A 57671-nucleotide genomic window follows, 5' to 3' on the forward strand; every position below is an offset into this window, starting at 1 on the left:
GTCTGAATCCGAAGCAGCATCTGAATCAGAAGAACAATCTGAATCAGAAGACAATTCCGAATCAGAAGATAATTCCGATTCAGACAGTGGAAGTGAAGGCTCAGATGGTTCTGACTCCGACAGTGAATCTGAATCGGGCAGTGAATCAGAGTCCAACAGTAACAATACAGGTGGCTCTGGCAGCAACTCTGGTTCTGACGCTAACTCAGGATCAGAAGGTGCAACCGACTCTGAATCTGATGGTTCCGAAGAAAATTCGGAATCTGACGGCGGAAATAACGCTAATTCATCTGATTCTTCTTCAACTTCAACCGGTGACAAGGGCAAGGGCTCCGGGAACTCGTCCTCAACGGGTACCGGTTCCTCGTCAGCGTCCGGCAGCAATGGCACTGGTAGCGTAACGGCAACGAACCTGTCATACGGTGGTAGCAATGCAACGCCAACTTCAGCATCGACAGTTGACCTTACAGCTGATAACAACGATGCTGCAGTAGTGGATGATACTGGCAACGATTCATCTGACGACAAAGACAAGTCAGATGATAAGTCCAGCGATTCAAGCAAGAGTTCTCTTGCAAAGGGTGGCGATGGTGACCAAATTGTTGGCGATAAGAACAGTGAAGATACTAGTTCTCCAACAATCTTGAGCTCTATTGCAGCAGCAATTGCCGCCGTTACTGGTGGGTCATGGCTCTTCCTCTTTGGTAAGCGTCGTAAGAAAGACGCGGACCAAGAGACAGACGATGACAATCGTCGCAAATAGCATCAAATTGAAATACAAGTAGGTATGAAATAACGCCTAGCGGACCATCACAAGTAAGATTGTGGTGGTTCTTACATAACTTAATTAAAGTTATGACTCAGATTGAGAAGGTTTCTCAAAAAATACTGCTGCTGATTATCAAATTTTAGGTAGTGATAAGCTGTCTTGATTGATAATGAGCGGTACAATATCAAATGAAAGGGTGGTTTTGTGGTCATTCTGACGTCAATATTTGCCTATCACAATGTTCAGTTGTTTCTCCGATTAATGATTTATTTCTTAATGTGGTCGTTGGTTTTGGTGTTCAGGTTTTTACACCGTAAGAAGACACGAAAACGAATGGATGAACGGACTAAATATATGATGAAACATACTGAAAAAGACAAGGATGGAAAGTACCCTTGGGAAATAAAAGATAATGATTAAGTCTAGTTGTTAGATGGGAGTGTCCTGATGTACTATTTCGTGAATGAATATATCTTGCAGAAAAACTCAAGCGTTGAACACACAGCGATGAACCGTGTACGCCTCTTCAACCATTTCCAGCGACCGGCTAAGATTGTGACAAAGATCTATGATCGCTTGCTTCATCAAACGTTGACCAATTTTGGGTTAAAAGATGATGATGTGGTTAACATGTTTGATTTCTTCCAAGGAACGACCAAAATGGCGGAGACCAAGGTCATGCACACTGATGACTTGCGATTACCAGTTGAGTCAGAAGTGAGTGTTGGCGCCAACTTTAGCGGAGTCTCCGTGGGTGATATTCCAACTGGAAATGTTGGTTTTATCCCCGGGACCATTGGTCGGGTCTTCTATCAGGAGTTCGTGGATAGTCAGGGCAATGCCATTGAGACCGACCTGTGGGATTGGCGTGGATTTAAGTCAGCAACGCAGTATTTTGGTCAAGATGGTAAACTAATTATGCAACGGTATTACCAGCCTGATGGTCAGATCGTTCTTGAGGAGTACTTTGCACCAGACACCAATGGTAATCCGTTGGCTTCCAGAATGATCTTGAAGGATTATCAGGGGAAGGGTGATTTGTTTTTCCAAAATCCAGACGGCTTGTTTGAGTTCTTTTTAGCCGAATTAAGTAAACAAGATCCTGAGACCACCACATTTATCAGCGATCGACCAGGTACAGGTGTTCGGCCGTTGTTGGCTTTGAATGATTCGTCACGTAAGTATGTGTATGTTCCGATTAATCATGTGGTCAAACAGGATGACCCGATTTATGGCCAGCTCGATGGCTTCTTGCAACCCGCATTCGACCACTTCAATTCGTTTGATGGATTCATTACAGCCACACCTCAACAGGCAGCCGATTTGAAGCAACGCTTTCCTAAGGCTAATGTAACGTCGATTTCAGTGGTTTCTACGACACCGTTAGTGAAAGGTGAAACGAGTTTGAAACCAATGGCACAACGGTTGGCAGGTAGCTTACTCTATGTGGGGCGGATCTCTGCTGACAAGCAGATTGAACAGTTGATTCGAATGTTTGCCATTATTAAGCAACGGGTTCCGCATGCAATATTTGATCTTTATGGTTATGGGGAGCCAGCATTCATGAAACAAATGACTGACTTGGTGAATGAGTTGCAGCTACAATCGAGTGTGACCCTTAAGGACTACTATCCTGATATTGATGGTCAATATGACAACTATCAGGCATTAGTTAACTTGTCCTTTGTTGATGGCGGACCAATGGGTATGCAGGAAGCTATGACTCATGGCATTCCTGCCATCAGTACGCCGTTTAACTATGGGCCACAGGATTATATTCAAGATGGCGTTAACGGGTATCTCTGCAAACCAGGAGATACGCTGGCGATGGCTGATAGGATTGTTGATTTATTCACGGATTCTAAGAAGTTGGCGAAGCTCAGTGAAGGGGCTTATACGACGGCTCACAAGAATTGGACGCGTCAAAAAGTTTGGAATCGTTGGCAGAAGTTTCTGAAAGATTAGGGGGGTCGATTAGTAAATGTACTACTTCTTGAACGATAATATGCAGTTTTCCAAGTCCGGGATTGAACATGCGGAGATTAAACGGCTCCACTTATTCCAGAAGAATCACGTTCCAGCAAAGATTGTGACACGAATGTTTACGATGGATTTGACAGAAGTCCTCGAACAGGCTGGCATCAATCGAACAAATTTTGTTAATTTATTTGAATATTTTTGTGGCTCTACGGGTGGTGATCGGCATTCGTTTAGTATGAATGATATTTCGCTGCCTGCGAACACGACGCAAACTCGTAAGGATAATCAGGTTCAGGTCTTTGCTCAAGGTAAGATGCTAATGATTATCTATCTTCGCGAGAATAGTAATGAAATTCACAATATTCAGTACTTTGATGTCAATGGTCGGACCTTGAAAATGTCCTGGTGGGATATTCGGGGCTTCAAATGTCTTGAACAACTCTTCGACTGGGGTGGCAAGATTGTGGCTGAACAATACTTTGGTCCGGACGGTCAGGTTCATGTCGAGAAATGCCACTTGTTGAATCGGGCAGGTAAGGAACATCTGACGTGGCGAGTGCTTAACTATCGTGGTCAAAATTGGGTGTTTAATGGAATGAATGCGCTGACACGATTCTTTTACGATGAATTGAACGATACCGGCGAGAAGAATGTTTATATTTGTGACCGGACGGTGGAATGTGATTGGGCGTTGTTTAACATGAAGACGCCAGCCTTTAAGGTTTTGCATCTCCATAACGACCACGTTGCTGATCCAAGTGACATGATTCACTCGCCCTTGAATAATAATTATCAAAATGCGTTAATGAATTGGGATCAATGGGATGCCGTGATTTCGGCGACGCCCGAGCAAAGTCAAGATGTGGAGGACCGGTTTGGCACGGCCATCCCAGCCTTTACTATTCCGGTTGGCTATGTGACCGATGAAGAGTTAGCAATGACCCAGCAGCCGTTTGACCGGCGGGAAGTCGGGCGAGTTGTTCATGTTGCTCGACTGGCACCAGAAAAGCAACAGGATCACTCGATTAAAGCCTTTGCCAAGGTTCATGAGGCTTTCCCAGCCGCACGATTGGAACTATGGGGTTACGCTAATGGGGACATTGATAAGTCGTTGCACCAGCTGGTTTCCACACTTCACTTAGAGGATGTCGTGCAGTTTAAGGGGTACACACATGACATCAACGCGGTCTATGAGGGTGCTCAAATTGGATTATTGCCTAGTCGGGCTGAAGGTTTTTCACTCATGCTGTTGGAAGCACAGTCACATGGTTTGCCAATGATTGCTAACGACGTCAAGTATGGTCCTAGTGATATCATCCAGGATGGCGTTAGTGGGGTGCTGACTACCAATGGTAATGTCGATGAATTGGCGGCGGCGATCATTGATTTATTGGGTCATCAAGAAAAACTGGCTGAATTTAGCGAGGCCGCTTACCGGAACGTTCATCGCTACTCAGAAGAAGCGGTTTTTGAAAAATGGCAAACACTGTTGACCTACTTTGATGAACTATCTAGCCGAAAGGAAGTTGCCCTGTGAATTACTTTATCGATGAAAACCTTGGAAGTAAATTAACCGGGATCGAAAAGGCTCAGATCAACCGGCTCCACCTTTTTGAAAAAGGGGGGCTTCCCGCTCGAGGGGTCATCATGCATTACAACACGCAGTTGCACCTTTACGCGGATTCATTCGGCGTGCACGGCCGTTACTTCTCTATGTATGATTTCTTCCAGGGCACCAAGGATGATGAAGCGGTGGTCAACCGTGGCTGGATTGATTACTGGGAGAATAAGTGTCATTTCCGAGTGCAATACTTACCCAAGACCACCGATGTTCGGATTCACGATGGGGAAACATTCCGGATGTATGCCCACTTTATGGATAAGGACTATCAAATCTTAGATTACATTAATTACTTTGATAAGCGACATGTGAAGACAATGCGGGAGATCTATGATACACGTGGCTTTTGCAGTCAGATCGTCTATCTGACGGAGAAGCAAAAGGTTGCCTCGAAGGTTTATCTGAATCGTCAAGGTGAACGGGTCATGGAAGACCTCTACGATTCCTCCCCAGATCTGGAATCTAAATGGACTCAGACGATCGTCAGAAATTTTCGCGGTCGGGATTACATTTTCGATTCGCAGATGGAACTGCGAACATTCTTCTTCAATCAACTGTATGAAGACGGTGACCTATATATTAGTGATCGCAATCTGAAGTTGGCTGAACCATTGGACAAGACGGATGACCGGGTCAAGATTTGTGGTGTGATTCACAGTACGCATGCACAGAAGCAATCGGACGTGATGAATTCACCAATCAAGACGCATTATCGGTTCATGATTGAGCATCCGGACCATTTTTCGAAGATTATTTGTTCTACCGATTACCAGCGACGAGATCTGGTGAACCGTTTTCCAGATTTGAAGGACAAGTTTGTGGCAATCCCAGTGGGGTTCACAACGCCGGTTAAGATTGACCCGAGCAAGCGGTTGACGAACCGAGTGATGTGTGTCGCTCGATTCTCGCCCGAAAAGCAAATTATGCAGCAAGCAGAGGTTATTAAGCGCTTGGTACCAGAGTTTCCTGATGTTGAATTACATTTGTTTGGCTATGGAAAAGGCGAGAAGGCCCTTCGTGATTTTGTCAAAGAAAACCATTTAGAAAAAAATATCATTTTCCGTGGTTTCTTGACAGATCTTAGTGAAGAATATCAAAAGGGGACGGTTTCCTTGCTAACCAGTATTGAAGAGGGCTTCTCTTTAGCGACACTGGAAGCAGAAAACTATGGTGTGCCAGTCATTAGTTATGACATTCGCTATGGGCCTCGTGAAATTATTGACGATAACGTTAATGGCTTCTTGATCAAGCCGAATGATCAGGACGCGTTATACGAGCGATTACGTCGAGTCTTACGTTCGCCAAAGTTACAACAAACTTTGAGTGCTGAGAGTATTAAATTAGCCAAGCGGTTCTCAGAAGAGGCCATCTTGCAACGATGGGAAAATGTTGTGAACGATGTATTAGCAAATTAATCGGATCGAAAAAAGCCTCGACAATTTTGTCGAGGCTTTTGCTGGCTTAAGCTTGAGGATGGAACACCAGGTTGAGTCCTAGCTTGGTGGCCACCGTCTTCGTTTCCGCAACGGTTAAGTTGGCTGGAATCAAAGTTAAGCCGACTTTTTGCGCGAGTTGATGAGTTGTCAATAGGTGGTTCGCCTCATTGTCGCTACTCAAGAGGTAATCGAAGCCTTGGTCGGCCAACCAGTTGAGGGCTTGCTCGCGGTGCTCAAGGGGGATAGCGTCGTAAGCCGTGCTGAAGGTTAAGGTCATTCCACCCGCGGCGGCAATGATCAGCTGGAGCCCTTCCACGTCAAGAGTATGGTTGGCCGTCAAGGCGCCCAGAATCACGCCATCAACCCCCAATTGTTGAGCCTCGAGCAGATCGGCTTCCATGATCTTGAGCTCGACGTCGTTGTAGATGGCTTGGCCACCACGAGGAGCAATAACTAGGTCGAGGCTAACTTGGTGTTCGTGAGCGTAACGGACGGCCTCAGCCATGACCCCCTTGCTGACGGTGGTACCACCCGCGGCGAGGTTATCAGCTAAAGCGATTCGTTTGTGACCGGCCTGGATGTTAGCAGCCAAGTCCGTGTAATTTTCAATTAAGGGTTCTGTTAAGAGCAAAGTGGTCATCCTTTCTATTGCCGACGTCCGTAATGGGCGACGGTATGTTACAATATACGCATTATTTATCTAGGAGTGAAGCATTTGAAACCAGAAACTAAGCAGCACCGTTCGTGGTTTTGGAACTGGGTGGTTAACAATCGTTTAGTTTCAATTTTAACCATCACCTTACTTATTCTACTCATCTTACTAGTGCTAAGTAAAGTTCAATGGTTGGCCGCGCCATTTATTCTCGTCTGGCAGATTCTGGGTATGCCCATATTGTTGGCGGGTGTGGGTTATTATCTTTTGAATCCGGTGGTTGATTGGCTCGAGCGCCACAATATTCGACGAACGTGGTCCATCATTGGCCTGTTCATCATTGTAGCCCTCCTGATTGCCTGGGGAATCATTCGGTTGATCCCAATGGTTCAGCACCAGACAACCATGTTGATTGCTGAATGGCCACATTACTGGCATCAGGGCTCGGACCAGCTGAATCACTGGCTTAGTGATGACCGCTTAAATGGGATTCGTGATCAGTTGAATCAGTTTAACCAGAAGCTTAGTAAAGGGTCTTCGAGTGCGTTTTCGAATCTGGCTAAAAACACTTGGTCGTCGGTGGGTGGAATTGTCAGTCGGATTACGGCGATTGTCGTCGCTTTCGTTACGGCGCCATTTATCTTATTTTACTTGTTACGTGATGGCCAGCACCTGCCAGCGTATCTGTCGCGAATCTTGCCGCTTAACAAGCGGAAATCTATGATGAAATTATTAGTGGAGATGAATCGACAGGTTAGTAATTACGTTCGTGGACAGTTGGTGGTTGCGTTCATCGTTGCAATTCTATTCTATATTGGGTTCTTGATCGTTGGTCTACGATTTGCCCTACTATTAGGGATCGTCGCTGGGGTGCTCAATCTGATTCCATATCTCGGGTCGTTCCTAGCAATGGTTCCGGCGGTTGTCGTTGCGGTATTTGTTTCACCGTGGATGTTGGTGAAGGTTTTAATCGTCTTTATCATCGAACAGACGTTAGAAGGTCGGGTCATTTCGCCACTGGTCTTGGGTAGCTCACTCAAGATTCACCCACTGACTATTATTTTTATATTGCTGATTGCCGGTAAGGCCTTCGGGGTACTTGGGGTAGTATTAGGGATTCCTGGTTACGCCGTCCTGCGGGTAATTGTTACAGAAATTTTTCACTGGTACCAGAACTTTGTCGGCGGCTATGAGCAACCGACCACGTTAGATGGGGGAACACATGAAAAAAATTGATCAAGCACGTCAGTTCCTGCAGACCCGGCCACATCTTTTCCGTTGCCCGGTTTGTCAAGAACCCTATGAACAGGTCGTTGACCGGAGCCTTGTTTGTCCTAATGGACATAGCGTCGATGTCTCTAAGAAGGGCACCTTGTATTTCATGCAGCGAGCGGTGGCCAGTGAGTACGATGATGCCATGTTGGCTGCTCGCCGGCGGATGTTGCAGGCGGGACTCTTTGCGGGCATCACGGATGCCTTTGTTGCTAAGATGCCGGCGACCGCCCAAACAATTCTAGATGTTGGCTGTGGGGAAGGGACTCCCTTAAACGATGTGCTGACCAAGCGGAAAAATCAGGAGGATGTCGCGGTGGGCTTTGACTTATCCAAGCCCGGGATTAATCTGGCGACACAGTTGGAGAATTCAGCCTTCTTTTGTGTGGCTGATTTGGCCCAAATGCCGTTCGCAGATGGCCAATTCACGACGATCCTGGATTTATTTTCGCCGTCTGCTTACCAAGAATTTAATCGGGTGCTGGCGCCGGATGGGCAATTACTGAAGGTTATTCCTAACAGTGACTATCTAATTGAGTTGCGTCAGGCGATTTTTCCTGCCGATAGTGCCCATGCTACCTATGATAATGGGAAGGTGCTGGGCCTATTCCAAGAACATTATCCTAATGCCACGGCGGAACGCATTCGTTACCAGGTCCCGGTCTCAGCAGAACGATTCGCGGATTTGATGCTGATGACGCCCATGCACTGGGGTGCTACCCCCGAACGATTGGCCGAGGTTAAGGCCCATCCATTTACCGAAATTACGGTTGATGTGACTCTGCTGACGGCACAAGGACATTAAGTAAAACGTTTAAGAATCTTATGAAAAAGGCTTGATCGGCTGACAGGGCAGTGTTATATTGACCAATGAGAAATCGTTTGGCGGTCGACATCAGCTAGTAACTGTTAGCGGCTGACAAGTAGCACTTCACTAGAGTAGTTCCTCGCCGTGCCCACACCGAGGAGCTGCTTTTTTTGTGTCGTCCAAGCCACCGTCTGAACTTGTCAAAGGCCCGGCGGAACGGCTATAATGAGTGAACAGAACGGCAACTTGCCGAACGGAACGGAGAGACTAATAGATGACGAATCATATTGCTTTATTTGAACCCTTATTTCCTGCTAATACGGGAAACATTGCCCGGACTTGTGCCGGTACAGACACCATTTTGGATCTCATCAAGCCTTTAGGGTTTTCAGTCGATGATGCCCACCTCAAACGGGCCGGATTGGATTATTGGGACAAGGTGGATGTTCGCTATCACGAAAATCTACCAGCTTTCCTGGAAACTGTCACGGATCCCAAGCAACTTTACTTAGTCTCCAAGTTTGCGGAACGGGATTACACGGAGCCTGATTATCAAGTTAATGATAACGATCATTTCTTCTTGTTTGGTAAGGAAACCACGGGATTACCAGAACCCTTCATGCGGGCGCACATGGAACAGTGTATTCGAATTCCACAAGATGACAGCCACATCCGGGCACTTAACTTATCCAATAGCGCTGCAATCGTGATTTACGAGGTCTTGCGGCAACAATCATTCTTGAATTTGGAACGGATTCACCGTTACCCACACGACAAATTAAAATAGGCTAACGAAAGGGGGAGCAGTCGGTGGCAACAAAACAAAAAACAACCCGACGGCGTCCAGCACGGCGTAGAACACCTGCCAGGAAATCACCCCGTCGGAAACCGCCATTTCCATACACTAGTAATATTTTAGGCTTGATCCTGGTGGCCTTAGCGGGTCTAGGAGCATTTAATCTTGGATTCATTGGGACATTATGTGCCAACTTGGTTCGCTTGGTAGTGGGGGATACTTATGAGTTTGGCTTGATTCTGATCGGCGCTCTGGGTGTCGCGCTGACATTTACTGGAACTTGGCCCCACTTGAAACGTCACTACCTTGTCGGCAGCACGCTAATCTACGGTGGTTGGCTCTTGTGGGTGACGGCCACTCATTTTATTCAGGTGGACCAACATCGGCAATTCATTGCCACCATTTGGCATAATAGTTTAGCGGATCTCTTTACAGGCGGCTTGAATGCGCAATTAGGTGGTGGGCTGGTAGGGGCTTTGGAACTGAGCATTGTCGCTTGGCTCATTGCTCTGATCGGTGCCCAGATTGCAGCATGGCTGGTCATATTAGTGGGAATCATCGTGTTCTTTCAGATCCCCTTTGCCAGGATTGAACAGGCCTTGCAGGTGACTTGGCAGGGCCTCACCAAGGGGATGCAAGCTAGCGGTTCGGTGATTAAGCGTGGAAGCGAGCTCGCCAAAGAAAAACACGCCGCACGTCAACAGGAGGCGTCGTCCGCACCGATCAAACCGATTGCGGCCTCAGCAGCACCGGTTTCGGCGGCGACAAGTCAGCCACAGCCGGCCAGTGCCGCAACCGAAGAGCCCAGCTACCATATTACGGTCGCGGCTAACGAAGTACCGAAGCCCCGATCGGCTTCAGCACCTGGACCAGAGTCGGCTAGTGAGGCAAAGGAGACTGACTTGTTGGCCAATAGCACGCCAGTGGACCCCAATTATAAGTTGCCCACGGCAGACCTATTGAAACAAGTTCCACCGACGGATCAGACGGCCGAAGTCAATGCGATTGATGCCAACACTAAGATCCTGAAGCAGACGTTGGATAGTTTTGGTGTGGATGCTGAGGTTAAGAACGTTAGCCTAGGACCCTCCGTCACCGAATATGAGCTACATCCCGCAATCGGCGTCAAGGTTTCACGAATCGTTAATCTTGCCGATGATTTGGCTTTGGCATTGGCCGCCAAGGGTATTCGGATCCAGGCGCCAATTCCCGGAAAATCATTAATTGGGATTGAAGTCCCTAACAAGAAGGTTTCGACAGTTGCATTTCGAGATGTCATTGAGGCTCAGCCAGTTCATCCGGATCGGCCACTTGAGGTACCGCTTGGTCGCAATGTCACGGGACAGGTTGTCAGCATGGACCTGACGAAGATGCCGCATTTGCTGATTGCCGGTGCCACGGGTAGCGGGAAGTCGGTAGCCATCAATGATATTATCACCAGTATCTTGATGAACGCCCGTCCCGACCAAGTAAAGTTGATGCTAATCGATCCTAAAAAAGTTGAACTGAGTGTGTACAACGGCATTCCACATCTATTGACGCCAGTGGTTTCCGAACCTAAAAAGGCGGCTCGGGCTTTGCAAAAGGTGGTTGCTGAAATGGAGCGGCGTTACGAGTTATTCTCTCAACTCGGTCAACGAAAAATTTCTGGGTATAATGCTATGGTCCAAAAAGCCAATCAAGCCGATAATCAGGCGCGGCCAACCCTGCCATATATTATCGTGGTTGTCGATGAATTGGCTGACTTGATGATGACGGTCTCCAATGAAGTTGAAGATGCCATTATCCGCTTAGCTCAGATGGGCCGAGCAGCCGGGGTGCATATGATTCTGGCTACTCAACGGCCATCGGTAGACGTCATTACCGGGCTGATTAAGGCTAACGTACCTTCTCGAATTGCTTTTGCGGTTTCCAGTGGGATTGATTCCCGGACCATTCTCGATACGAATGGGGCGGAAAAACTGTTAGGCCGTGGAGATATGCTATACCAACCCGTCGATGCTAATTCCCCGGTGCGGGTCCAAGGGGCCTTTATACCGGACGAGGATGTTAGCAATGTGGTGGACTTCATCAAGGCAGAGCAAGCGGCCGATTACGATGAAGATATGATGGTGAGTGATGAGGAAGTTCAGCAAGAAGCGGCAGGGGACAGTGATGATGAGCTGTTCGATGACGCGTTAAACTTTGTGGTTGACCAACAGAAGGCTAGCACCTCGCTCTTACAGCGGCGATTCCGGATTGGATATAACCGGGCCGCCCGGATTATGGATGATTTGGAGCAGCGAGGCTATATTGGCCCGCAAGAGGGCAGTAAGCCACGTCAAGTTTATAAGCAGCCCACCAGTGAGCCAATTGATGACCAGGGTAGTCATCAATCCGAGTAGACTGTAGATTGAAGGCAAAAAGAAAACTCCCACAGCGCTGAAAGCGCGTGGGAGTTTTTTTAGTCTATTGAATGAAGGCTGTGATTGCACCGAACACCAGTGAACCGATCGTTGCAATGATCATGACCCATACAAAAACGTTGGTGATTTTTTGAAAAGTTGATTTTTTCTTTTTTGCCATGCGGGATTAGCCACCTCTTCGCTTCCAAATTATACTCAATTAGTTTACCGTGGCCTTGGGATAATTGCAACCGCGGAGCGTAACTTGTCAATAAGCTGTCATAAAAGGCAATTGCAACTCGGTCAAGAAATCTTTATAATTAAACGGATATGAAAGAGGAGGGGCAACACAAATGAACTTCTGGACATCTCCTGGGGGACAATTGGCTATTTTGGCGATTGGCTGGGTGATTATTCGGCTCGTCAAGCAAGTTTTAAGGCGGCATTGGCCACATAACTTACTAACCTGGGATCTGATGACCCCACTATTAATCATCTGTTCGGTCATCCTAATTGGGGATGGTGCGGGTAGAATCCTCCCTTGGTTAATGATGGGGTGGATGATTATTGGGGTAATTGTTACCCTGGTACAAGCCATTCATAACCATGAATTGTTGTATAGCACCTTCATTCGCACCTTCTGGCGCCTGACCGACTTATACTGGACGGTGGGTTTCGTCGGTTGCTTGATCGTCTCAATTAGCTGAATGCTTATGCATAATTATAAACATATTTGATTATAGACTCAGTTTTTTATCTGCTTAAAAAGGGCGGTCAGCCACGGTGAACACTTGTTCGCCGTGGCTTTTTTGCGTCCAGTGGGGAAATTTATAAAAATTCGGAAACAATGTGGTAGAAGGTGGGGGGATGTGGTAAACTTGAAAATAGTTACAAATAGGGGGTAATGGCTATGTTTATGGGCGAGTTTGAGCATTCAATTGACACCAAAGGCCGGCTCATTATCCCCGCCAAATTCCGTGATCAACTGGGAGATCAGTTTGTGGTTACTCGGGGAATGGATGGTTGCCTCTTTGGCTATCCGATGACCGAGTGGTCGGCGTTGCAAGATAAATTGAAAGCCTTGCCAGTCAACCGAAAAGATGCCCGGGCGTTTGTCCGGTTCTTCTATTCAGCCGCTACGGAGTGTGAACTCGATAAGCAGGGGCGAATTAATCTGCCCAAGTCATTACGCGATCATGCGGCGTTAAGTAAACAATGTGTGATTGTCGGCGTGGCAAACCGCTTTGAAATTTGGAGTAGCGAGCGGTGGCAAGACTTTTCGACCACTGCTGAAGAAGATTTTGATGACATTGCTGAAAACTTGATTGATTTCGGCATGTAATTTGGGAAGGGAGAGTGTCTATGGAAGACTTTCATCATGTTACGGTCCTGCTAAAAGAAGCCGTTGCCGGTTTAGCCATCAAGCCAACGGGAATCTATGTTGACTGCACTCTCGGTGGCGGTGGTCATAGTCAGCGAATTTTGGAACAACTGACAACGGGTCACCTGTACGCCTTTGACCAGGACCAAACAGCCATTACCTATAACGAAGAACATTTGAAACCATACTTAGATGCCGGGCAGCTCACGTTTATCAAGGCGAACTTCCGCGATATTCAAGCTGAATTAGCCCAACGTGGGGTCGACCAGGTAGACGGCGTGCTCTACGACCTGGGAGTCTCTTCACCGCAATTTGATGAGGCCAATCGGGGATTCAGTTATCAGCACGACGCTCCACTGGATATGCGGATGGATCAAGACCAAAAATTGACTGCGTGGATTGTGGTTAATGAATGGGAATTTAACGATCTAATGCGAATATTCCGGCGCTACGGTGAGGAAAAGTTTGCCAAGCCAATTGCCAGAGCAATCGAACGGCATCGGGCCACAGCGCCCATCGATACGACCGGCCAGCTGGTGGAGATCATCAAAGAAGGCATCCCAGCTGCCGCTAGACGGCATGGAGGCCATCCCGCTAAGAAGGTCTTCCAAGCCATCCGGATTGCCGTTAACGATGAACTAGGAGCCTTAGAAGACTCCCTAGAACAAGCCATCGACCTGATTGGGTTGAACGGCCGAGTCAGTGTCATTACCTTCCAGTCGCTTGAAGACCGGCTGGTCAAAACCATGTTCCGTGAACATTCATCCTTACCGGAATTGCCCCATGGGATCCCGGTAATCCCTGATGATTTGCAGCCAGATTATCAGTTAGTCAATCGTAAACCGATCTTGCCCTCTGAGGCGGAATTAGCGGTCAATCATCGGGCACACAGTGCTAAGTTGAGAATTTTAGAAAAAATTAAGTAGTCAAACCAACCACTAAAAATCGACATAGGAAGATGATCATTTATGGCGCAAAATAGTTTAGCTGAAGCTGTTCCACTTATCCAGGAACCCGTTCGCCGCCCAAAGGTCCAGCCACAACCTACTCCACAACAACAACCGCAGCAGAGCCCTCGGAAACGTTGGCTGCCGGTATCCAAGTTTGAGAAGTGTTTGATGACAGTCTGTGGCCTTATTCTTGCTGTCCTCATGGTTAGTGTCGTCTCCGCCAAGATCGCGATGAGTAACGCCCAGCACGAATTGCAAAGCGTGAATAATCAGGTCACTACATATACGAATCGTAATACCAATACGCAACAAGAGATCAACGAGTTGCAGAGTCGGACACGACTTGATAAAATTGCCAAGAAACAAGGTTTAACCTTGGAGAATGCCAGAATAAGGAATGTTAACAAATAATGAATGATTCCCAAAAACAACCAACATCGAATAAAAACCCTCGCAGAAACCGGAAGCATGTCGGCCAGTTTCTGTTTTTCCTTTTCCTCGGCGTTTTTATCCTGATTGTTGGTCGTTTTTCGTATATATCCATTGGCAAGAAGGTTCAAAATGTCAATCTGAGTGCGGCTGCTCAGCAATTGTATACCGCTAATGAGACCTTGAAGGCTAAACGGGGAACGATTTACGACGCTAATGGCCAGGCCATTGCCGAAGATACCAGTGTCTACTCGGTCTACGTGGTATTAGACAAGCGGCAGGTTGGGTTAAAGGGGCAGAAGCTGTATGCCACGAACAAGGAAAAGATTGCGACCGTTTTGTCTAAGCATTTGCCAATTAGTCGCAAGAAGGTTTTGGCAACGCTGAATCCGTCCTCGGGACAGCCGTTTCAGGTTGAATTTGGGACAGCTGGTCAAAATATTTCGTTAACCACTAAGGAAAAAATTCAAGCAGAACATCTCAATGGGGTCAACTTTGTCCAGCAGGAGGCACGCCTCTATCCTAACGGAACGTTTGCTTCTCATTTGGTTGGTTTAGCCCAAGCCCAGACAAGTAAGGATGGGCAAACCACTTTGAAAGGGTCGATGGGAATTGAGCAGGCCTTTAATCAACAATTGACGGGCACCAATGGGTCACAAAAGATCAAAAAGGATATGTACGGTTATCAGCTGCCTGGAACCAAGCAGAAGGTCAAAAAGGCTAAAAACGGGGATAACGTTTACACAACTCTCGATACACGACTCCAAACGCTCTTAGAAACCGAAATGAGCAGTGTTCAGAGTCAGGTTAAGGCCAACTCAATGAATGCCGTCCTGATGAATGCCAAGACGGGAGCCATTTTGGCTGCCACGCAGCGACCAACGTTTAACGCAACGACCAAGGCAGGGTTGAGCCAGGTTTGGCGAAATACCTTAGTCCAGGACGCCTACGAACCAGGGTCGACGATGAAGATCTTTACGTTGGCTTCCTCGATCAACAGTGGTCATTACAATGGGAATGCCACGTACCAATCTGGGAAGTACACCATCGGTAACCAGACGGTACCGGACTGGAATACCTCAGGATGGGGGACCATTACCTATAACAAAGGGTTTGCGGTCTCTAGTAACGTTGCGATGGCCCACTTGGAACAACAAATGGGGGCTAAGACTTGGAAGAAATACATCAAGAAATTCCATTTCTTGCAGAGCACCAATTCCGGCTTGCCTGGTGAACTGCCGGGGAGCATTGCCTTTAAGCGGCCGATTGAACAGGCCGATACCTCATTTGGCCAAGGGATTCAGGTCACGGTCTTCCAGATGCTCCAAGGCTTAACGGCGGTCAGCAATGATGGGAAGATGATGAAGCCTTACGTCATCAGTAAGGTGACTGATCCCAACACCAATAAGACGGTACGCAAGTACTCACCCAAGGTGGTTGGCAATCCCATCTCTAGTCAGACTGCCCAAGAAGTTCGCAAACACATGGAGGACGTCGTCTACAAGAGCTACGGAATAGGTAGTGACTACAAGATGAGTGGTCAAAAAGTGGCCGTCAAGACCGGTACCGCTCAGGTTAGTAATGGGAGTGGTTATCTGTCCGGCGATGATAATTATCTCTATTCAGTTGCCGCGATGGTGCCAGCCAGCAATCCGAAATACGTGATGTATATCACGATGAAACAGCCTCATTTAGGAAGTAAGACCGCATCCCAATTACTGGCGTCGATCATGAAGCCAGTTATGGCGCGTGCTTTACAGGAAGAAACGGAAAAGAAAACAACGTCCACGACTAAGATGCCTAATGTGCAAGGGAAGACCATCAACGCGGCAACTTCAAGTTTGACAAAGGCGGGCGCAACGGTCACCACGTTAGGTTCTGGTTCAAAGGTGATTAAACAATCGGTCACGACCGGAACGGGGCTCTACCACGATCAACGAATCTTCTTACTAACGGGCGGCAAGGTCACTCTACCAAGTTTGACCGGCTGGTCGAAGGGCGATGTGGTAAAATTAGCACAGTTAGAAGATTTGAAGTTAACCGTCAGTGGAGATGGTTACGTCACCAAGCAAAGCTTGAAGGCGGGATCAACCCTGACCAGTGGGTCGACACTTGCGGTCACCTTGAAACAAAATAAATGAGAATGAGGATTGACTAGAAAATGATGAATGTGATTTTGCCCCTACTGGGTGGTTTTATAATAACGGTGGCATTTATGCCCGCACTAATCCGGTACTTCCGGGCCCGTCATGAGGGACAAATGATTCGAGAGGAAGGCCCCACTTGGCACGAGAAGAAGTCCGGAACCCCAACGATGGGAGGCCTGCTCTTCATCATTGCGATTGTCATCATGACGCTGATAACCAGCTGGAGCGTTTCACCCCATCACATATTGTCCACAACTTGGATTTTATTATTTATCCTGGTTTTGTATGGCGGTTTGGGTGCCTGGGACGACAGCATCAAGCTGTTCCACCGACAAAACGAAGGTCTCAAGGCTTGGCAAAAGCTCTTGGGCCAGATTGTCGGGGCACTGATTCTATTTTGGGTCTACACTCATGAACACTTACCAATGGCTTTGCACATTCCAGGCATGGGTGATTGGACAATGAGTGGTTGGTACGCCATCTTTGTTGTTATTTGGCTCGTTGGGTTCTCGAATGCCGTCAATTTATCTGACGGATTAGATGGACTCGTTAGTGGTTTGGCAAGCATTGCATTTGCGGCGTATGGCATTGTTGCTTGGCACCAAATGCAAATGAACATTGCACTATTTTGTTTTGCCGTAGTTGGCAGTCTGCTTGGGTTCTTAATCTTTAACCATAAACCAGCGAAAATCTTCATGGGCGACACCGGGTCGTTAGCATTAGGTGGTGCCTTGGCGGCGGTAGCGATTCTGTTGCATCATGAATTATCGTTGCTGTGGATTGGTTTAGTCTTTGTGATTGAGACGGCGAGCGTTATGTTGCAGGTAGCCTCATTCAAGTTAACTGGAAAGCGAATCTTTCTAATGAGCCCGATTCATCACCACTTTGAAATGCTCGGGTGGAGCGAATGGAAGATTGACTTCACCTTCTGGACAATTGGGTTGATTACCGCGTTAAGCGGTGTCTGGGTCATCTTAGCAAGATAATCGTCAACTGATGGGCCGACTTGCCTATTAGGTGGAGTGGGTCCTTTTTTAATCATTACAAACTTTCAGAATGGAGTGAACGTTATGAAGCAAGTGACAACGTATACTGGGAAAAAGGTACTTGTTTTAGGGCTAGCCATGAGTGGTGCCAGTGCTGCAAAATTGTTAATGCGTTTAGGTGCTGATGTGACCGTTAGTGATTTGAAGCCACTAGCAGAGAATCCAGAGGCTCAAGCGTTACAAGCCGCGGGGTGTAAGGTGATTACGGGTGAACAAACGCCCGATCAATTGAGCGCTGGCTTTGACCTGATGGTTAAAAACCCTGGGATTTCCTATGACGTTCCTATCGTTAAGCGTGCTTTGGAACTGAAACTTCCGATTGTTGGCGAAATGGAATTAGCCAGCGAGATTGCCGAGGCCGAACTAGTTGCGGTCACTGGGAGTAACGGGAAGACCACGACGACCACCATGATTCAAAAGATGTTGGATCACGATCGGCAAGCAGGTAAAGCCGTTTACGCCGGAAACATTGGTGTACCGGCCTCGAAGGTCGCTCAAGAGGTTTCGGCTGATGATACTTTGGTCTTGGAAATTTCTAGTTTCATGTTGACCGAAACTACGGCTTTTCACCCCCATATTGCGGTCTTAACCAACATTTTCTCCAACCATTTGGATTATCACAAGACACGGGCGAACTATGTGGCTGCTAAGATGAAGATTACAGCTAATCAGACGGCTGACGACTATTTCGTGGTTAACTTTGATAATCCCGAATGGCGTGAACTCAGTCAAAAGTCGGCGGCTCAAGTCGTCCCATTTTCACGAGAGAACAACTCCCAAGAAGGGTCGTACGAGGCCGACGGGACGCTCTACTTCCGCGGTGAGGCTATCATGCCTGCCAGCGAAGTTAAGGTCCCTGGTGACCACAATATCGAAAATGCGCTGGCGGCGATTGCAGTCGCCAAGCTTGAAGGCGTCAGCAACGCAGCCATTGTTGGCGTGTTGCGGAGCTTTGGCGGTGTTCGGCACCGGACCCAATACGTGCTGGAGGCCGAGGGGCGTCAATACTACAATGACTCTAAGGCCACGGACATGGAAGCCACTGAGATGGCACTGAAGGGCTTTAAGGCCCCTGTCGTTCTCTTGGCAGGTGGTTTGGACCGAGGGTACACCTTTGAAAAGATGATTCCAGCCTTCAAGGCGCACGTCAAGGCCATCATTCTCTTCGGGGAAACGGCCAAGTTATTGGAAGACACGGCCAAGGAAGCGGGTATCAAGACCATTAAAATGTCAGAAAATGTTGAAACGGCCGTGCCACTGGCTTATGAATTGAGTGATCCAGGCGACATTATTTTGCTTTCACCGGCGAACGCTAGTTGGGACCAATATCCTAGCTTCGAAGTTCGTGGCGACCGCTTTATTAAAGCCGTCGAAAAATTAACAGGTAAACAGGAGGAAGCATAATATGCGATTAATGGTTTCGGGCGGTGGAACCGGGGGGCATATCTATCCGGCCCTGGCGCTAATAAAAGCTTTAAAGAAACGGGATCCGCAGGCCGAAGTCATGTACGTCGGTTCCGAACGGGGCCTCGAGAGTTCAATTGTGCCGGCCAAGGGAATCCCCTTCCAAAGCACACGGATTCAAGGCTTTAAACGGTCCTTGTCTTTAGAAAATTTCAAAACGGTCTGGCTCTTCTTAAAGAGTGTTCACGCCGCAAAAAAAATGATTCGTGATTTCAAACCAGATGTGGTCATTGGTACTGGCGGTTACGTTTCTGGCGCCGTGGTTTATGCGGCAGCCAAATTACACGTTCCCACGATGATTCACGAACAAAACAGTGTGGTTGGGATTACCAATCGCTTCTTGAGTCGTTACGTCGATCGGATTGCCTATGTCTTTGACGCGGCACTCGATCAACTTCCAGCCAACAAAATGGTGAAGACCGGGAATCCTCGTGCTCAAGAGGCCGCCGAGGTCGTTAGCCATTTCAGTTGGTCCGAGTATCATTTGAAGGACGACGTGCCGACGTTGCTCATCTTTGGTGGTTCTCAAGGAGCCCTTAAGATTAATGCAGCGACGGTTGCTGCCATTCCCTCGTTCAATCAGCGTGATTATCAAGTGGTTTTTGTCACCGGACAGAAGCGCTACGATGGGGTCATGGATCAGTTGAAGACTGTTAAGGTGGCCGATAACGTCGTGGTCAAGCCCTACATTGCGAACATGCCCGAGGTGTTGCCAAAGGTGGCTGCGATTGTTGGCCGGGCCGGAGCTACGAGCTTAGCGGAGATTACGGCGGATGGTTTGCCATCCATCCTGATTCCGAGTCCCTATGTCACGGCCGATCATCAGACCAAGAACGCCCAGTCGTTAGCTACTGTTGGCGCTGCTGAAATTATTACAGAGGCCGACCTGTCCGCGGACACACTGTTGGCCAAGGCTGATCAGCTCATGACCGATGATGCCTTGCGTCAGGACATGGCAGCTGCCTCTAAGCGCCTGGGTGTCCCGGATGCTGCCAATCGCGTCTTAGACGTGGTTCTGTCACTTAAGCGTGGCTAGCGCTAATCAAAACGGCGGGAGGTATGCCACGTGAAGTTTCGGTTAAATCGTCATGATACTAAGCAGCAAAAATCGTTGACGCCTTGGGAAGAATATCAGGAGCAGCAGGCGGAAAAAAAGCGCCAGAAACAGACGCCAAACTGGGTTCATCGAGCCAAACGAATTGGTGATAAGTTGCCACGGTTAAAGCACCAGCGAAACTTAAAGCTGTACCGCCGCTTGGCATTGCTCCTGGGTATTTTCACGGTGGTCATCTTAGCGATGGTTTACCTGGTGTCCCCGCTGAGTCATTTTCAGAAGATTACCGTGCAAGGCACCGAGACGCTGTCTGCCAAACAAGTGCAGCAGGCAGCAGGAGTCCAACCTGGTGATTCAATTTTCAGTGTCACCAGTAAGGAAAGTAAGGTGGCCCAACGAGCCGTGAAACATAATTCACGGATTAAGCGGGCGCGCGTTATATTTGCTAGGCCGAATCATCTCACCATTCGTGTGGTGGAATATGAAACGGCTGGCTATGTGATGCGGGATAATCGGTATGATGAGGTCTTAGAAAACGGGATTATTAGTCATCAATCAGTGTCCCAGCCTAAGAGTGGGACACCGGTATATGGCAATTTCAAGAGCTCAAAAAGTTTACACAAGATGATCTTGCAGTACGCCAAGCTGGATACGGATATTAAACGGAGTATTAGTGAGATTCAGGCGTCACCAACAAAGTCCAATCCCAACCGCCTGCATTTGTTCATGAATGATGGTAATGAAGTTTACGCAACCATTACTAACTTTTCGACTAAGATGGCTTATTACCCAGGCATTGCGGCCAAAATGAAACAGAAGGGTGTTGTCAATTTGGAAGTGGGAGCTTACTCCTATCCTTTCAAGAAATAAATCATTTTGATTGCAGTGGGGAAAAAGCGTCAATTAGGCTTTTTCAAGTCCTAGTAAATGTGGTAAACTGAAAAATAATTAGGAGAAAAAGCGAATTCATGCAGTGTTGATAGATAGATTAACTTAGGAGGTTCCTTTTTCTATGGATAATTCAGGGATGTACGTAGGTCTCGATATAGGAACCACCTCAATAAAAGTCATTGTTGCTGAGAATGTTAAAGGGCAAATGAACGTTATTGGTGTGGGTAACGAACGCTCAAGTGGTGTCAATCGCGGTGTTATCGTGGATATTGACAAGGCCGCTGAAGCCATTCAGCGGGCCGTTCGTCAGGCCGAAGAAAAGGCTAGTATCGAGATTCATGATGTGATTGTGGGAATTCCCGCAAATATGTTAAAAATTGAGCCTTGTAGCGGCATGATTGCTATCGATGACCAGTCTCGTGAAATTACGGGACGGGATGTTCGAAGCGTCGCAACCGCAGCGTTGATTCAAAACTTGTCGCCAGAGCGGGAAGTTGTGGATATCCTAGCCGACGAGTTTGTTGTCGACGGTTTCGATGGGATTAAAGACCCGCGGGGCATGGTTGGTGTCCGCCTCGAGTTGCATGGGACGCTATTCACGGGTCCTAAGACTATCATGCACAATACCCGTAAGGCCGTCGAACAGGCGGGCTTGCACCTGCGGGGAACGGTCATCAATCCGATGGCGCAAGGCATGATGGTCATGAACGATGGTGAGCAAGATTTCGGCACGGTATTGATCGATCTCGGGGGAGGTCAATCAACGGCAGCCGTTATTCACGATCACCAGCTGAAGTACATCGATGTTGACCAAGAAGGGGGCCAATTCATCACGAAGGATATCTCTGTCGTGTTGAATACGTCTTTGGATAGTGCAGAAAAGCTCAAGCGCGACTACGGTTATGCGGACTCAACGCAAGCTAGCGAAGAGGACGAATTCCCAGTCGATGTGGTGGGGCAAAGCCAGCCAACACCGATTTCAGAAAAATACTTAGCAGAAATAATTGAAGCACGGCTGAATCAAGTCTTCGAACGTCTACGGACGAACTTAGATGAGGTCCAAGCCTTAGAATTGCCTGGGGGTATTGTGTTGACCGGTGGGGTTTCGGCTTTACCAGGCATCACGGAACTAGCAACTGAGGAATTTGGCACCCACGTTCGGGTCTACGTCCCGGATCAGATGGGCCTACGTCACCCGTCATTCACTTTGGCGCTGGCGTTTGTTAAATACTTTGGGGGGCTGAGTGAGATCGATCTGCTCATCAAGAGTGCGTTGACCGGCTCCACCCAATTAGCCGACGAAACCGATGAGCTTCGTCAGCGTGAACAAGCCAGTGAGGCTGCGACGACAACGTCCGAACAACCTCGTCAGGCTAAAGCAAAGGCAAGCAAACCCAAGAAGAATCGGTCCGAAGGGTTCAAGAAGTTCTTCAGTGACTTCTTCGACTAACGCGAGATGGAGGAATAAGACAAATGGAATATTCACTAGATTCTGCACAGAATAATGGCGCAGTCATCAAGGTGATTGGTGTCGGTGGCGGTGGCAACAACGCCGTTAACCGGATGATTGCTGAAGATGTTAAGGGTGTCGAATTTATCGTGGCTAACACGGATGTTCAAGCTCTGGAAGCCTCAAAGGCTGAAACCAAGATCCAACTCGGGCCGAAACTGACCAAGGGTCTCGGCGCAGGGGCCAACCCAGAAGTGGGGGCGAAGGCCGCTGAAGAAAGCGAAGAAGCCATCACGGAGGCCCTCGAAGGTGCCGATATGGTCTTCGTGACTGCCGGCATGGGCGGTGGTACCGGTAACGGGGCTGCCCCTATCGTGGCTAAAATCGCCAAGGAGAGCGGTGCACTGACGGTTGGGGTTGTTACCCGGCCATTCAGTTTTGAAGGCCCACGGCGCGGTCGTTTCGCCGCTGAGGGCGTTGCGGCAATGAAGGAGAACGTGGACACGTTAATCGTCATTGCTAACAACCGCTTACTTGAAATTGTCGACAAAAAGACACCAATGATGGAAGCCTTCCAAGAAGCCGACAACGTCTTACGGCAAGGGGTCCAGGGGATCTCTGATCTGATTACGAGCCCCGGCTACGTTAACTTGGACTTTGCCGACGTCAAGACGGTCATGAAGGACCAAGGTTCTGCTTTAATGGGAATTGGCTCTGCTAACGGTGAAAACCGGACCGAGGATGCCACCAAGAAGGCCATTTCTTCACCATTGTTGGAGGTTTCCATCGACGGTGCCGAACAGGTCCTCTTGAACATTACAGGTGGGCCAGACCTGTCCTTGTTTGAAGCTCAAGCTGCTTCACAAATTGTTTCCGATGCTGCTACCAGTGACGTTAACATCATCTTCGGGACGTCCATTGACGAAGACCTGGGTGATGAGGTTCGGGTCACAGTTATTGCGACTGGAATCGATAAGAAGAAGGAAGAACGCGAAGCTGCCCAACATAGTCGGGTTGCCCGGCGTGAAGGTCAGCAACGGGTTACATCTGACGATGACCAAGCCGCTGGCAATGGTCAGAGCCAAGATAAAGACCCATTTGGCAACTGGGATATCCGCGAACCAGCGCACCGTCCAGAGCCTAAGAAGAGTTCTGACAGTGATGAATTTGCCGGCGTTGATAAGCCAGATTTTAATATTTTTAACCCAAGTTCTAACGATACGAGTGCCGCAGATGATCAAAAGAGTGAGGATACCCCACCATTCTTCAAGCGGCGTCGTAAGTAACAATTTGCTTGAATGCGTATTGAGAGGAGTGGCTAACGATGGCGGAGAAGTTTAGTCTAAGCAAGTTTTTTGGAATGAACGATGATTATGACGAAGACTACCAGGACGATCCTGTTCCAGTAGCGAAGCCAGCACCGGCAGCTCCTAGTCGACCAGTTGATAGTCGGAAGGTGGTTGCGATGCATTCAGCCAAGCCAAACACGAGTCACATTGCAATTTGTGAACCACGAATCTACTCGGATGCCAAGTCCATTGCCAAGCAAATCACGGCAGGGGATGCGGTGATCGTGAACTTCGCGCGGGTTGATGAGACCCAGGCCCAACGAATCGTGGATTTTTTAAACGGTACGGCCTATGCCGTGGGTGGCGAAATCCAGCGTATTGGAGAACAAATCTTTCTTTGTGCGCCGCATAACTTTGAGGTTAGTGGCGACGTTGCGGCTAACCTAGGCACTCAGTTCAAGCAATAAAGGAGCGACGTTGTGGTACAAATTGTAACTTTAATCTTTCAAGCACTGATCTGGTTGGTGAGTGCCTACACGGTTCTTATCGTGATTTGGGCCTTGCTCAGTTGGTTACCGGGAGGTTATCAGTCTAAGTTTGGTCAAATTGTCGGGCGGCTCGTCTTGCCGTTCCTACGATACTTTGATTTCATTTCGGTTGGTCCCATTGGTCTTGGGCCGATCGCGGCCATCATTGTGTTGTCGATCGTTCAGAATGGTTTAAGGTACTTGGCACTAATCGTTTTAACACACATGCGATAGCCGTGAGGGAGGTGGCTTGATTGGATGAGAATATTACACAGCATTTTCGGCCAGACGAAGGCCCATTCATTGATGCTGTCGGTGGGTGGATTCAGCAGGTTCAAGACGAATATCGCCCCGTTCTTACCCACTTCTTGAATCCTCGCCAGGTCTATATTGCAACCACGTTGGCTCATCGAGCCGACTTACATATTCGTTTTGATGGTGGGCATACTGGTGCCGAGATGCAGCGTGGGTTGTTTTACCCGGATTATTATGAGCCAGAGGCGGCCGACTTTGAACTGGCGGCCTTAAAGGTTGATTATCCCCTTAAGTTTGCACGACTACATCACAGTCAGGTCTTAGGGACCTTATTGGGTGCTGGTATTGAACGCGAAGTTCTAGGCGATATATTAACCGATGGTGAAGGGTGGCAAGTGATTACTGAACAATCCATGGCGGATTATCTCGTGAGTCAGGTTGACCGGATCGGGAAGGTTAAGTCCCGGTTGAAACCGATGGACTTGGCGGATCTAGTGGTGCCCATGAATGAGTGGGAGAGCGAGAGTGCCACCTTAACGTCACTGCGGTTAGACAATATTGTTGGAACCGGGTTTCATTTGTCCCGACACCGTTCCAAGGAATTAATTGAGGCGGGCCGAGTACGAATCAACTGGGCCGAGACTCAGAAACCGGATTACGATCTTGATGTGGCGGACATTGTTTCCGTCCGTGGCTTTGGTCGAATTCGATTGAATGAAGTCGCAGGTAAAACCAAAAAAGATAAGATTCGGGTCACCTTAGCGGTGCTGAAGAAATAGATGCGGAGGGAACAGTGTTATGGTATTAAGTCCATTAGATATTCATAATAAAGAATTTGGAACCAAGATGCGGGGTTACAATGTTGATGAGGTCAATGATTTTTTGGATCAAGTCATCAAGGACTACCAAATCACGTTAAACAACAATAAGGATTTGGAAGAACAGCTCGATGCTGCCAATGAAAAGTTGAAGTACTTTAACGACCTGAAGGACTCCCTGAACCAATCAATCTTGGTTGCTCAAGAAGCTGCCGATAAGGTTAAGGCTAATTCCCAAAAGGAATCCGAAATCATCATTCGTGAAGCCCAAAAGCAAAGTTCCGACATCGTTTCTGAAGCTACCAATAAAGGCAACCAAATTATGGCTGAAGCTTCCAAGCGAGCTAAGAAGTTAGCGGTTGAAACCGATGATTTGAAGAAGAGTACCCGGGTCTTCCGGCAACGATTGCAGGTTATGCTCGAAAGCCAGTTGGAAGTGGTTAAGTCCAATGATTGGGACAGCTTGTTAAAGGAAGGGTCCATGTCCAGCTACGAAGAAATCAAGAAGGTCGTTGGTGACCGGCTTGACAACGCGGTAGCCCAAGGCGTAGACTCAAATTCAGCGACAGCTGATGACCAACCAGTTGCAGAAGCGCCGGTCACTGATGCCGCCGATGACAGTGGGGAAACCGTCGTTATCTTCCCAGATAACGACGATCCACATTTTGACCACAATAACGATAAATAAAGCGAGAGAAACGCACCCTTAAGAAGCCGGGCCCAGCGAGTCAGCGACAGTGTAAGGCTGACACCGTAACTTCTTGATCGGGTATCATTCTCATAGGTTGATGACTGAAGTGAGTAAGTCATCACGGCTCCGCCCCGTTACGGCGTCCGAGGGAAGGTGTCGCGACACCTTCTGAATTTGGGTGGTACCACGAATGACTTCGTCCCTGCTGGGGCGGAGTCTTTTTGTTTGTGGTTCGCGTGGTTACGTGAATTAAGGCGTAAATGGCGTTCACTTAGTGTGGACCAGTAAGTAGTTTTAGAAGAGGCTGGTTGACCGGTGAGCTGAGGTTAATGGCAACCTGAGCTCACCGGTTCACCAACCGATAAATAATCAAGGAGGACAAACAGTATGCGAGTAAAGGACACATTGAACTTGGGCAAAACTAAATTCAAAATGCGCGGTAACTTGCCGGTTAAAGAAGTTGAACGGCAAAGTCTGTGGGCCGAAAATAAGCTTTATGAAGCCCGGCAAAAGTTAAATGAAGGGAAGCCAACCTTCATTTTGCATGATGGCCCTCCTTACGCCAATGGACCAATTCACATGGGCCATGCGTTGAACAAAATTTCTAAGGACATCATCGTTCGTTACAAGTCGATGAGTGGCTACCGGGCACCCTATGTTCCCGGCTGGGATACTCATGGTTTACCGATTGAACAACAATTGACTAAGGCCGGGTACGACCGGAAGAAGATGTCCACGGCGGACTTCCGTGACCTTTGTCGCGAATACGCTTTGAAGCAGGTTGATTTACAACGCGAAGGGTTCAAACGGTTAGGAGTTTCCGCCGAATGGGATAACCCATACTTAACGTTAAAGCCTGAGTTCGAAGCGGCCGAAGTTCGAGTCTTTGGAGAATTTGCCAAGCGTGGCCTGATCTACAAGGGCAAGAAGCCGGTTTACTGGTCATGGTCATCTGAATCCGCTATGGCGGAAGCCGAGGTCGAATACCATGATGTGACGTCACCATCCGCCTTCTTTGGTGAAAAGGTGGTCGATGGTAAGGGCGTCCTGGACGACGATACTTACATGGTTGTTTGGACAACCACACCTTGGACGATTCCTGCATCAGAGGGGATCACGATCGACGCTGGGATTGAATACGCCGTTGTTCAGCCAGCCGGCGAGGATCGCAAGTTCCTTTTGGCTAAGGACTTAGTTGATGAAAATGCCGAACGGTTTGGTTGGGAAGACGTTAAGGTTTTGAAGACGGTCATGGGCCAGGAGATGGAAAACATTACCGCCCAGCACCCGTTCATCGCTGATCGCAAGTTAGTGGTGATGCTTGGCGACTTCGTGACAACTGAATCTGGGACTGGTTTGGTTCATACTGCTCCAGGACTTGGTGAGGATGACTTTAATGTTGGTGCGCAATACCATCTACCAGTCATCGTGCCAGTTAATGACCAAGGATACATGACCGCAGAGGCTGGTCCCGACTTTGATGGTGTCTTCTATGAAGATGCTAACCAAATTGCCTTGGACAAGCTAAAGGATGCGAATGTCCTACTGAAGTACATGCCTTATGAACATAGCTATCCATTTGATTGGCGGACCAAAAAGCCCGTGATCTTCCGGGCTACACCACAATGGTTTGCCTCAGTTGATAAGATGCGGGATGAGATCTTGGATGCCTTGCAAGACGTTAAGTTCCAACCAGATTGGGGCAAGCGTCGCTTGGAAAACATGATCAAGGACCGTGGCGACTGGGTTATCTCCCGTCAACGGGTCTGGGGTGTGCCATTGCCAATCTTCTATGGTGAAGATGGTGAAGCAATTATCACGCCGGAAACGGTTGACCACGTGGCTGACTTGTTTGGCCAATACGGGTCTAACATTTGGTTTAAGCGCGAGGCTAAGGATCTCTTACCAGCAGGCTTTACCAGTGAGCATTCACCCCACGGTGAATTCACCAAGGAAACTGATATCATGGATGTTTGGTTCGATTCCGGTTCCTCACACCAAGGGGTCTTGGCGGAACGGGATTACCTCGACTTTCCTGCTGACCTATATCTGGAAGGGTCTGACCAATATCGTGGCTGGTTCAACTCTAGCTTAATTACGAGTGTTGCCGCTACTGGTAAGGCACCATACAAGCAAATTGTGTCTCAAGGGTTCACCTTGGACAAGGACGGTCACAAGATGTCCAAGTCACTTGGCAATACGATTGCCCCTTCAGAAATCATCGACAAGATGGGTGCTGACATTGTCCGTCTCTGGGTGGCCTCAGTGGATTCATCGGCTGACATCCGGGTCTCAACGGAAGCCTTTGTCAAGATTTCCGACAGCTACAAGAAACTACGGAACACGATGCGGTACCTGTTGGCAAACACCAGCGACTTCGATCCTGAAAAGGATGCCGTCGACTTTGATCAGTTAACGACGGTTGACCGCCACATGCTGTATCAACTTAACGAATTTACCAAGAGTGTCAAGGCGCATTACGAAAACTATGACTTCTTGAATATCTACAAAGAACTCATCAACTTCGTGGTGACGGACCTGTCCGCATTCTACTTGGACTTTGCCAAGGATGTTTTGTACATCGAGGCTGAAAACAGTCCAGCTCGTCGTTCGATGCAAACGGTGTTCTACCAAATTGCCGTATCGTTGACGAAGCTCATCACGCCAATCTTGCCACATACGGCGGAAGAAATTTGGGGCTTCTTGAAAGAACCAGAAGACTTCGTTCAATTGGCAGAGATGCCGGTTGTCCTCGACATGAACGACAGTGTGGAAGTTGAAGATACCGAGCACAAATCTGCTTGGGACCACTTCATGACTTTACGGAGCCATGTCTTGAAGGCGTTGGAAGAAGCCCGAGATGCTAAGCTGATCGGGAAGGCTGCCGAAGCCCACCTGGACTTGTATCTGGATGCCGACACCAAGGGCCTGCTGAATACCTTGAACGTCGATGTGCAACAGATCTTATTGGTTTCCGGTTTGGACGTGGCTGACCTAGATGCTGCTCCGGCCGATGCTTTAAGCTTTGACCACCTAGCCGTTAAGGTTACACCGGCGACCGGCGAGGTCTGTGAACGTTGTCGTTTGACGAAGGAAGACGTGGGTAGCGATACTGATTACCCTCACTTCTGTGCCCGTTGTGCCGCTATTGTTCGGGAAAACTATCCTGAAACGGCGACCGAAGGCTTTGAGGAAAAATAATGAATTGACTCACAATAGTGAGTGGGCGGTTGGGACCTGGTCCTGACCGCTTTTTTGCTGGTTATGAGATTGAGCTGGTTGTGAAGACCATCGTTTGCGGTCGACCAATCAAGCGAGTATAATTTGTGCTATGTATGGGAGGGAATACCATGTTAACCGGTAAAGTAAAAAGTTATAACGAACAACGGGGGTTTGGCTTCATTACTACTCCTGAAGATGGCGACATCTTTGTCTATTACACTGGCATCGTCGGTGAAGGCGAAGGGTTCCGTAAATTAGAGGCTGGTCAAACGGTTCAGTTCGTGATTGTCGAAGGCAAGCGTGGCCCCCAAGCGGCAAAGGTAACCCCAGTGGTTACCGGGTCGACCGAGGAGGTTTAACATGGACTTAGAAGAACACGTTGAATCAACCGAGGTCCTTTATGACGGCGTGATTGTGAAGTTAGAACGCCAACAAGTGCGGCTGCCAAATGGTGACCAGGCCGCCAGAGAAATCGTTCGTCATTCAGGTGCCGTGGGTGTCTTGGCACTGACGGACGACAATAAAATGATTTTGGAACGACAATGGCGGGCACCAATCGCGGCCGCAACCTTGGAGATCCCGGCAGGAAAGCTAGACAGCCGAGATGCCGATGATGTGGAACACGCCGTGATTCGTGAATTGAACGAAGAGATTCGTTACCAACCCGGCCAATTAAAACGAATTACTGGATTTTATTCTAGCGTCGGTTTTTCCGATGAATACATGACGCTTTTTTTGGCAACGGACTTAACGCCCGTTACCACGAAATTGCCACGGGACCAAGGAGAAAATCTAGAGTTGTTAACCGTCACCAAGGATCAAGCACAAGCAATGATTGCGAGTGGTGAGATTAACGATGCCAAGACAATTACAGCCATCTATTACTGGCTATTACAGAAGTAGGTGAGCGCGATGTATTCAGATGATGAACACGACAATGACCGGCCAAAGACCCGAGCCGACTATCGACGTGAGCAGGAGCAAGCGGAGAAGGACTTTCAGGAACGGGACCGCAAACGGGTTCAGGTTGAAAGAGAGTATGCGCGGACCCACGGTGGTTCGTTGCCGGCTGATGACTCAGGCGACAGCGAACAACGGGTAAAACCGGTTGATGATAGGCAACAACGCTTGGGCCGACGGCTGAACTGGGCCATTTTTTGGCTGGTGTTATTAATTATTGTGGTCTACTTAATTTTGTTTTTTGTGGACTAAGAGGAGTGGAAATTTAGCATGACATTTGGCATTATTTGCGCTATGGAAGAAGAAATCAAGGAACTTCGTGAAGCCCTTGATGGCGCGAAAACAACAGATATTCACGGAATTATTTTTTACTCTGGCACGATCAAGGGCCAACAGGTGGTCATGGTTCGTTCCGGAATTGGTAAAGTCGAGGCGGGCTTAACGACCGCTTTATTAATTACCCAATTCAACGTTGATCTAGTTATCAATTCGGGGTCGGCCGGTGCCTTGGCTGGTGGCCTCAAGATCGGGGACATCGTGGTTTCTACGGAGACGGCCTATCATGATGCCGATGCCCGGGCCTTTGGCTACGAGTATGGTCAATTACCCCAACAACCCGCTCGCTTTGCGGCTTCCGAAAAGTGGGGCAAGGCGATTGTGGCAGCGGCTGGGGAAACGGGTCTGACGACCAAGTTAGGCTTGATTGTTTCCGGTGACCAATTCCTTAACGGCCCAACCGCAGCTAAGACGATTCTTGAATACTTCCCAGATGCCTTATCTGGTGAAATGGAAGGGGCCGCTGTCGGTCAAGTGGCCCATCAATTTGACATTCCTTACGTCGTTGTTCGAGCCATGTCTGACAATGCCGATAATAACTCTGGCGTTGATTTTGATGACTTTATTATTGATGCGGGCCACCGTTCCGCACAGATGTTACTGGCGCTGCTAGCCGATCAGAACTAGCAGACTCATTCAGGAGGTTTTAAAGGTGCAAGAGGTTCATGTAGATAACAATCAGACTGCCCAGGAGATCTACCTGGACAATGCTGCCACGACGCCCATGGCGCCTGAGGTGTTGGCCGAAATGACGGATAAGTTGGCCAACGTCTATGGCAACGCGTCAACGCTTTATGGATTAGGTCGTCAGGCCCACACGCTCATGGAAAATAGTCGTCAGGTTATCGCCGACAGTATTCATGCCGACAGTGATGAAGAGATTATTTTCACGAGTGGTGGGAGTGAAAGTGATAACACGGCCATTACTCAAACGGCGCACACCCGTCAGGCGTTGGGCAAACATATTATTACCACGGCCATCGAACATGAGGCCGTGTTACGACCGTTACACGCCTTAGAAAAAGAGGGCTTCCGGGTAACCTATCTACCGGTCGACGAGCATGGTCGGATTAGCCTGGAAGATTTCAAGGCGGCACTCGATGACGAGACGATCTTAGTGACCATCATGATGGGGAACAACGAGGTTGGGAGCCGGATGCCGATTCATGAAATCGGTGAGATCTTAAAGGACCATCAGGCTTGGTTCCATACGGATGCGGTTCAGGCTTATGGTTCCTTAGACATTGATGTTGACCGCGATCATATCGATATGTTGTCCACGTCGGCCCACAAGATTAATGGGCCTAAGATGATTGGGTTCCTTTACAAGCGTGAAGGGGTTAACTTTCCCAGCTTGATCAAAGGGGGCGACCAAGAAGAGAAACGACGGGCCGGAACTGAAAACGTGCCAGCGATCGCGGCCTTTGCGACCGCCGCTAAGCTCTTGACGCCCGAAGCTAAGGCTGAGAAGCGCGAACGGTTCCATGGCTTCAAAGACCAGGTGGTTCAGGACCTACGCGATAAAGGCGTGGACTTTGAAATTAATGGTTCTCTCGAAGGTGAGAACCTCGAGCACGTCCTGAACCTGTGGATCAAAGGTATTTCAACCTATGTTATGCAGACCAACCTGGATTTGGCAGGCATCGCGGTTTCCGGTGGGTCGGCCTGTACCGCCGGTTCGATCGAACCGTCACACGTCTTGACCGCCATGTTTGGGGCTGACAGTCCGCGGATTGCCGAGTCAATTCGGTTGTCCTTTGGTCGGCAGACGACGAGTGCTGAAATCACCGCATTTGTCGACAACGTGGCCGCAATTGTGGCCAGACTTTCTCACAGCGAGGTGAAGTAAAATGTTATTTGGTAAAACCATGAAAATTGATGGTGACACGGATACTTATGAACTCCATCCCAACATTAAATCCTATGCCTTGAAGGATGTCGGGTTTCAAATTTCAAATGCCGGCAACTATGTGTTGGAACGTTCTGTGGACCCAACGTCTCCTTATAATAAGAATCAGATGTTGCGAGTGACAGTTGCCAAGGATCTGAGTGGATTCAAGATGGCCACGACGAATGCTTCCGGTAACAGCCGCGTCAACATCTTCAAGGGCACACATGCTGAGGGTAATGTGGAACAATATCATTTTATCCTGCAGAACTTAATTGACCGCGAGATTCTACAAATCAAAGCTTAATTGATTAAGTCTGGGATTAACTCCTGGGCTTTTTATTTACCATTGGGGAGGGAACACCAGGCTTGCAAAACACCGTTATTATGGGTAAACTTAACCATACTGGATTTATGCGACCTTCAAATCGTAGATTCTCCAGAATCTGATAGAAATGATGGTGATACCATGCAGGACAACAGTAAGATTCGAGTTGTCGTTGGTATGAGTGGTGGTGTCGATTCCTCCGTCGTGGCCTTGCGTTTAAAGCAACAGGGTTATGACGTGGTCGGTGTCTTCATGAAGAACTGGGACGATACAGACGAGAATGGTGTCTGTACCGCTACCGAGGACTACAAGGATGTTGCGAAAGTTGCAGCGAAGATTGGTATTCCTTATTACTCAGTCAACTTCGAAAAGGAATACTGGGACCGGGTGTTTACTTACTTCTTGGATGAATACAAGAAGGGACGGACGCCGAACCCCGACGTTATTTGCAATAAGGAAATTAAGTTCAAGGCCTTCCTCGATTACGCGATCGAATTGGGCGCTGACTACATTGCAACCGGTCACTATGCACAACTGACCCGCGATGAAGATGGTCATGCTCACTTGATGCGGGCTGTTGACCAGAATAAGGACCAAACCTACTTCTTGAGTCAATTATCGACGGCGCAACTAGACCGAGTTATGTTCCCAATTGGGGACTTGGTTAAGCCACAAGTTCGGGAAATTGCCAAGAAGGCCGGTTTGGCCACCGCTGAAAAGAAGGATTCCATGGGGATCTGCTTCATCGGTGAAAAGGGCCACTTCAAGGACTTCTTGAATCACTACTTACCTGCAAAGGCCGGTAAGATGATGACCGTTGATGGCGAGGTGAAGGGCCAACATGCTGGGCTGATGTATTACACCATCGGCCAACGGAAGGGCTTGGGCATCGGTGGCGATGGGATCGACAATGAACCTTGGTTTGTTATCGGTAAGGACTTAGAGAAGAACGTGCTCTATGTCGGCAAGGGCTACCATAACCCACACCTGTACGCGACCCACCTGTCTGCATCGGACATTCATTGGGTGAACACGATCGATCGTGGTTCCGATTTCCATTGCACGGCGAAGTTCCGTTATCGTCAAAAGGATACCGGCGTGACCGTCCACTTGAGTGACGATGGTCAACAAGTGACGGTGGAATTCGACGATCCAGCTCGTGCTATTACTCCAGGCCAAGCCGTGGTCTTCTACAGTGGTGACGAGTGCCTTGGGAGTGCCATTATCGATGCGGCTTACAACCAGGAACGTGAATTACAATTAATTTAAATTAAACGAGTCTGGTAACGACGATTGTCGCTGCCGGGCTTTTTTTGACCGAGAATTCTTTGAAATCCCGGCCAAAACTGGCATAATAGACTGTATGTATGACGCAGAAAGGACGCTGTTTTGAATTGAAATTATACTTTGTGCGTCACGGTAAGACGCAGTGGAATCTAGAGGGGCGTTTCCAGGGAGCCGGTGGTGATTCACCACTGTTGGCCGAGAGCTATCAGCAGATGAGCCAAGTGGGTCAGTTTCTGAAGCCAATCACGTTTCGTCACGTTTACGCTAGCCCCATTAAGCGAGCGCGGGTGACGGCCGAACACATCTTAGCAGAACTGGATCAAGCCATTCCATTAACCCTGATGAGCCGGCTCGAAGAATTTCATCTGGGTAAGCTAGAGGGCATGCGCTTCGTTGACGTGCAAGCCCAGTTTCCCCAAGAGTTGGATGGCTTCCGGAATCATCCGGACCAATACCGCACTGATCGAATTGGTGGTGAAACCTTTAGCGAGGTGATTGCCCGCATGACGCCCGGGATCGAAGCCATTGTGGCCGCAAATCCTGGCGACGATGACAACGTTCTGGTGGTGAGTCATGGTGCTGCGCTAAATGCCGAAGTGAATGCGTTACTCGCAACGCCATTAGCAGCGTTACGTCACCGGGGTGGGCTACGCAATACGAGTGTGACGATCTTAGAGACGGCACCTGGTCAGCCTTATCGGTTGATCGATTGGAATGATACCAGCTTTCTCACGGAGACGGCTGACCCTACGGACACAATATAGGAGATTTTATGACAGAGAAGAAGCAATCTGGCCGCGAACAAGATAAAAAACGGTCCGAACAAATGGTTCATGAATTGGTACAGAAGATTACCTTAGAGCCTGGGAACAGTGAGGCCTATTATGAATTGGCCACGGTGCTGGTTGACCTGAACTCCTATGCGCAGGCAGAGGAGCTGTTGATGAAGGCGCTTGGGCTGTTTCAAGCTCAACCTAAGGTCGTTGAACGGTTGCATTATGGGTTGGGAAACGTCTACTATGCCGCTCAAGACTATGGTAAGGCAATCGCCGAGTTTGACCAGTTGAATCAGGATTTGAAGGCCGCTGGTTACTTGATGGTGGCGCAGAGCTACATGGGTAGCGGCGATCACAAGCGGGCGTTGGCCTTCGCCTTAACGGCGCTTGCCAATCAACCGCAAGATCCGGCCACGCTCCAAGTCGTGGCTAGCAACTTATTAGCCGTGGGCAATATGGCACAGGCAGCGACCTATTATGACCAATTATTACAGTTGCAACCGGGTAACGGGGCAGCCAATTTTGATCGGGGACTGGTCGCCATGGTTCAGGGCGAAGAATATGGTCAATACTTTAAGTTGGCGAAGCACCAGGATCCAAATTATTTTGAAAAGGGGCAGAAGCGTCTCGCAGATATTGAAAAATTTGTGCAGACCCAACGACACCCAGGGAAGAAATAGGAGGAACAGTTCATGGCAACCGAATCACTCGATTTATTTGCAGGCGACCAGGACCACCAAGCTGATTACGTGGTGGGTTCCGTTAGTGCGGTCTTCTTTGCTAGTAATGATAGTTTTTATAAAGTGATGTTAGTCAAGGTTGCCGAGACTAGTCTAGATTGGCACGAGGATGAAATCGTGGTTACCGGGAACTTTGCGGACATCAAGGATGATGTGCAGTATCGCTTCACGGGTAAGCGCGTTGAACATCCTAAGTATGGCGTGCAATTTCAGGCGGACAATTATCAAAATGAAACGCCAACGTCTAAGGAGGGGCTGGTTGCTTACCTCAGCGGGGATGATTTCCCGGGACTTGGAAAAAAGACCGCCACTAAGATCGTGACCGCCTTGGGGACCGAAGCCATTGACAAAATTTTGGCCGATAGTGCGGTCCTCGCCCCCTTACATTTATCGAGTAAGCTGTCGACCATGTTGGTCGGTCAGTTGCAAATCAATAATGGGATGGAACAAATCATCATTGGATTGAATGGTTATGGTTTTGGGAGTAGCTTAGCCGCGGAAATTTACGCGCGTTATGAAGAAAAAACCTTAGATGTCATTCATGAGAATCCTTACCAGTTGGCGGAAGACATTCGTGGGGTGAGCTTCAAGCGAGCTGATCAGATTGCCACGCAGTTGGGGTATGCGGCGGACCGACCGGAACGGCTCCAGGCGGGGCTGCTGCAGACGCTGAATGACTTATCTGCGGCCAATGGCGACACCTATACCACGGCTAAGCCATTGTTGGGGCAAACTTTGGCGTTATTGGAAAATTCCCGTAATGTCGCCCTTGATCCCCAAAAACTGGCGGATCAGCTGCTGACCTTAGCAAAACAACAAAAGGTGGTTGGGGATGACCAGCGGATTTACCTGAAGGGACTTTATGATGCTGAATGGCAGGTTGCTGAACACTTGCAACGGCTCTTGAAAGCTCCGGACGAGTCGCTGAGTTTCTCCGATGAATCTTTAACTAAACATTTACGCGTGGTAGAAAAACAGCTAGAAATCGATTATGATGATTCGCAAATGGCGGCGTTGAAGGCGGCCATTCAGGCCAGGGTGATGCTATTAACCGGGGGTCCTGGGACCGGGAAAACCACGATTATTCGGGGCTTGGTTAATTTGTATGCTCGGGTGCATGACGTCTCCTTGGATATCAACTCTTATAAAGACCAACCGTTCCCCATTTTATTGGCAGCGCCAACGGGACGAGCGGCTAAACGGATGAGTGAAACCACCAATCTGCCAGCCAGCACCATTCATCGTCTATTGGGGTTAACCGGTCGGGAGACTGATCTCGATGCCGCCGCGACCAACGACTTAGAGGGGGGCTTGCTGATTGTCGATGAGGTTTCCATGGTCGACGTTTATCTAATGAAAACCCTGTTGCGAGCCGTGCCAGTAGGGATGCAAGTTATTTTAGTGGGGGATAAGGACCAATTGCCATCGGTAGGCCCTGGCCAGGTCTTTCATGACCTGTTGGCCAGTGACAAGTTACCGAAAATCCAATTGGAAACCATCTATCGTCAGGGCGATGGGTCATCGATTATTCCTTTGGCCCATGCCATCAAGGGCGGAACGTTGCCGATGGATTTCACCAAGAATCAGCCCGACCGGTCGTTCTTCGCCTGTCATGCCGGGCAGGTGGCAACGGTGATCCAACAAGTGGTTCAGAAGGCTCATGCGAAGGGGTTCTCTGCCAGTGATATTCAGGTGTTGGCCCCAATGTATCGCGGGGTGGCTGGGATTGACCACTTGAATGAGATACTGCAGGAAATCCTGAATCCTTATGAGAATGAGCGGCAGAAACAAGTGGAGTTTCGTCATCAGAAATTCCGTATCGGTGATAAGGTCCTGCATTTGGTCAACAGCCCGGAAAACAATGTGTTTAACGGCGATATCGGGGTCATCACCGGGATTGACCTGGCTAGCGATCAGCATAATGAGGTCAAGACCGATCAGCTCACCATTGCCTTCGAGCAAACGGAGGTCACATATGCTCGTCAAGACTGGATTCGGTTGACTTTGGCCTACTGCATGTCGATCCACAAGTCGCAAGGTTCAGAATTTAAATTAGTCATTCTGCCAATGGTAAGCCAATTTCAGCGCATGCTCCAACGCAACCTGTTATACACGGCGGTGACGCGGGCAGCCGATATGTTAATTCTAGTCGGGGAACCCCAAGCCTTTGAAACGTGCGTGACTAATCTATCCGTCAATCGACGGACGACGTTGACGGCCCGGATTCAGAAGGTGCTGGCACCCGATAAACCAGTCTCACCGAAACCTGTAGCAGAGAAGGAGGCTTCGACGAGTGTCGGTAAAGCAGCGTCAAAATTAGTGGATTCAGCAGCGCCAGTTGCGGAATCGGTGCCTAATGAGACACCGGACTATCGGCTGACGACCGACCTCGTTTTGGCGGGGACGATTGACCCGATGATTGGGATGCAAGGAGTGACACCGCAACAATTTAGTCATTCGTCCTAATTTGGCCGCATGAGCGTTGCGTTTCCGGTCAAAGATTGCGATAATAAAGACAGAAAAATATTAACGATTGTGGATAGTCCACTGGGAGGCTGTTATGGAAAACGTCGAAGCTGGCAATATGAAAGTTTTTGCTCTGAATTCTAATCGACCATTGGCAGAGAAAATTGCTAAGGCTGCTGGGGTTGAATTGGGTAAAGCGACGATTAATCACTTTAGCGACGGTGAGATTCAAATTAGTATTGATGAAAGTATTCGGGGTGATGAACTCTTCTTGATTCAATCAGTCTCGGATCCGGTTAACACCAATTTGATGGAGTTATTAATTATGGTGGATGCCGCCCGCCGTGCGAGTGCGGCCAAGATTAACGTGGTCATTCCTTACTATGGGTATTCCCGGGCCGATCGTAAAGCCCGAGCACGTGAGCCCATCACGGCTAAACTCATTGCTTCGTTGATGCAAATGGATGGGGTTGATCGGGTTATTGCGCTTGATCTGCATGCCGCACAGCTACAGGGATTCTTTGATATTCCTGTGGACCATTTACAGAGTGATCAGCTCTTGATTAGCTACTTTGAAAAGAACCCTGATTTAGCGAATGAAGACATTGTCGTGGTGGCGCCAGACCATGCGGGTGTCAGTCGGGCACGGCGGTTGGCCGAATTGTTGCGGGCACCGATTGCCATCGTGGATAATCGGAGCGATACCGAAAATGCCGCTCAGCCTGAAGCAGTCATTGGGGATGTTCGCGGGAAGCATGCCATTCTAGTGGATGACATTATTGATACCGCCATTCGGATTACCGTGTCGGCTGAAGCCTTGAAGAACGCGGGAGCCGCCGACGTTTATGCCTGCGCGACACATGCCGTTCTTTCGGGTGATGCCACGCAGCGGATTAATGATTCCGTCTTGAAGCGCGTGGTCATTACGGACTCCATTCAGTTGCCTGAAGATAAGCGATCCGACAAGTTCGTGATTGAATCGGTGGGTGAACTCTTTGGCAATGCCATCGACCTAATCTATCATGATCAACCGGTTGATAAGCTGTTTGGCCGAGCACCACATCGTCAAGGACAATAAGATATCTGAGAGCCGACCTGAAAGGGCCGGCTCTTTTTGTTTCGATCGGCAAGCTGACTAATCATTTCACCGGTGATTTTCTTGAAAATAAAAACCGACCGGCTAATCTTTCTGAAATTTAGTCGCGAAAATACCAAATGTTGCTGTCGGTTAAGAAAACCCGATTGAAATTATTCATGAAAGATGGTATACCTAGAGTAGACCCAATGAAAGCGAATACATATAATGCATGAAATGGAAGTTGGAGGCCGACATTATGCAATTTGAAGACTTACTAACAGAGCAGCGTAATCACCGATCAATGCACATTGACCGTGAATCCACGCTGGAAATGGTTGCGACCATTAATCGTGAGGACCACCGGGTTGCCCGGGCGGTTCAGAAACAATTACCACAGATTGCGGCGGCTATCGATGCCGCGTTCCCGTTATTTGATGAAGGGGGCCGGCTGATTTATGTTGGGGCCGGGACCTCTGGTCGGTTGGGGGTCATTGATGCGACCGAACTTCAGCCAACCTATGGCTTAACCGCGGACCAAACCTTTGGCCTGATCGCGGGTGGGCAGTCTGCTCTGACCGAGACGGTCCAGTCGGCAGAAGATTCTGTTGAGCTTGCCCATGAGGACATGGCGGCGGTTCACCTGACCGATAAGGATGTTGTGATCGCGAGTGCGGCTTCCGGACAAACGCCGTATACTCTGGCCGCACTTCGGTTCGCGCAAGACGAGGGGGCAATCGGGGTTGGATTCTCTTGCATTGAGGGGAGTCCGTTGGCCGAACTAGCCGATTATCCAATCACGCCGGTTGTGGGACCCGAAATCATTACCGGAGCAACGCTATTGAAGGCGGGGACCGCTGAAAAGATGGTCCTGAACATGTTGTCGACGGGGATTATGATCAAGTCTGGGAAGGTTTACCAGAATCTGATGATTAACGTTGTTCCGACCAACGGGAAGACGTTTGAACGGGCGAAAAAGATTATTGCCGAGGCAACTCAGACCTCGACCTTGGCAGCCGAACGGGCACTGGACCGAGCAGGGAATAATGTGCCCCTGGCCATTGTACTGATTGAGACGAAAGGTACCATTGCGGAGGCTAAGGAACTCTTAGCCGCAACTAATGGCCACGTTTCCCAGGCCGTGAAGCTGAGTGACTCACGGCATTAGCTAGCGGATAACTTGACTGGTCCACACCAATTTCTTATACTTACCTGTAGGCATAAGAGAAAGGGATGTGGCGTCATGTATCTTGCAAATGAACATCGATATGACAAAATGCCGGTACGGCGGGCGGGTAACACCGGCTTCCAGTTACCGGCTATTTCTTTTGGAATGTGGCATAGTTTTGGGGAACAGGCGAACTATGCGGATGCGCGGGACGTCATTTTATCAGCATTTGATGCGGGAATCTTTAGTTTTGATTTAGCTGCTAATTACGGTCCCGGATCCTACGCGGCTGAAAGCTTGTTTGGACAAGTCTTTGCCCGGGAGTTGAAGCCTTACCGTGATGAGCTGGTGATTAGTAGCAAGGCCGGGTATCACATGTGGCCAGGACCATACGGCCAAATGAGTTCGCGGAAAACACTGATGGCTTCTTTGGACCGGTCTTTGCAAGCCATGGGACTGGACTACGTAGATATCTTCTACAGTCACCGGTTTGATCCGGACACGAATCCAGAAGAAACTGCAGTGGCTTTAAATGACTTGGTTCGGCAAGGAAAGACCTTGTACGTCGGGATTTCTAACTATACGGCGGAACAATCCTTGGCCATGATCAAGATCTTTAAGGAGCTTCATACACCGTTTGTCGTGGATCAGGTCTCTTATAACCTGTTGAATCAATCAGCGGCTGCCGATGGGCTATTCGACCGATTACGAGAGAATAACGCTGGCGTAGTGGCTTATGGTCCGTTGGCGGAAGGGTTATTGACCGACAAGTATTTGGATGGTATTCCAGCGGATGTCGATATTCACTGGTCTAACCAGTCCCTACTTGACGGTCAAGATGGCCGCCAACGTATGGTTACCAAGCTACGAGCCTTGAATGAGGTTGCTAAGAGTCGAGGCCAGAAGCTGGCCGACATGGCCTTGGCTTGGTTGTTGCACGATCCCGTGGTCACGAGTGTGATTACCGGGGCCTCTCGTCCGGAACACCTCAAGGAAAATATTCAGGCTGTTCAACAACTGGCATTTGACGATGAACAATTAGCTAAAATTCAACAAATTTTGCAGGCCTAAGCCGGCTCAAGACTCGCCACAACTGTGAAGTTGAGGCGAGCCTTTTTATTTTGTCGGAAATGCGGGTTGCAAATCTCTGTGATGGGGTATAATAGTGAATAGGAATAAATGACTGTGGAGGGTGCTATGACACGCAAAGTAACGATTCGAGATCTCGCTGAGGCGGCAGGCGTTTCGGTGACGACAGTTTCACAGATCTTAAATGGTAAGGGTGAACGCTTCAGCCTAGATACCAGACGGCGGGTTCATCAGTTGCAAGAAGAGATGGGCTACGTGCCAGACTTTAATGCGCGAAACCTTATTATGAAATCAGCACAAACTATTGGGGTTCTCGTTCCCAACTTGGGGAATCCCTTCTTTAGTATGTTTATCCGCGGGGTGCAAGAGACCAGTCGGCAGCGTCACTTTATTCCGTTGATCTTTGGCGCGAACCATGACGAAGAGCTTGAGGGCTACTATCTACAGGAGCTGATCAAGCGGGCCGTCGATGGGCTAATCATCGCCAGTGCTTCGATCACGGGGGAAGCCATCGATAATATTTTGAAGAAGAATGGGATTCCCTACCTCCTAATCGACCAAAACGGTGGGCCTAGCCTGGACCGGATTCACGTGGATGATGAGCAGGGGGGACAGCTCGCAGCGAACCACCTGCTGTATCTTGGGCACCGTCAGCTAGCCGTGGTTATGCCGGACAAGCCGACGCAAAACTTGGTGATTCGTCTGAACGGATTCAAGGAAAGACTGGCCGAGGCCGGGATTACCTTGCCCGATGAAGCGATCATTCATTCACCCATGACTAAGCTGGGGGGGTATCAGGCAACCGATGCCGTCTTGAATCAGCACCCAACGGCGGTCTTTGCCATTAATGATGAAACCGCGTTGGGACTGATTCGTGGTCTTCACGAAAAGGGGTTGAACGTGCCGGCTGATATTTCGGTTTTGGGATATGATGATATTGATTTGGACGAGTATGTTGTGCCTAAGCTGAGTAGTATTCATCAACCGATGGTGACCATGGGACAACAGGCAACGGAAATGTTGATCAATCGGATTCAGGATCAGCACCAGGCGGCACAGAGCCTGGCATTGCCGGTAACGCTCCGGCAACGTGAGAGTACCAGTCCCATTAAAAAAGTTTAGTAGGGACTTGTAAGCCTTTTCGAAAAATGATACGCTAGAGCAATGAAAAACGATTGCCACGGCGTGTCAATATATGGTAAAACGTTTTACGAGATAAAAAACCGGTTAAGGAGTGAAGGTTAATCATGTCAAACAAAGTAACGGTGCTGGGTAGTTTAAACGTGGACACAACATTACGTGTGGCGCGGATGCCACAACCTGGTGAAACGTTGTCAACTGAAAATAAAACCAGTGCTGCAGGGGGTAAAGGGGCGAACCAAGCCGTTGCCGCTGCCCGTGCGGGTGCCGACACCAGTTTCATTGGTAAGGTTGGGAATGATGATGCCGGCCGCTTCATGGTCGAATCGTTAAATAATGACCATATCGATACCAGTGCCATCATTACTGACCCCGTTGTTGGGACTGGATCAGCCTTCATTCTCTTGGATGAAGCCGGCCAGAACAGTATCTTAGTCTATGGGGGATCCAATCAACAGTTATCAGCCGATGAAGTCATTGCCCGTGAGGACGAGATTGCCAAGGCAGATATCCTGATTGCCCAGTTTGAAACGCCACAAGCAGCTACGTTGGCGGCCTTTACGGTTGCTAAGCAGCATAACGTGATCACGATTTTGAATCCAGCGCCAGCTGCTGAAATGGATCCGGCTATCTTGAAGGTCACGGATTTAGTGGTGCCTAATGAAACCGAAAGTGCCGAGTTGACGGGGATTGAAGTGACTGACGAAGCCTCAATGGATGCTAACGCTAAAAAGTTCAAGGAACTTGGCGTTAAGAACCTGATTATCACGGTTGGAAGTAAGGGAGCGTACTACGCTACCGAAAACCAATCTGGCTTTGTGCCAGCCTTTAAGGTTAAGGCGGTGGATACCACGGCTGCCGGGGACACCTTCATTGGTGCGCTTAGCTCACAGTTGAAGGACGACTTCAGTAACATCGTGGAAGCGTTGACCTTTGCGCAACGGGCAAGTTCTTTGACCGTTCAAGGGCTGGGTGCGATGCCTTCGATTCCAACCTTTGATCAAATCAAGGCGGCTAGCGAGAAGTAACTTTCAGAAAACTTCTTCAAAAAGCAATCTTTTCGAATTTTTTTCGGAAAAGATTGCTTTTTTTGTGTCCATTTTGACAACCGGTTGCAATCTAATGAAATCGGTCTGTTACTGGTATGGGAACTCTTCTAACAAACAATTGCCGTCGTTAAAGCGATTCTTTAAGGGGTTGCAAAAAATAATTACAATTGGTATAGTTAGAAAAGTCGATGAGCGATGTCGATTATACCGGTAAATTAGACACAAATAAACCATCAACCATAAACGGTGGCCGACAAAGGTCTGGCCAAAATAAGTGAGGTTAATTGAGATGTTGAATGAAGAAGTAGTACGTGATCAAACGAGTTTCGATGCAGTAGATACCAAGGCGGTTAATGCGGTGCGGATGTTAAGCATGGACATGATTTCGCGGGCCAAATCGGGCCATCCTGGATTACCTTTAGGAGCTTCACCAATGGCTTACGTGTTATTCTCTCGGCATCTGCGGGTTGACCCATCTTTCCCCCAATGGTTTAACCGTGACCGCTTTGTCTTATCGGCTGGCCATGGGTCTTCAATGCTATACAGCTTGCTGAATCTTAGTGGGTTTGCTGTGAGCCGTGACGATCTGATGAATTTTCGTCAGTTAGGTAGCAAGACCCCTGGACATCCAGAGTACGGGGTGACGCCAGGCGTTGATGCAACGACTGGTCCGCTGGGCCAAGGTGTTGGGATGGCCGTTGGGATGGCAATGGCAGAAATGCATTTGGCCGCCCAATATAATCGTCCTAACTTCAACGTGGTTGACCATTACACCTATGCGATTTGTGGTGACGGGGACCTCATGGAAGGGGTTGCCGCAGAATCGGCGAGTTTAGCTGGTCAATTGAAACTCAATAAATTAATCGTACTTTATGATTCAAACGATGTTTCATTAGACGGTCCGTTAACAAATGCTTGTCATGATGATGTGGCCAAGCGGTTCGAAAGCTATGGCTGGAATTATTTACGGGTCGCCGATGGTAATGATTTAAGTGCAATTGATGACGCCATCTGTGCTGCTAAGGATAACCAAAATGGCCCTACCTTAATTGAAGTGAAGACGGTCATTGGTGCTGGTAGTCCGAATGCCGGGACGAACAAGGTCCACGGGGCCCCATTGAATGAAGCAGATTTAGCGGCAACCCGAGAATACTATGATTGGGACAACGATCCGTTCACGGTTCCAGAAGAGGTTACCGATCGTTTCATGAACACGATTAAGGCCCGTGGTTGGGCTGGTCATCAAGAATGGTCTAACTTAATTGCTCACTACTCCAATGAGGAACCAGAATTATCTGCTCAGTTTGCTCAAGGGATTAGTCAAACCTTACCAGCCAGTTTGGATGCTGATCTACCAACTTACTACAAGAAGGATGCCCTGGCTTCTCGAGCCAGTGGTCATGAAATTTTACAACGGATGAGCGAAGACTGCCCGAACTTGTGGGGCGGGTCAGCCGATCTATTTAGTTCCAACAAGACAGCCATTGCCGATGATGACCGGTTCAGTGCCGATAACCCAACGGGTCGTAATCTTTGGTTTGGTGTTCGTGAATTTGCTGAAGCGGCGGCCATGAACGGGATCGCTTTACATGGTGGGACCCGGGTCTATGGCTCAACGTTCTTCGTCTTCTCTGACTACATGAAGCCAGCCATTAGATTAGCTGCGCTGCAACAATTGCCGGTCATCTACGTCTTCACCCATGACTCCTTAGCTGTCGGAGAAGATGGCCCAACTCATGAACCCGTGGAACAAATGGCGGCGTTACGGGCTATCCCAGGGTTGACCGTTTATCGTCCAGCCGATGGGAATGAAACGGCAGCAGTTTGGCAAGAGGCCCTACAAGCAACCGATCACCCAACCGCCATCGTTCTGACACGTCAGGGCCTGCCAACGTTACCCAAACCAGCAGCCCAAGTGCACACCGGGGTTCATCGTGGAGGTTACGTCGTTGCGGATGCTCAGGATGAAGCAGAAGGTATTCTGATGGCCTCGGGTTCTGAGGTTCAACTGGCATTGGATGCTCAAGCACGACTGCTCGAATTAGGCCATGACGTTCGCGTTGTTTCGGTGCCAAGCTTCGAAAAGTTTAATGCCCAATCGGCCGAATACCGCGACACGGTCTTACCAACCAAGTTACGGCGACGGGTAGCCATTGAAATGGCGAGCGGTCTTGGCTGGTGCCAATACGTGGGTCTTGATGGTGCGATGATTACTCAAGAACAATTTGGTGCTAGTGGCAATGGTGGGAAGGTCGTTGCCATGGCTGGATTTACCCCAGAAAATGTTGTCCAATCCTACCTTCAATTAAAATAATGATGAACGAAACAGGGGTTGGGGCCAGCGGGCCCGAATCCCTATTTTTCTTTTCAAAATGGCAAACTTGCCTCAGAATCTAGTAAGTTTGTTCATTTATTGGTATATTGAAGGTAAACGTAAATTGGAGGCGGTTTTAGTGGATATTCGGCGAGTTAAGGTAGCAACAGCTCTAGTTTGGGCCCAACCGAAGACGGTAACTAAGAATGACCAAACCTATCTCAAGACCGGCGACTTGGATCAATGGTTAGTGGATCTGAGCGCCGCGGATCGAGGCCGGCTGGCCGATGAGGACCTAGTGGTCACAGAGGCGTTGTTTAACGACCAAGTCGTCCTTGATCGCATAGAAGGGCAATGGGCCCACGTGTTCGTTCGGCGGCAGGCTAACCGTATGGAACGCCGCGGCTATCCCGGGTGGTTACCACTTAGTCAATTAACGGCAACCGATGAGGAATTGGACTACCCGACAACAACCGTGCGATTAGTCCAGGTTTCAACGCCATTGTTGGACCAGGACCGACAGCCTGTGATGAATTTACCTTTGGGATCCTTACTGACAACCACTGGCCAAACGCCAGAATGGTTACAGGTGGTCACACCCTTGGGTAAGGGGTGGGTCACAGCCTCTGCGGCTAAGTTAAACGCGACTGGGGCGGACCGTGGGGACCTCTTGTTAACGATCGGTGAGAAGTTTATCGATACCCCTTATCTTTGGGGCGGGATCACCCCACAAGGGTTCGACTGTTCCGGGCTAGCCTATGCCTTACATCGTGCGGTTGGCGTGTGGATTCCACGGGATGCACAGGACCAATACGCGAATGGCTACCCAGTTGCGCCTGAGCAATTGTCAGCGGGAGATCTGGTCTTCTTTGCCAAAAAGCATGGCACGGGCACAGTCCATCACGTTGGCATGTACGCGGGTGATGGGCAAATGTTGCACGCCCCTAAACCGGGCGAGAACGTCCAATTAACGCCAATGGCCACGCCAAAGTACGCGGCCGAATACGTTGGTGCGCGACGGTTCTGGTAACCCAATAATTGAAGAATTCTCTAAGGTCGCCGATGGATTGCAGTGGTCGGACCCGGAGATGCTATACTCATTGTGGGGGAAAGAACTAGTGTGAAAGAAGAGGAAAATTCATGAAAATTAAACAGATTGTCTTAGGTCTCGCGGCAGCAATGATGGTTGTCGGTGTAGGGAGTACGCTCACACGGGCTGCTGCTGATACTAACGATGCGACCAATAGTGGTGCAACGACTGATAGTGGTTCTACTTCAGGCGAGAGCACGGTACAGACGAAGGCCTTATCCAAGGCCTATGTTGTTTACGGCGCGGGCTTAGCCAGTGAAGATAAAGACAAAGTCGCCTCAGCACTGGGTGTTAAGTCCAACTACACGACCCTAACGGCCACTGGTAGTGACTACGCCAAATATCTGAATTCAGCGGGGACCTCCGATGCTAGCATGATTAGTTCAGTGGCGTTGGCACCAGCAGATCCTGGTACCGGAGTTAAGGTTAACATCGCCAATTACGATGGCAATAATAATATTACGGAAGTGACCTCCCAACAATATGCGATGGTTGCCACCATGGCTGGTGTTAAGGATGTTATTATTACGGTAACGGCCGACAAGTCCGTTTCCGGGGAATCGGCACTGACCGGGGTTTATAAGGCGCTGGCCACGGATGGTTTAACGCTAAATTCCGACAACACGCAGGCTGCCAATAGTGTCCTGGACGCGACGCAACCCGCTATCGATGCCAACAATACCGATAAGAAGTATCCCGGGAAATTGATGTCTGCCGTTGGGTCCGTTTCCTCCGACCTAGCCAAGCAACGTCAGAATGGGGATGACCTGGCTACCAAGGCCGATATCGAGGCGATGCTGCAAAAGGCTTTGGCTAAGCAAGGTATCGACGGTAAGACCAATTCCACGCAGATTACCAATATTGCGGTTGCCTTGAGTAAGGTGCAACAGGCCCCTGTATCGACCTCGAAGACCTACATTAGTAATGTGACAAATGTTGCCAATAACTTAGCTAACAGTGTCGGGAACAAGATGGCAGGGCTGAAAGACTTTGCCAACAGTGCCGATGCCAAACAAGCCGAGAACTTTATCGTTCGAATCTGGGACAGCATTGTGAGCTTCTTCCAAGGTCTATTTAACGGTACGAACTAGTTAAGACAATGAAATAACAAAGGTAGGCCGAAAAGGCCTACTTTTTTTGTGATCTTTTTTAAATTTCACAAGCTTGCCGATAAATTAGTCAGTTGTAGGATACAGAAAGCGAACTCAATAATCACTTGTAAGATACATATATCAGTCAAATCAACGTTTTAAAAATATAGCGGTATCACACAATTCTTGTGAAATGGATAGAGGCAGAACAAATGTTTCTAAAACTAAAAGTCCCTTAATCACAGTGATGGCGGGGACTTTCGGTAAGGGCTTTCATTTTGTCACCGAACCGGCAGAACAAATGTTCAGAGCCTGAAATCCGTTAATAATTACTTAATATTTCACAAGGAACTGGGAAAACGTGTGGTAGTATTAATTTGTAATTCGTATTTACTATAAACCAACGGAGCGATGGCTGGTGGCCATCAATGTTTCCGAACGTTTTAGCTAAAAAATTTCTGTCATAAAAGGACGTGTTGGTGAAGATGAGTAAAGCACAACGAACAACCAAAGCAGTCGTTGGCGTCGTCGGTGCCATTGGAGCTTTTGCTGCCGGGGCAACAATTACGGCAAACGCTGATAGTATCCAAGTCAAACAAGGCGACACAGTTTGGGACCTTTCACAAAAATTAGGGGTTTCCGTTCAGGATTTAGAACAACAGAATTCAATTGATGCCAAGACCGACCTGATCTTTGTTGGTCAAAAGCTACAGGTTAAGTCGTCAAAAGCTACACAGAGTTACACCGTTAAGTCTGGTGACACACTCTGGGACCTGGCGCAAACTTATCATTTAACGGTTGCACAACTACAAAAGGCTAACGACTTAAGCGGGGATATGCTGAGTGTTGGCCAAAAGCTGACGATTCCACAAGCTGGATCAATAGCAGCCAAAAAGACCACGACGACAAGTTCATCGACCGCGACGACTAGTGCCAACAACCAGACGACCAACAAGGCCAATGCGGTCCAAGCACAAATTGTTGCTGCTCAACAAGCCGCTGCTAGCAAGCAAAAGGCTAATCAAACCAAGGCTTCTTCGAGCACCACAACTAGCAGTAGCAGTCAATCCAGCGCTGCTAGTTCAAGTAGCTCGGTTGCTGGCACGCAGAACCATCAGAATGCTAACGTGACGAGTTCACGGGCCGCATTGACTCGTTCGTCGACATCATCTGCTGCTAGCTCAGCACCAGCAAGTTCGGCACCAGCTACCGTCGCGCCTACCAGTTCGGCATCCGTTAATTCGGCGCCAGCAAATTCGACGACCAGTTCAAGTACCGTAAGTCGTTCAACCTCAACTTCGTCGACGTCATCCGCGACGACGAAAACAACGAGAGCAGCGGCCACGCCGGCCACATCTTCGGCGGCAACTTCGACTAGTACGAGCCAATCCGCAACGCCAAAGACCGGGACTCAAAACGCGACGGCCACGACCAATAGCAGTGCTCGTCAATCAACCACACCGGCTGTTAAACCAGCCCGTAAGGTTGCTAAGACGGCGTCCACGGCCAATGTCACCACTAACTCAACTTCGACTAGCAAGGCTAGCACGAGTGGTTTAACCAGTGGATCCGTGACAAGCTTAGCGTTGAAGTTAGCTTCGGCTAAGATTCCATACGTTTGGGGCGGTTCCTCGCTCAGTGGGATGGACTGTTCCGGGTTGGTTGCATATGTTTACCAACACGCCAATGGGGTTAGCCTGCCACATAGTACCGTTGCACAAGAAGCTCGTGTAACCACGCATTCTGTCGGTTCAGCTAAGCCAGGGGATATTCTCTTCTGGGGAAGTAAAGGATCAAGTTACCACGATGCGATCTACTTAGGTAATAATCAGTATGTTGCTGCACCAGCACCTGGCCAAAATGTCAGCGTCGCTTCAATTAGCAAGTACTTTATGCCGTCATTTGCCGGAACACTTAAGTAGGGGAATGAGTCAGCTACCAAATGTTTTGGTGGGCCATAATTGAATGAAATTAAAGGCCAGCAGCCACTTTTTAGCGGTGCTGGCTTTTTTGTGATTTCATCGAGTTAATCGCGCCCTAAACCATTAAAGCAATATTAGAAATTCACAATATTTTGAAATGGAAGCGTTTTAATTAAAACTGGCTATTGAAAATTTCTAGACGGGGTGATAACGTAGTCTCATTAGTTGCGGTTGCCTTAAGAAGCTTAAATTTGAGCAAAGTAGAGCTGATTCGAGTCGCGCTGGTAAAACGTCTTAGCCGACTCGAAAACCGCAGCATAATAGCCAAAGGAGTTGTTAATGTTGAGTAATCGAACTGAGATTTTAGAAGAATACCGTCAAGCCAATGCACAACTTGCTACCCTGAAACAGGAAGAATCTGCGAACGTCCAGTCAAGTTCTGCTACGGTCACGATTGAGCCCCGTTTCGGCAATGAAATGAACGCTTTGTCCAGTAAGTGCGCTCAGCTGGACATGATTCTTGAAGCGATGGAAGCTTCGGAAGATTAAGCTAAATAAACCTAAAAAATAAGGCCTTACCACAATCGTGGTAAGGCCTTTTAACTTATAACGATTTAAATGGTGACGTCGAACCAAAAGGGATAACTCGTGAGACCCGTATAAACGTCGAAGAAGCGGCCGCCCATCTCTTCACCGTCTAACTGACCATACTCGATGGCAGGAACCGTTAGATGGAGTTTCTGGGCCTGATAATAGTGGACAGACTTCGAGGAAAGGTGCTTCTTGAAAACGAGTCGCATGGCCAACCATAAGAGTTTGAAGAAGTTTGGTTTCTCAATCACGATCAGGTGGAGTTGGTGGTCCTTTAAGCTGGCCTCCGGGGCGATGCCAACACCGCCACCGAAATAGGGGTGATTGGTGGTGGTTACCAGAAAGGCGTTGGGGTAAATATCCCGCTGGTTTCCGACGTGGACGGTCAGGGTGAACCCGCTTTGGTTATAGTAGACACTCAGTGCGGAGGCTAAGTACGAAAGGGAACCCAAATGGTGCTGGTTTAGCCAGACCTTGGAACGGGACTGGTTGGCTTGGGCGATGATCGCCGCATCGAAGCCAATGCCGAGATTATTCGTGAACAGGCCCCGTTCCTTTTTTATGGTCTCGTTATAGGTGCCGACATCATAGTTAGTGGCATGGGTACACTGCAGAATCTGGTCTAGGGCTTTTTCCCAATTAAGGGAGAGGCCGGCCCCCCGCGCAAAGTCATTACCAGAGCCAATTGGTAAGTAAGTTACGGGGATTGGATATTCACGATGCTGACTGGTAAGCCCGTTGATAACTTCATGAAGCGTCCCGTCGCCGCCTAGGGCCAGTGCAACCCAATCTTGGTGTGGCTTGTCAGGGATTCGCTTGGCGAATTGCTCACTGAGGAGGATGGCATGTTGGGCGTACTCCGAAACGACGACCTCATACTGAATCTGGGCCGCCACGAGTCGTTGCCGGATCTGTGGCCATAGCGTTCCCGCATGGCCACTCCCAGCGTGTTTATTTAGGATGATATAGAACCGGACACTCAACAGACTGCACCTCACAAAATTTAATCCTTTTTATTATAATCGAAATCGTTCAGCGTGCCTAGTAATTCCGTGAGAACTTAGGATTGTCATAAGAAAAGGGACGTGCGTAATCGCACATCCCTAATGAGCTTATAACTTACTTGGTCATGATAAACATTGGTAGAATCATTGGGTGACGCTCAGTCTTCTCGAATAAGAAGTTTTGCAGGTCATCGATGACGGCATTACGAATCGAGGCTTCGGTGGCCTTGGGATTACGCATTGCCCGGCGAATGGTCTGGAAGACCCGCCGCCGTCCTTCGTTCAAAAGCTCACCGGATTCACGCATGTAGACGAATCCACGAGACAAGAGGTCGGGACCAGCTTTGATTTCCTGATTTTTCAGGTCGATGGTGGCAACGACCACAACCAGACCTTCTTCAGAGAGCAATTGACGGTCACGGAGGACCACATTACCGATATCACCAATCCCGGAGCCGTCGATGTAAACATCGCCAGCGGTAAAGTGACCGGCAACCCGAGCGGAGTCCTTGGTTAAGGCCAGGACATCCCCATTTTGCAGGATGAAACTGTGGTCTAATGGCACGCCACATTGTTCAGCAAGTTCGGTATGAATCTTCAGCATCCGGTATTCACCGTGAATTGGCATAAAGAACTTTGGTTGCATGAGACGCAACATGAGTTTCTGTTCTTCTTGGCCACCGTGACCAGATGTATGAATATTGTTGACCTTACCATGAATAACATTGGCACCGGCTTCTTCTAGTTCATTAATCACCCGGTTAACAGAAATCGTGTTCCCAGGGATTGGGTTACTAGAGAAGACAACCGTATCATCCGGTTGAATCGAAATTTGTCGGTGGGTTCCATTAGCAATCCGTGAGAGGGCAGCCATAGGTTCACCTTGTGACCCGGTACAAAGAATCATAACTTTGTTAGCGGGTAGGGAACGAATGGTGTTGGCGTCAACCAACGCGTCATCGGGAATGTTAAGGTAGCCCAATTCTCGACCATTAACAATTGCAGCTTCCATCGAGCGACCAAAGACGGCAATCTTACGACCATGGGCTAACGCCGTTTCACAGGCCGTTTCGATCCGTGAGATATTGGAAGCAAAGGTGGCAAAGATTACCCGGCCTTCAACTTGGTCAAAGATCTTGCGGATGGATTTACCAACCCATTTTTCAGACTTCGTCCAGATTGGCCGTTCGGCGTTCGTACTGTCTGACATCAAACACAGGACGCCGTCGGCACCCAGCTTTGCCATCTTTTGTAGATCAGGCGGCTGGTTCGTAACGGGCGTTAAGTCGAACTTATAGTCCCCCGTCTCAACAATGGTTCCGACCGGAGTGTGCACGGCAATTCCCAAGGTATCAGGGATCGAGTGGGTGGTCCGGAAGAAGGAAACACTCATCTTACGAAACTTAAGCACAGTATCATCGTCAATTGTGTGTAACTCAGTTGATTTAAGTAATCCGTGTTCTTCAAGCTTGTTTTTAATCAGTGCTAAGGCAAGTGGACCTGCATAGACAGGAACATTTAGTGCCTTTAACAGGTAGGGGATACCCCCAATGTGGTCTTCATGGCCGTGGGTGATCACTAGCGCTTTGATCTTGGCCTGGTTTTCAACGAGGTATTGATAATCGGGGATGACATAATCGATCCCTAATAATTCGTCTTCTGGAAATTTAATCCCGGCATCAATTAGGATGATTTCATCCTGGAATTGAATACCATAGGTGTTCTTCCCAATTTCACCCAGTCCACCCACGCCAAAAATGGCTGTTTCATTATTTTTGACGTTTAGCTTGTTCATTCACCGAACTCCGTTACTTTATAATTCGGATTCTGTTGTTCGTAAGCTAAATAATTTCCTTCGATGGCTTCAATGAATTCGATATTGTGTTCCGTGTGTGCTTCTACTTGGGCACGGGCTTCAACCTCGGTGTCCGCCTCAACGTAGAGTGAATGCGTATCCTCGCGCTTAGGATTACGCTTCTGATCGTTTTGATAATAGACTTTATAAATCAAGTGGCAAAACTCCTTTTAAATTACTAATTTAATTCGGCCTGTTTGACAGGTGACGAATCATTTATGTCCCTCCGAACTGCGGGTTGCTCACACAACAATTAGCACAATTTTAGCATAGTTTCTGATGATTGTATAGAATTACCCCTAGACGTTAAAACATGCTATGATTATGCTAGAGTGAAGTGAACGGAGGGATCAAGATGGCCCCATCATTAATTATTGAAATAATTATTGGGATATTAATTGCCATAGTTGTTTATGAACTGATTCACCGTTCTATCGTTCAACGGGCAACCCGGATGGTTCGGCGTTCTGCCCAAGATGATACGGATGTAGCCGTGAAAGCGGCGATTCGTCGGTTGGTTAACGATGATGTCTTAACGGAAGCAGAAAGCCAAATTAGCTCGATTGCAACCGTTGCCGATGTCTGGGGACGCGGCGTGATGGCCTTTGAGTACACATTGCCCGTGGGAATGGATGCCAAGCATCGCTTGCGAGCGTTGGAGCTGGCGTTCAATGATGCCTTGGCCAGCTTCGGTACCGATCATGATCTGAAGGGGATCAACGATGGACCGGCGTTTGTCGTGAGTGACATCTGGGTCTATGAGGGCCGGCTACACGTTGATGTGGCGTACTTAACCAACGAGTCAACCGTTGAGTATCTCAAGGACCTAAAAAAGTTAAACGATCCAGCGGTTCGATAGTTTCTTCTATAGTAAAGTACAAACTCGTTCTTTATTCTAATAAGTTTGAAATTAATAAAGGAAGCTACGACTCGTTAAGAGTGGTAGCTTCCTTTTTGGTTTACTCGATCATAATCATATCGTCATTGGTTTCAAACGGATGGTCCTTATTGATGTGGTCGTAGAACAGCATGCCGTGGAGATGGTCAATCTCGTGTTGGCAAACAATCGCTGGGTAATTTTTCAAACGAATTTGATGTTTTTCACCATTTACGTCGTAATAGCGGAGGGTGATCCGGTCGTGACGGGGAACGAAGCCGGGCACATCTTTATCGACTGAGAGACAGCCTTCACCTTCCGTCAGGGCCCCCGACTGAACGGACTCAGAGATGATTACGGGATTAATAATCACGTCAGTGAAAGGAGATTTGCCACCGTCTTCTGGGGCAGGGACCAAAACAGAGGCCATTTTCTTAGAAACCCCAACTTGTGGAGCGGCTAAGCCAACGCCTGCTCGTAAACCATACTTCTTACATTGTTCGGGATCCTGTGAAACGACCAGGTACTCCATTAAGTCTTTTGCTAATTGCTGGTCTTCCGCTGACAAGGGAAAGGCGACATCAGCCGCTTCCTGTCGTAAAACGGGGTCGCCGTCGCGGACAATATCTTTCATGAGAAACAAGCGCATTACCTCCACATTTTAATCATAATTATCATTAATTGTAACATACCCCTTGTGAAAAATGAAATGAAAAGAAAACGGTTGCGGCTTTCAAGAAATTAGGAAAACAAACAATCACAAGTGGCCCAAGCGATTTGGTCTAATCCCTTTATTTATCACTATGAAAGGGCTTGCAAGCGTTGTGAAAAAATGGTACTTTATAAGCGTAGTCAGGAAACGCAACGTTAACTCACTTTTAGTTAACAATTTCATATTTAGTGAAAGGAAAGTGTTACTTATGGCTAATGGAAGCAAACAGATTGTAGACTTTGCCAAGATCAAAGCTACGATGGCCGATCCATACAAACACCCGGTTCAAGTGATTGATCGGGAAGGCAAGGTCGTCGATCCAGACACGTTGGCAAAATATTCAGATGACCAACTTGTCGACTTCATGAAGAAAATGGTTTGGGAGCGTACGCTACACGAACAAACAATGAACTTCTCCCGTCAGGGTCGTCTCGGTTTTTATGCTCCAACGGCCGGTGAGGAAGCTAGTGAAATGGGAAGTGTTACGGCATTTAAGAAGCAAGACTTCCTATTACCAGCCTACCGTGATTTACCACAAATGATTCAACACGGGACTACCGTTGCCAAAGGTTTCTTATGGTCAAAAGGACATGTTGAAGGTAATCAACATGAAAATCCTAACATGATGTTCCCACAAATTATCATTGGTGCCCAATACGTTGAAACCGCAGGGGTTGCGTTAGGGATTAAGAAGAATGGCGACGAAGATCGCGTTGCCTTTGTCTACACCGGTGATGGTGGGACTTCTCAAGGGGACTGGTATGAAGGGGTTAACTTCACCAGTGCCTATCAAGCACCAGCTGTCTTCTTCGTGCAAAACAACGGCTGGGCAATTTCAGTGCCACGTTACAAGCAAACCGCTGCTGAAACCTTGGCACAAAAGGCGGTTGCGATGGGTGTTCCTTCCGTCCAAGTTGACGGGATGGATATTGTGGCCGTTCATGAAGTTTCAAAAGCAGCTCGTGAATTTGCTGCAGCCGGTAATGGTCCAGTTGTGATTGAAACGTTGACTTACCGTTACGGTGCGCACTCCTCAGCTGGTGACGATCCTTCTCGTTATCGGACCGATGAAGAAACCAAGCCTTGGTTCGATGCTGACCCATTGATTCGGATGCGGAAAGTATTAACTGACAAGGGCGTTTGGTCACAAGACCAAGAAGACAAGTTAGTCGAAGAATACAAAGACGAATTCAAGAGTGCAATGAAGGAAGCTGAAGCAGCTCCGGCACAAAAGGTTTCTGACTTCTTGAAGTGGACTTACAACGTTCCTACTCCAGCTGTTAAGAAGCAAATTGCCGAATTTGAAGCAAAGGAGTCGAAGTAATCATGGCTAAAATGACGTATATTAAAGCGATCACTTCTGGTCTAGATCAAGTCCTAGGCGATGACCCTAAGACCCTGATCTTCGGTGAAGACGTTGGTAAAAACGGTGGTGTGTTCCGGACTACGGTTGGCTTACAAGACAAGTACGGTGAAGACCGGGTCTTCGATACGCCATTGGCTGAATCTGGAATCTTAGGGTTGGCAATTGGGTTATCCTTAACCGGTTGGCGGCCAATTCCAGAAATCCAATTCATGGGATTCACGTTCGAAGCGATGGATGGGATTGTTGGCCAATTAGCCCGTGATCACTACCGGTTCGGTGGCCAAAAGAACTTCCCAGTTACTGTGCGGACACCATTTGGTGGTGGGACTCATACCGCCGAGATGCACGCCGACAACTTGGAAAATTATTTCGTTAGCACCCCAGGTTTACGGGTAGTCACACCTGCTAACCCATACGATGCTAAGGGCTTAGTTATCTCAGCGGTTGAAAGTGACGATCCAGTTCTGTTTATGGAAAACTTGAAGCTGTACCGTTCGATGAAGGACGAAGTTCCAGATGAAAAGTACACGGTACCGTTAGACTCAGCTAAGGTTGTTCGTGAAGGGACTGACATTACGTTGGTTGCTTACAGTGCTGAAGTTAACGAAGCTTTAACGGCCGCTGATGCTTTGGCAAAGGACAACATTTCTGCCGAAGTTATTGACTTGCGGTCCTTGTCACCAATCGACACGGATACCATTTACGCTTCGATTGACAAGACTCACAAGGTCGTTGTCATTCAAGAAGCGCAACGGATGGCCGGGGTTGGTGCCGTGGTAGCTTCCGACATTGCTGAAGACAAGATCATGTCCCTGGATGCGCCAATCGGCCGGGTTGCGGCACCAGATAGCGTTTACCCATTTGCCCAAGCTGAAAACGATTGGATTCCAAATGCCGATGACATTGAAGCCAAGGCACGTGAGATCTTCAACTACTAAAACATCTTTTAATAATAAAACGAAATTAACAATGTGGGAGACACCCTGCATTAGATGAAAGAAAGGAAGTTTTCCCATGGCTTATACGTTCAAACTCCCAGAGCTTGGTGAAGGAATGGCTGAAGGCGAAATTTCTTCATGGCTAGTAAAAGAAGGAGACACGGTTAAGGAAGACGACACATTAGTTGAAATTCAAAACGATAAGTCTGTTTCGGAATTACCATCACCAGTTGCTGGTACCATTTCACAAATTGTTGCTAAAGAAGGCGACACCGTA

53 protein-coding genes and 1 pseudogene (1 of these 54 running past the window's edge) are annotated in these 57671 nt (G+C 48.5%); 48 read left to right on the plus strand and 6 right to left on the minus strand.

The features are described 5' to 3' along the window. The 4 genes and pseudogenes from LSE01S_RS11045 to LSE01S_RS01465 all read left to right on the plus strand — a co-directional run. Positions 1 to 763, plus strand: a pseudogene (locus LSE01S_RS11045) (hypothetical protein); the annotation flags it as partial. Between the two features lie 453 nt (positions 764 to 1216). Further along, positions 1217 to 2734 (plus strand): accessory Sec system glycosyltransferase Asp1, encoded by a 1518-nt coding sequence (asp1, locus tag LSE01S_RS01455; RefSeq protein WP_061775858.1) that lies wholly within the window; start codon positions 1217 to 1219, stop codon positions 2732 to 2734. A 16-nt stretch (positions 2735 to 2750) separates the two neighbouring features. Further along, the gene (locus tag LSE01S_RS01460; RefSeq protein ID WP_061775859.1) at positions 2751 to 4286 is read left to right on the plus strand and encodes a glycosyltransferase family 4 protein; all 1536 of its coding nucleotides are present in this window, start codon (positions 2751 to 2753) and stop codon (positions 4284 to 4286) included. Continuing rightward, a complete protein-coding gene (locus LSE01S_RS01465; RefSeq protein WP_061775860.1) occupies positions 4283 to 5785 on the plus strand; it encodes a glycosyltransferase in 1503 nt (500 codons plus the stop codon). Before LSE01S_RS01460 ends, LSE01S_RS01465 begins: the two co-directional genes overlap by 4 nt. A gap of 46 nt (positions 5786 to 5831) precedes the next feature. Here the strand turns inward: LSE01S_RS01465 and LSE01S_RS01470 are convergent, their stop codons facing one another. Further along, positions 5832 to 6446 (minus strand): copper homeostasis protein CutC, encoded by a 615-nt coding sequence (locus LSE01S_RS01470; RefSeq protein WP_235808285.1) that lies wholly within the window; start codon positions 6444 to 6446, stop codon positions 5832 to 5834. A gap of 75 nt (positions 6447 to 6521) precedes the next feature. Between LSE01S_RS01470 and LSE01S_RS01475 the strand changes: the two genes are divergently transcribed. From LSE01S_RS01475 to LSE01S_RS01490, 4 genes are all read left to right on the plus strand, one after another. Further along, on the plus strand, positions 6522 to 7694 hold the full coding sequence (locus LSE01S_RS01475; RefSeq protein WP_061775862.1) for an AI-2E family transporter: 1173 nt from the start codon (positions 6522 to 6524) through the stop codon (positions 7692 to 7694). Further along, on the plus strand, positions 7681 to 8535 hold the full coding sequence (locus tag LSE01S_RS01480) for a methyltransferase domain-containing protein (RefSeq protein WP_061775863.1): 855 nt from the start codon (positions 7681 to 7683) through the stop codon (positions 8533 to 8535). The genes LSE01S_RS01475 and LSE01S_RS01480 overlap by 14 nt, the downstream gene beginning before the upstream one ends. A gap of 277 nt (positions 8536 to 8812) precedes the next feature. Next, the gene (locus LSE01S_RS01485; protein ID WP_061775864.1) at positions 8813 to 9325 is read left to right on the plus strand and encodes a tRNA (cytidine(34)-2'-O)-methyltransferase; all 513 of its coding nucleotides are present in this window, start codon (positions 8813 to 8815) and stop codon (positions 9323 to 9325) included. A gap of 23 nt (positions 9326 to 9348) precedes the next feature. After that, complete coding sequence (locus LSE01S_RS01490) at positions 9349 to 11718, plus strand: DNA translocase FtsK (protein ID WP_061775865.1); 2370 nt, start codon at positions 9349 to 9351, stop codon at positions 11716 to 11718. 64 nt (positions 11719 to 11782) lie between these two features. Here the strand turns inward: LSE01S_RS01490 and LSE01S_RS10760 are convergent, their stop codons facing one another. Further along, the gene (locus LSE01S_RS10760; protein WP_082622315.1) at positions 11783 to 11899 is read right to left on the minus strand and encodes a DUF4044 domain-containing protein; all 117 of its coding nucleotides are present in this window, start codon (positions 11897 to 11899) and stop codon (positions 11783 to 11785) included. A 172-nt stretch (positions 11900 to 12071) separates the two neighbouring features. Here LSE01S_RS10760 and LSE01S_RS01495 point away from each other — a divergent pair, with 172 nt between their 5' ends. The 36 genes from LSE01S_RS01495 (at position 12072) to LSE01S_RS01670 (ending at position 50600) form a co-directional block, all read left to right on the plus strand. Then, complete coding sequence (locus LSE01S_RS01495) at positions 12072 to 12425, plus strand: DUF3397 family protein (RefSeq protein WP_061775866.1); 354 nt, start codon at positions 12072 to 12074, stop codon at positions 12423 to 12425. A 203-nt stretch (positions 12426 to 12628) separates the two neighbouring features. Continuing rightward, positions 12629 to 13060 carry a division/cell wall cluster transcriptional repressor MraZ gene (gene mraZ, locus LSE01S_RS01500; protein WP_061775867.1) on the plus strand — a complete coding sequence of 144 codons (432 nt, stop codon included), beginning with the start codon at positions 12629 to 12631 and terminating at the stop codon, positions 13058 to 13060. A gap of 20 nt (positions 13061 to 13080) precedes the next feature. Then, the gene (gene rsmH, locus LSE01S_RS01505; protein ID WP_061775868.1) at positions 13081 to 14025 is read left to right on the plus strand and encodes a 16S rRNA (cytosine(1402)-N(4))-methyltransferase RsmH; all 945 of its coding nucleotides are present in this window, start codon (positions 13081 to 13083) and stop codon (positions 14023 to 14025) included. Between the two features lie 42 nt (positions 14026 to 14067). Next, entirely contained in the window at positions 14068 to 14460 is a 393-nt protein-coding gene (ftsL, locus tag LSE01S_RS01510) for a cell division protein FtsL (protein ID WP_061775869.1), read from the plus strand. Beyond that, positions 14460 to 16619, plus strand: a complete 2160-nt coding sequence (locus LSE01S_RS01515) for a penicillin-binding transpeptidase domain-containing protein (protein WP_061775870.1) — start codon at positions 14460 to 14462, stop codon at positions 16617 to 16619. Before ftsL ends, LSE01S_RS01515 begins: the two co-directional genes overlap by 1 nt. Positions 16620 to 16639: 20 nt before the next feature. Further along, complete coding sequence (mraY, locus tag LSE01S_RS01520; RefSeq protein WP_061775871.1) at positions 16640 to 17611, plus strand: phospho-N-acetylmuramoyl-pentapeptide-transferase; 972 nt, start codon at positions 16640 to 16642, stop codon at positions 17609 to 17611. An 84-nt stretch (positions 17612 to 17695) separates the two neighbouring features. Then, positions 17696 to 19075: a UDP-N-acetylmuramoyl-L-alanine--D-glutamate ligase gene (gene murD / locus LSE01S_RS01525; protein WP_061775872.1), complete on the plus strand. Its 1380-nt coding sequence runs from the start codon at positions 17696 to 17698 to the stop codon at positions 19073 to 19075. A gap of 1 nt (position 19076) precedes the next feature. After that, positions 19077 to 20171 carry an undecaprenyldiphospho-muramoylpentapeptide beta-N-acetylglucosaminyltransferase gene (gene murG, locus LSE01S_RS01530; protein WP_061775873.1) on the plus strand — a complete coding sequence of 365 codons (1095 nt, stop codon included), beginning with the start codon at positions 19077 to 19079 and terminating at the stop codon, positions 20169 to 20171. 30 nt (positions 20172 to 20201) lie between these two features. After that, positions 20202 to 21059 (plus strand): cell division protein FtsQ/DivIB, encoded by an 858-nt coding sequence (locus LSE01S_RS01535; RefSeq protein WP_061775874.1) that lies wholly within the window; start codon positions 20202 to 20204, stop codon positions 21057 to 21059. A 142-nt stretch (positions 21060 to 21201) separates the two neighbouring features. Next, positions 21202 to 22530: a cell division protein FtsA gene (ftsA, locus tag LSE01S_RS01540; protein WP_061775875.1), complete on the plus strand. Its 1329-nt coding sequence runs from the start codon at positions 21202 to 21204 to the stop codon at positions 22528 to 22530. A 23-nt stretch (positions 22531 to 22553) separates the two neighbouring features. Next, positions 22554 to 23816: a cell division protein FtsZ gene (gene ftsZ, locus LSE01S_RS01545; RefSeq protein WP_061775876.1), complete on the plus strand. Its 1263-nt coding sequence runs from the start codon at positions 22554 to 22556 to the stop codon at positions 23814 to 23816. Between the two features lie 38 nt (positions 23817 to 23854). Continuing rightward, complete coding sequence (locus LSE01S_RS01550; protein ID WP_061775877.1) at positions 23855 to 24286, plus strand: cell division protein SepF; 432 nt, start codon at positions 23855 to 23857, stop codon at positions 24284 to 24286. Between the two features lie 12 nt (positions 24287 to 24298). Next, positions 24299 to 24580, plus strand: a complete 282-nt coding sequence (locus LSE01S_RS01555; protein WP_061775878.1) for a YggT family protein — start codon at positions 24299 to 24301, stop codon at positions 24578 to 24580. A 20-nt stretch (positions 24581 to 24600) separates the two neighbouring features. Beyond that, positions 24601 to 25380: a YlmH family RNA-binding protein gene (locus LSE01S_RS01560; protein WP_061775879.1), complete on the plus strand. Its 780-nt coding sequence runs from the start codon at positions 24601 to 24603 to the stop codon at positions 25378 to 25380. Between the two features lie 19 nt (positions 25381 to 25399). Next, positions 25400 to 26107, plus strand: coding sequence for a DivIVA domain-containing protein (locus LSE01S_RS01565; protein ID WP_061775880.1), 708 nt, complete (start codon positions 25400 to 25402; stop codon positions 26105 to 26107). 390 nt (positions 26108 to 26497) lie between these two features. After that, positions 26498 to 29311: an isoleucine--tRNA ligase gene (gene ileS, locus LSE01S_RS01570; RefSeq protein WP_061775881.1), complete on the plus strand. Its 2814-nt coding sequence runs from the start codon at positions 26498 to 26500 to the stop codon at positions 29309 to 29311. Between the two features lie 149 nt (positions 29312 to 29460). Continuing rightward, the gene (locus LSE01S_RS01575; protein WP_061775882.1) at positions 29461 to 29691 is read left to right on the plus strand and encodes a cold-shock protein; all 231 of its coding nucleotides are present in this window, start codon (positions 29461 to 29463) and stop codon (positions 29689 to 29691) included. A 1-nt stretch (position 29692) separates the two neighbouring features. Next, positions 29693 to 30235 carry an NUDIX hydrolase gene (locus LSE01S_RS01580; RefSeq protein ID WP_061775883.1) on the plus strand — a complete coding sequence of 181 codons (543 nt, stop codon included), beginning with the start codon at positions 29693 to 29695 and terminating at the stop codon, positions 30233 to 30235. A 9-nt stretch (positions 30236 to 30244) separates the two neighbouring features. Then, a complete protein-coding gene (locus tag LSE01S_RS01585; protein WP_061775884.1) occupies positions 30245 to 30544 on the plus strand; it encodes a hypothetical protein in 300 nt (99 codons plus the stop codon). 18 nt (positions 30545 to 30562) lie between these two features. After that, positions 30563 to 31255, plus strand: coding sequence for a 5'-methylthioadenosine/adenosylhomocysteine nucleosidase (locus tag LSE01S_RS01590; protein ID WP_061775885.1), 693 nt, complete (start codon positions 30563 to 30565; stop codon positions 31253 to 31255). A 97-nt stretch (positions 31256 to 31352) separates the two neighbouring features. After that, on the plus strand, positions 31353 to 32477 hold the full coding sequence (locus LSE01S_RS01595) for a cysteine desulfurase family protein (RefSeq protein WP_061775984.1): 1125 nt from the start codon (positions 31353 to 31355) through the stop codon (positions 32475 to 32477). Between the two features lies 1 nt (position 32478). Next, entirely contained in the window at positions 32479 to 32823 is a 345-nt protein-coding gene (locus tag LSE01S_RS01600; RefSeq protein ID WP_061775886.1) for a DUF1831 domain-containing protein, read from the plus strand. 162 nt (positions 32824 to 32985) lie between these two features. After that, complete coding sequence (gene mnmA, locus LSE01S_RS01605) at positions 32986 to 34113, plus strand: tRNA 2-thiouridine(34) synthase MnmA (RefSeq protein WP_061775887.1); 1128 nt, start codon at positions 32986 to 32988, stop codon at positions 34111 to 34113. Positions 34114 to 34211: 98 nt separating this feature from the next. Beyond that, entirely contained in the window at positions 34212 to 34895 is a 684-nt protein-coding gene (locus LSE01S_RS01610) for a histidine phosphatase family protein (RefSeq protein ID WP_061775888.1), read from the plus strand. A gap of 8 nt (positions 34896 to 34903) precedes the next feature. After that, positions 34904 to 35587, plus strand: coding sequence for a tetratricopeptide repeat protein (locus LSE01S_RS01615; RefSeq protein ID WP_061775889.1), 684 nt, complete (start codon positions 34904 to 34906; stop codon positions 35585 to 35587). A 12-nt stretch (positions 35588 to 35599) separates the two neighbouring features. Then, entirely contained in the window at positions 35600 to 38113 is a 2514-nt protein-coding gene (recD2, locus tag LSE01S_RS01620; RefSeq protein ID WP_061775890.1) for an SF1B family DNA helicase RecD2, read from the plus strand. Between the two features lie 94 nt (positions 38114 to 38207). Then, positions 38208 to 39191, plus strand: coding sequence for a ribose-phosphate diphosphokinase (locus LSE01S_RS01625; RefSeq protein ID WP_061775891.1), 984 nt, complete (start codon positions 38208 to 38210; stop codon positions 39189 to 39191). A 256-nt stretch (positions 39192 to 39447) separates the two neighbouring features. Continuing rightward, complete coding sequence (gene murQ / locus LSE01S_RS01630) at positions 39448 to 40356, plus strand: N-acetylmuramic acid 6-phosphate etherase (RefSeq protein ID WP_061775892.1); 909 nt, start codon at positions 39448 to 39450, stop codon at positions 40354 to 40356. Positions 40357 to 40431: 75 nt separating this feature from the next. Then, entirely contained in the window at positions 40432 to 41427 is a 996-nt protein-coding gene (locus LSE01S_RS01635) for an aldo/keto reductase (RefSeq protein WP_061775893.1), read from the plus strand. Positions 41428 to 41553: 126 nt separating this feature from the next. After that, positions 41554 to 42567 carry a ribose utilization transcriptional repressor RbsR gene (gene rbsR, locus LSE01S_RS01640; RefSeq protein WP_061775894.1) on the plus strand — a complete coding sequence of 338 codons (1014 nt, stop codon included), beginning with the start codon at positions 41554 to 41556 and terminating at the stop codon, positions 42565 to 42567. A gap of 125 nt (positions 42568 to 42692) precedes the next feature. Beyond that, complete coding sequence (rbsK, locus tag LSE01S_RS01645) at positions 42693 to 43613, plus strand: ribokinase (RefSeq protein ID WP_061775895.1); 921 nt, start codon at positions 42693 to 42695, stop codon at positions 43611 to 43613. Positions 43614 to 43923: 310 nt separating this feature from the next. Next, positions 43924 to 45948 (plus strand): transketolase, encoded by a 2025-nt coding sequence (gene tkt / locus LSE01S_RS01650; RefSeq protein WP_061775896.1) that lies wholly within the window; start codon positions 43924 to 43926, stop codon positions 45946 to 45948. 139 nt (positions 45949 to 46087) lie between these two features. After that, positions 46088 to 46978 carry a C40 family peptidase gene (locus LSE01S_RS01655; protein WP_061775897.1) on the plus strand — a complete coding sequence of 297 codons (891 nt, stop codon included), beginning with the start codon at positions 46088 to 46090 and terminating at the stop codon, positions 46976 to 46978. Between the two features lie 110 nt (positions 46979 to 47088). Next, a complete protein-coding gene (locus LSE01S_RS01660; RefSeq protein WP_061775898.1) occupies positions 47089 to 48129 on the plus strand; it encodes a DUF1002 domain-containing protein in 1041 nt (346 codons plus the stop codon). 485 nt (positions 48130 to 48614) lie between these two features. Then, positions 48615 to 50051, plus strand: a complete 1437-nt coding sequence (locus tag LSE01S_RS01665) for a LysM peptidoglycan-binding domain-containing protein (protein WP_061775899.1) — start codon at positions 48615 to 48617, stop codon at positions 50049 to 50051. A 342-nt stretch (positions 50052 to 50393) separates the two neighbouring features. Then, on the plus strand, positions 50394 to 50600 hold the full coding sequence (locus tag LSE01S_RS01670; protein ID WP_061775985.1) for a hypothetical protein: 207 nt from the start codon (positions 50394 to 50396) through the stop codon (positions 50598 to 50600). Positions 50601 to 50665: 65 nt separating this feature from the next. On the opposite strand, the gene LSE01S_RS01675 is transcribed toward LSE01S_RS01670, so the two are convergent. The 3 genes from LSE01S_RS01675 to LSE01S_RS01685 form a co-directional block, all read right to left on the minus strand. Further along, positions 50666 to 51640: a diacylglycerol/lipid kinase family protein gene (locus LSE01S_RS01675; protein ID WP_235808286.1), complete on the minus strand. Its 975-nt coding sequence runs from the start codon at positions 51638 to 51640 to the stop codon at positions 50666 to 50668. Positions 51641 to 51761: 121 nt separating this feature from the next. Continuing rightward, positions 51762 to 53441 (minus strand): ribonuclease J1, encoded by a 1680-nt coding sequence (rnjA, locus tag LSE01S_RS01680; protein WP_061775901.1) that lies wholly within the window; start codon positions 53439 to 53441, stop codon positions 51762 to 51764. Further along, positions 53438 to 53656 (minus strand): DNA-directed RNA polymerase subunit epsilon, encoded by a 219-nt coding sequence (locus LSE01S_RS01685; protein ID WP_061775902.1) that lies wholly within the window; start codon positions 53654 to 53656, stop codon positions 53438 to 53440. The genes rnjA and LSE01S_RS01685 overlap by 4 nt, the downstream gene beginning before the upstream one ends. A gap of 200 nt (positions 53657 to 53856) precedes the next feature. On the opposite strand from LSE01S_RS01685, the gene LSE01S_RS01690 reads away from it, so the two are divergent. Then, positions 53857 to 54360: a hypothetical protein gene (locus LSE01S_RS01690; RefSeq protein ID WP_061775903.1), complete on the plus strand. Its 504-nt coding sequence runs from the start codon at positions 53857 to 53859 to the stop codon at positions 54358 to 54360. 100 nt (positions 54361 to 54460) lie between these two features. Here the strand turns inward: LSE01S_RS01690 and def are convergent, their stop codons facing one another. Then, positions 54461 to 55021 (minus strand): peptide deformylase, encoded by a 561-nt coding sequence (gene def / locus LSE01S_RS01695; protein ID WP_061775904.1) that lies wholly within the window; start codon positions 55019 to 55021, stop codon positions 54461 to 54463. A 277-nt stretch (positions 55022 to 55298) separates the two neighbouring features. Between def and pdhA the strand changes: the two genes are divergently transcribed. From pdhA to LSE01S_RS01710, 3 genes are all read left to right on the plus strand, one after another. After that, the gene (gene pdhA, locus LSE01S_RS01700) at positions 55299 to 56414 is read left to right on the plus strand and encodes a pyruvate dehydrogenase (acetyl-transferring) E1 component subunit alpha (RefSeq protein ID WP_061775905.1); all 1116 of its coding nucleotides are present in this window, start codon (positions 55299 to 55301) and stop codon (positions 56412 to 56414) included. Between the two features lie 2 nt (positions 56415 to 56416). Beyond that, the gene (locus tag LSE01S_RS01705; protein ID WP_061775906.1) at positions 56417 to 57394 is read left to right on the plus strand and encodes an alpha-ketoacid dehydrogenase subunit beta; all 978 of its coding nucleotides are present in this window, start codon (positions 56417 to 56419) and stop codon (positions 57392 to 57394) included. A 76-nt stretch (positions 57395 to 57470) separates the two neighbouring features. Then, positions 57471 to 57671, plus strand: partial view of a 2-oxo acid dehydrogenase subunit E2 gene (locus LSE01S_RS01710; protein ID WP_061775907.1) — the start only. It continues 1128 nt past the right edge of the window; only the first 201 of its 1329 coding nucleotides appear in the window; the start codon lies at positions 57471 to 57473; its stop codon lies beyond the right edge, outside the window.

It is taken from the genome of Levilactobacillus senmaizukei DSM 21775 = NBRC 103853 (assembly GCF_001592085.1).
GTDB classification, from domain to species: domain Bacteria; phylum Bacillota; class Bacilli; order Lactobacillales; family Lactobacillaceae; genus Levilactobacillus; species Levilactobacillus senmaizukei.

Coding starts and splice junctions, on each gene's coding strand:
- ftsL (WP_061775869.1), top strand. CDS start 14,068: ATGGCGCAAAATAGTTTAGCTGAAGCTGTTCCACTTATCCAGGAACCC.
- LSE01S_RS01515 (WP_061775870.1), top strand. CDS start 14,460: ATGAATGATTCCCAAAAACAACCAACATCGAATAAAAACCCTCGCAGA.
- LSE01S_RS01470 (WP_235808285.1), bottom strand. CDS start 6,446: ATGACCACTTTGCTCTTAACAGAACCCTTAATTGAAAATTACACGGAC.
- LSE01S_RS01615 (WP_061775889.1), top strand. CDS start 34,904: ATGACAGAGAAGAAGCAATCTGGCCGCGAACAAGATAAAAAACGGTCC.
- LSE01S_RS01690 (WP_061775903.1), top strand. CDS start 53,857: ATGGCCCCATCATTAATTATTGAAATAATTATTGGGATATTAATTGCC.
- LSE01S_RS01660 (WP_061775898.1), top strand. CDS start 47,089: ATGAAAATTAAACAGATTGTCTTAGGTCTCGCGGCAGCAATGATGGTT.
- mraZ (WP_061775867.1), top strand. CDS start 12,629: ATGTTTATGGGCGAGTTTGAGCATTCAATTGACACCAAAGGCCGGCTC.
- recD2 (WP_061775890.1), top strand. CDS start 35,600: ATGGCAACCGAATCACTCGATTTATTTGCAGGCGACCAGGACCACCAA.
- rbsR (WP_061775894.1), top strand. CDS start 41,554: ATGACACGCAAAGTAACGATTCGAGATCTCGCTGAGGCGGCAGGCGTT.
- LSE01S_RS01635 (WP_061775893.1), top strand. CDS start 40,432: ATGTATCTTGCAAATGAACATCGATATGACAAAATGCCGGTACGGCGG.
- murQ (WP_061775892.1), top strand. CDS start 39,448: ATGCAATTTGAAGACTTACTAACAGAGCAGCGTAATCACCGATCAATG.
- rbsK (WP_061775895.1), top strand. CDS start 42,693: ATGTCAAACAAAGTAACGGTGCTGGGTAGTTTAAACGTGGACACAACA.
- LSE01S_RS01585 (WP_061775884.1), top strand. CDS start 30,245: ATGTATTCAGATGATGAACACGACAATGACCGGCCAAAGACCCGAGCC.
- LSE01S_RS01595 (WP_061775984.1), top strand. CDS start 31,353: ATGGCGCCTGAGGTGTTGGCCGAAATGACGGATAAGTTGGCCAACGTC.
- rsmH (WP_061775868.1), top strand. CDS start 13,081: ATGGAAGACTTTCATCATGTTACGGTCCTGCTAAAAGAAGCCGTTGCC.
- ileS (WP_061775881.1), top strand. CDS start 26,498: ATGCGAGTAAAGGACACATTGAACTTGGGCAAAACTAAATTCAAAATG.
- mraY (WP_061775871.1), top strand. CDS start 16,640: ATGATGAATGTGATTTTGCCCCTACTGGGTGGTTTTATAATAACGGTG.
- LSE01S_RS01610 (WP_061775888.1), top strand. CDS start 34,212: ATGACGCAGAAAGGACGCTGTTTTGAATTGAAATTATACTTTGTGCGT.
- LSE01S_RS01665 (WP_061775899.1), top strand. CDS start 48,615: ATGAGTAAAGCACAACGAACAACCAAAGCAGTCGTTGGCGTCGTCGGT.
- LSE01S_RS01575 (WP_061775882.1), top strand. CDS start 29,461: ATGTTAACCGGTAAAGTAAAAAGTTATAACGAACAACGGGGGTTTGGC.
- murG (WP_061775873.1), top strand. CDS start 19,077: ATGCGATTAATGGTTTCGGGCGGTGGAACCGGGGGGCATATCTATCCG.
- LSE01S_RS01495 (WP_061775866.1), top strand. CDS start 12,072: ATGAACTTCTGGACATCTCCTGGGGGACAATTGGCTATTTTGGCGATT.
- LSE01S_RS01590 (WP_061775885.1), top strand. CDS start 30,563: ATGACATTTGGCATTATTTGCGCTATGGAAGAAGAAATCAAGGAACTT.
- ftsA (WP_061775875.1), top strand. CDS start 21,202: ATGGATAATTCAGGGATGTACGTAGGTCTCGATATAGGAACCACCTCA.
- LSE01S_RS10760 (WP_082622315.1), bottom strand. CDS start 11,899: ATGGCAAAAAAGAAAAAATCAACTTTTCAAAAAATCACCAACGTTTTT.
- LSE01S_RS01580 (WP_061775883.1), top strand. CDS start 29,693: ATGGACTTAGAAGAACACGTTGAATCAACCGAGGTCCTTTATGACGGC.
- LSE01S_RS01600 (WP_061775886.1), top strand. CDS start 32,479: ATGTTATTTGGTAAAACCATGAAAATTGATGGTGACACGGATACTTAT.
- LSE01S_RS01625 (WP_061775891.1), top strand. CDS start 38,208: ATGGAAAACGTCGAAGCTGGCAATATGAAAGTTTTTGCTCTGAATTCT.
- LSE01S_RS01480 (WP_061775863.1), top strand. CDS start 7,681: ATGAAAAAAATTGATCAAGCACGTCAGTTCCTGCAGACCCGGCCACAT.
- LSE01S_RS01705 (WP_061775906.1), top strand. CDS start 56,417: ATGGCTAAAATGACGTATATTAAAGCGATCACTTCTGGTCTAGATCAA.
- LSE01S_RS01460 (WP_061775859.1), top strand. CDS start 2,751: ATGTACTACTTCTTGAACGATAATATGCAGTTTTCCAAGTCCGGGATT.
- rnjA (WP_061775901.1), bottom strand. CDS start 53,441: ATGAACAAGCTAAACGTCAAAAATAATGAAACAGCCATTTTTGGCGTG.
- asp1 (WP_061775858.1), top strand. CDS start 1,217: ATGTACTATTTCGTGAATGAATATATCTTGCAGAAAAACTCAAGCGTT.
- mnmA (WP_061775887.1), top strand. CDS start 32,986: ATGCAGGACAACAGTAAGATTCGAGTTGTCGTTGGTATGAGTGGTGGT.
- pdhA (WP_061775905.1), top strand. CDS start 55,299: ATGGCTAATGGAAGCAAACAGATTGTAGACTTTGCCAAGATCAAAGCT.
- murD (WP_061775872.1), top strand. CDS start 17,696: ATGAAGCAAGTGACAACGTATACTGGGAAAAAGGTACTTGTTTTAGGG.
- ftsZ (WP_061775876.1), top strand. CDS start 22,554: ATGGAATATTCACTAGATTCTGCACAGAATAATGGCGCAGTCATCAAG.
- LSE01S_RS01565 (WP_061775880.1), top strand. CDS start 25,400: ATGGTATTAAGTCCATTAGATATTCATAATAAAGAATTTGGAACCAAG.
- LSE01S_RS01550 (WP_061775877.1), top strand. CDS start 23,855: ATGGCGGAGAAGTTTAGTCTAAGCAAGTTTTTTGGAATGAACGATGAT.
- LSE01S_RS01485 (WP_061775864.1), top strand. CDS start 8,813: ATGACGAATCATATTGCTTTATTTGAACCCTTATTTCCTGCTAATACG.
- tkt (WP_061775896.1), top strand. CDS start 43,924: ATGTTGAATGAAGAAGTAGTACGTGATCAAACGAGTTTCGATGCAGTA.